Consider the following 56,450-nt stretch of genomic DNA (forward strand, 5'->3'; position numbering starts at 1 on the left):
GAGCACGATCAGACCCTGCGCCTTGAGCCGGTCCGTGATGTCGGGCGGGGCGCCGGCGTTGAGCCAGACCTGCAGCGACTCGCCCGCGCCGAAGTCGGCGCCGAGGCGGTCGGCGTACTCCAGGTCGGCGATCACCCCCTTCTCTCCCAGCCGGGGCAGCAGACGGGCGGTGCCGGCGACCGTCTCGGAGATCGACAGCGAGCCGTAGGTGATTCGCTGGTCGCCGACGAGCCGCGGCTGGCGCTGGGTGGCCCGGACGGTGGCCAGCGGGCCCGGGGTGTCCAGCGGGTACACGCCGGGGTCGGTGGCACCGGAGCGCGTCGGGGCGACGGTGAGCCGCAGCCCGTCGCCGACCGCGGTGACGATGAGGTTGGGTGGGTTGTCGTTCGCCCCCAGCCGCCACCTGGTGCGGTCGCCGAGCATCTCCTTGCTCAGCACCGGCCGGCCGCCGGCCTGGGTGATGCCGTGCAGGGTCACCTCGACGCCCGGGCGGGACGGGAAGAAGACCTTCTCCTGCGTGGTGGACTGCACGATCTGCAGCGAGCTGAGCCGGCAGCCGGGCGCGGTCGCGCAGGCCGGCACCGCGGCCTTGATCACCTGTGACCCCTCGGCGAGCGGGCCGACACGGGCGGCGAGCCGGGTGCCCTTCGGGTCGGCGAGCACGACGTCGAGGTACACCACGCGGCTCGGATCGGTGACGGTGAAGTGCGTGGCGAAGTCGACGGTCAGCTCGGCGCCGGTGACCATGACCGGCTTCGGGGCGGCGGGGTGCAGCAGGGCGGCGGTCTGCGCGGCGCTCGCGCCGTACTCCGGGCGCCAGGTCGCGACCTTGGCCAGCCGCGGGCTGTCCACGAGCAGCACCCGGTCGTAGCCCGAGACCAGCGACTGCACCACCGCCATCGCGTGCGCGCCGCCGGGGTCGGCCGCGCGCACCGCGCCCAGCAGCGCGAGCCGGTTCTCCGCCCGCACGCTCAGCACCCGGTCGGCGCCGATCTCCAGCTCGGCCCGGGTGCGGCCCTCGGCCCGCCCGGCGCCCCAGGTCAGCGCGGAGGTGCACAGCAGCGCCACGGTGACGATCATCAGCGCGGCCAGGCGGTGCACGCCGGGCCGGCGGGCCAGGTAGATCGCGGTGAGCGCGCGGGCGGCCCGGCCGTGGCGCAGCGCACCCTCGACCAGCCGGCCCGCGGTGAAGGTGATGAGCCGGGCCGCGACCAGCGCGAAGGCGAGGGCGGCCAGGCCCGGCGCGAGCAGCCCGAGGCCGGCTGCGTCGCCCGAGGCGCGGTGCTTGACCTGGTAGACGGCGGCCACCGCGAGCGCGACGAGGACCAGGTCGAACAGGTCGCGCCAGACGCGGTTGCGCACCCGGCCCTGGCGCAGCAGCTCGGCGACGCTTGAGGACAGCGCCCGGCGCTCGGCCAGCAGCGCGGCGAGCAGCGCGCCGAGCACGGCCAGCGCGACCGCGCCGGCGGACAGGGCGGCGGCCTGCTCGTTGACCGCGGCGTCGCGGATGCGCCCGGCGACGGCGGTGGCGGCCGCGTAGCCGATGGGCAGACCCAGCACCGCGCCGGCCACCAGCGGCAGGGCGCTCTGCCCGCTCACCAGCGCCCAGAGGCGCCCGCGCGTGGCGCCGCGCAGCTTCAGCAGCCCGATGTCCGGGCGCCGCTCCTCTCCGGTGTACTTCACCGCGAGGTACAGCGCGAACCAGCACAGCACGAGCAGCTGGAAGGCGCCGACCTGCACACCGAGGGAGACCAGCCACCGGTCCCGCGCGACCCCTTTGGTGGTCGCCTGCAGCTCGGTGTAAAGCATCAGTCGATTGTTGGCGGCCTCGACGTAGGCGGCGTCGATTCGCGCGCGCACCTCCTTGGGCGTGTGATCGACGAGCAACTGCGGCTGGGCGACCATGTCGACGATGGTGCGCACCGCCACCGTGGCGAGGCTCTTGTCGAACGTGGCCGGCGCGGTCAGCAGCGCGTCGTCGACCGGCTCGGTCATGTCGGGCGGGGCGCCGGTCGGCAGGGCGGCGGCCAGCAGTTGGTTGTCGCTGCTCCAGAACGGGTCGAGGCTGTCGTCGGGGCGATAGACGCCGACGACCTTGAGCTGCAGCGGGTGGGGCAGGCCGGAGCTGGCGAAGCTCAGCGTGTCGCCGGCCTTGACCCGCAGGAAGCGGGCGGTGCGGTAGCTGACCATCACCTCGCCGTCGGCGGCGGGGCAGGCGCCCTCGATCGACGCGTGTGAACAGGCGCCGGTGCGCAGGGCCAGGGGCGAGTTGGTGCTGTGCTCGCCGCCGGCACCGCCCGGCTGAGCGCCTCCCGGCTTGGCACCGGTCGGCGGTGCGGTGGCGGCGGCGGTCTGGCCGGCGACGTAGGCCCCGGTGTAGGTGGTGAAGCCGGGCAGGCCGACGATCCGCTGCGTCTGGTCGGCCGAGGCGGCCAGCTGGGCCTCGATGGAGCCGCCGTCGACGGGGCCCTCGCCGATCGTCTCCAGCGAGCGCTCATGGATCGGCGCGGTCTCGACGTGCCGGGTGGCGATGCGCTCGGTCGAGGCGAGCACGTACCAAGGTGCGGCCGCCACGGCGGCCGCGGCCAGCGTGCTGAGCAGAAGCAGCGTGAACGCCTGTGCGCGCCGGGCTCGCAACGCCGCGAGCACGATAGCCAGCAATGCCCCTCCCCCCGTGGTCCGGTCGTCTTAGGAAGACCAGCACGAGGAAAGCCGGGTTGCGGGATTGCGTTGCGTTTCGATAACGCCCGATGTTTCAGAATCGTGCGGGCTCGCGGTAGACGCCCCACTCCCCCCTGAGCGCGCCGCAGATCTCGCCCAGCGTCGCCTCGGCCCGCGCCGCGTCCAGCATCGGGGGGATCATGTTGTCGCCGCCGCGGGCCGCCGCGACCATCCGCTCCAGCCGCTCCTTGACCGCGACGTTGTCCCGGTCGGCGCGGCGAGCGGCGAGCAGCCGTTTCTGCTCGGCCTCGACCTCGTGCGAGACCCGCAGGATGTCCAGGTCACGGGTGAGCGATCCGGTGTGCACGTTGACACCGACGACACGCTTGTCGCCCGTCTCCAACGCCTGCTGGTAGGCGAACGCGCTGTCGGCGATCTCGGAGGAGAACCAGCCGTCCTCGATGCCGCGCAGGATGCCGCTGGTGATCGTGCCGTCGCCACCCATGTCACGGATCCGGGCGAAGATCGCCTCGGCCTCGGCCTCGATGCGATCGGTGAGCGCCTCGACGAACCACGACCCGCCCAGCGGGTCGGCCACGTTCGCCACCCCCGTCTCCTCCATGAGCACCTGCTGGGTGCGCAACGCGATCTCGGCCGCCTCGTCGGTCGGCAGCGCCAGCGTCTCGTCCAGCGCGTTGGTGTGCAGCGAGTTGGTCCCGCCGAGCACCGCGGCGAGCGCCTCGACGGCGGTGCGCACCACGTTGTTGTACGGCTGCTGCGCGGTCAGCGACACCCCGGCCGTCTGCGTGTGGAACCGCAGCCACAGCGCCTTCTCGCTGGTCGCGCCGTAGACCTCGCGCATCCAGCGGGCCCAGATGCGCCGCGCGGCGCGAAACTTGGCGATCTCCTCGAAGAAGTCCACGTGCGCGTCGAAGAAGAAGCTCAGTCCCGGCGCGAACGCGTTGACGTCCAGGCCGCGGGACCGGCCGAGCTCGACGTAGCCGAAGCCGTCGGCGAGCGTGAACGCCAGCTCCTGCGCCGCGGTCGCGCCGGCCTCCCGGATGTGATACCCCGAGACCGACAGCGGCTTGTACCGCGGGATGTGCCGGCCGGTGTACTCCATGAGGTCGCCGATCAGGCGCAGGTGCGGCTCGGGCGGGAAGAGCCACTCCTTCTGGGCGATGTACTCCTTGAAGATGTCGGTCTGCAGGGTCCCGTCGAGCCGGCCGAGGTCGGCGCCCTGGCGCTCGGCGGCCACGAGGTACATGCAGAAGACCGGGACGGCGGGCCCGGAGATCGTCATGCTGGTGGTGACGCCGGTCAGGGGGATGCCGTCGAACAGCACGTCCATGTCGGCCGCGGAGTCGATCGCGACGCCGCAGTGCCCGACCTCGCCCTGCGACTGCGGATCGTCGCAGTCGCGGCCCATCAGCGTTGGCATGTCGAAGGCCACCGAGAGCCCGCCGCCACCCGCGCGGAGCAACATCTTGTACCGCTCGTTGGTCTGCCGCGCGTTGCCGAACCCGGAGAACTGGCGGATGGTCCAGGCGCGGCCGCGGTATCCCGTGGAGTGCAGGCCCCGGGTGTACGGATACTCGCCCGGCCAGCCGATCCGCTCGAACCCGGGCACGTCGGCGCCCTCGGGCGGCCCGTACACCGGCTCGAGCCGGGTGCCGGAGAGCGTGGTGAAGCCGGCGTCGCGCTTGCTGGCCTCGTCGTAGCGGCGTTGCCAGCGCGCCCGCCCCTCGGCGATGTCGTGGGCGTCCATGGGTGTCGGCGCTCCTCGGGTGCGGCGGGTCGGTCCGTCACACTCGATGCTAACGCCACCTGAACGATCGCTAAGCCCGCGCCGCGAATCCGGTCTCGGGCGCGGGCCTGCGGTCTTTCGGCTTCGGGGGCCTATGCGTAGTCGGCCGCGCGAGCCTCGTCGTTGCCCGTGTGGACCTTGCGCTTGTCGTCGAAGTGGACGTCGTCGACCACGATGTCCACTGCGGTCACCTCAAGTCCGAGCAGGTTCTCCACCGAGCCGATGACCTTGGTGCGGACCTTCTCGGCGACCGAGTACACGACGAAACCGTACTCGATCACGAGCGTGATGCGGATCGCCGCGTTGCGCCCCTCCAGGCGCACGGACACACCGCGGTTGGAGGACTCGCCCTCGGACTCACCCAGGCCGATCCGGTCGCGCACCGCGGCGAAGACCCGGGCCACGTCGCCGCCCAGGTCGTACACACCGGGAATCTCGCGCGCGGCGATGCCGGCGATCTTCTCGACCACCTCGTCGGCGATCGTCGTGGTGCCGCGCTCGGCGGCCAGCTCCGCGTTGTTGCGCAGGCGGTCGACCACCTGCGAGGCGATCCGGCCGGACGCGGCGGCGGTGTTGGACGCGAACTCCCCGACCTTGTCCGCCGCCCCCGCCGCGAACGTGGTGACCTTCTCGGCCGCCTCGTCCAGCCGCTCGTTCAGGCGTGACTGCTCCTGCGCGGGCGGGCCCGCCTGCGCCGGCACCACCGCCGCGGAGTCGGGCTCGCCCGTGGCGAGGGCGTCGCCGGTCAGGTCGGGGTCAACGGCTTCGCTCATGTCACTGTCTCCCCAATCGTCGCCAGGACTCGAATCGCCCGCAGCGTACTCGCGCGGCGCCACGGTGGGGACCCTCCGTTCAGGCGCCATAGGCCGCCCGCGTCAACGATCAGCCGCGGACCAACTGCGCGGCGCCGTCGGACAGATGCAGCTCCCGGTCACACGCGGCGGCGGCCTCCGGGTCATGCGTCGCGAACACCACCGCGGCGCCCCGGCGGGCCTCCTCCTGCAGCAGCTCCATGACCCGCTGGCGGTTGGTGGCGTCCAGCTCGCTCGTCACCTCATCGGCCAGCAGCACGTGGCCGTGCAGCGCGAGGCCCCGCGCGATCGCCGCGCGTTGCTGCTGGCCTCCGGAGAGCTCCTCCACCAGCTGGTCGGCCTGGCTGGCGAGACCGAGTCGCTCCAGCGAGGAGACCGTGGCGCGGCGCGCGTCGGCCGGGGCGGCGCCGCCGGCGATCATGGCGACCTGGATGTTCTCCTGGGCCGTGAGGATCGCGGCGAGGCCGTTGTCCTGCGGGATGAGCACCACCCGCTCGGCCACGGCGTGGTCGCGGTCGCGCAGCGGCGTGCTGTCCACCGCGACGACGCCGGCGGCCGGGCGCAGCAGGCCCGCCATCGCCCACAGCAGCGTCGTCTTGCCCGCCCCCGAGGGGCCGGTGACGGCCAGGATCTGACCCGGCGACACCACGACCGAGACATCGCGCAGGACTGGACGGTCCCGCTCGTACGCGACCGTCACCCCATCGACCGTCAGCGTCTTCACCGCACACCCTCCATGTCCGAACGAGCCGCGCCGGCCAACCGCTGGCGCTCACCAGGAGAGAGTCGCCGCGGGCGCTGCCGGTTGCGTCCGCGCTCGGACAGGCCCACCATCGCGCGCACGTCGCGCGCGGACCTCAGGTCGTGTGCCGACCTAGCCGAGTTGGGCCAGCAGGGCCTCTGCCGCCGAATAGGGGTCCGTGCGTCCGGCCGCGACATCCTCGGCGAGGGCGCTCAGCGTGCTGCCGCTGCGCAGGTCCTTCATCCGCGCGCGCAGGGTGCCCAGCGCGATCGCCTCGACCTCGGCCTCGGCCCGCCGCTGGCGGCGGGCGCGCAGCTCACCGGAGTCGCGCAGGTGCGCACGGTGCGCGTCGATGGCCTCCACGAGCTCGTCGATGCCCTCGCCGCGCGGCGCGACGCAGCGCACGACGCGGGGACGCCACTGCCCGGGGGCCCGGTCGCCGAGGCCGATCATGCCCTGGATGTCGCGGTGCGTCGCATCGGCGCCGTCGCGGTCGGCCTTGTTCACGACGAAGACGTCGGCGATCTCCAGCACACCCGCCTTGGCCGCCTGGATCGCGTCGCCCATGCCGGGCGCCAGCAGGACCACGGTGGTGTCCGCGAGACCGGCGATCTCGACCTCGGCCTGCCCGACGCCGACGGTCTCGACCACGACCGGGTCGCAGCCGGCGCCCTCCAGCACCCGCGCGGCCGCGGGCGTGGCCGCGGACAGCCCGCCGAGGTGGCCGCGGCTGGACATCGAGCGGATGTACACGCCAGGGTCCGTGGCGTGGTCCTGCATCCGGACCCGGTCGCCGAGGATGGCGCCGCCGGTGAACGGGCTGGACGGGTCCACGGCGAGCACGCCCACGCGCCGGCCGGCCTCACGGAACGCGCGGACGAGCTCGTTGGTGGTGGTCGACTTGCCCACGCCGGGCGAGCCGGTCAGGCCGATGACGGCGGCCTCTCCCGTATGCGGTGCGAGCGCCGCCGCGATCCGCGGCAGCACCTCGTCGCCGTCCTCCACCAGGCTGATGAGCCGGGCCACGGCACGGGGGTCGCCCTCGCGGGCGGCCCCCACCAGCGCCGGCACGTCGCGGGAGCGACGGATCGTCACCGCTTGGGCACGCGCAGCAGAAGCGCGTCGCCCTGGCCGCCGCCGCCGCACAGCGCCGCCGCGCCCAGGCCGCCGCCGCGCCGGCGCAGCTCGAGGGCGAGGGTAAGGGCCAGGCGCGCGCCGCTCATCCCGATCGGGTGGCCCAGCGCGATCGCGCCGCCGTTGACGTTGACGATCGCCGGGTCGATGCCCAGCTCGGCGGTGGACTGCACGCCGACCGCGGCGAACGCCTCGTTGATCTCGACCAGGTCGAGGTCGGCGGCGCTCAGCCCGGCCCGGCCCAGGGCGTGCTTGATCGCGTTGGCCGGCTGGCTGGTCAGCGAGTTGTCCGGGCCCGCGACGTTACCGTGCGCGCCGATCTCGGCGAGCCAGGTCAGCCCGAGCTCCTCGGCCTTGGCGCGGCTCATCACCACGACGGCGCAGGCCCCGTCGGAGATCGGCGAGGAGGTCGCGGCGGTGATGGTGCCGTCCTTGGTGAACGCCGGGCGCAGCTTGGCCAGGCTCTCCGCCGTGGTCTCCGGCCGGATCTGCTCGTCGTCGGTCACCAGCAGCGGCTCACCTTTACGCTGCGGGATCTCCACCGGGACGATCTCCTCCGCGAGGTGGCCGTTCTTCTGGGCGGCGGCGGCCCGCTGGTGGCTGGCGGCGCCGAACGCGTCCTGCGCCTCGCGGGTGATGCCGAGCCGGGCGACGTGCCGCTCGGTCGACTCGCCCATCGACACCTGGTCGAAGACGTCGCTGAGCCCGTCGTGCGCCATGTGGTCCTTGATCACCACGTCGCCGTACTTGTATCCCTGGCGCTGCCCCATCAGCAGGTGCGGCGCGTTGGTCATCGACTCCATGCCCCCGGCCACGACGATGTCGAACTCGCCCGCCCGGATGAGCTGGTCGGCCAGCGCGATGGCGTCCAGACCGGACAGGCACACCTTGTTGATCGTGAGCGCGGGCACGCTCATCGGGATCCCGGCGGCGACGGCGGCCTGGCGGGCGGGCATCTGGCCGGCGCCGGCCTGCAGGACCTGACCCATGATCACGTACTGCACCTGCTCCGGCGCGACGCCCGAGCGCTCGAGCGCCGCCCGGATGGCGACCTCGCCCAGCTTGGTGGCCGGAAACTCCTTGAGTGCGCCGAGCAGACGCCCCATCGGCGTGCGGGCGCCGTTGACGATCACCGACTGAGTCATCCCTTGAGGCCTCCGAGAGAAGGTTCACACCGCGTCTTCGCGACCTGAACGTTAGATAAGTTCAGACTATCGCCATGGACACCTCGGTTCAGAAGTTGGAAATGTCACCCATCGGGATCCAGCGGATCGACCACGTCGGCATCGCAGTGGCGGACCTTGACGAGGCCATCGCCTTCTACGCCCGCGTGTTCGGCATGCGCTGCGTGCACGAGGAGGTCAACGAGGCGCAGGGCGTGCGCGAGGCCATGCTCTCGGTCGGCCCGACCCCCGAGGGCGGGTGCCTGCAGCTGCTCGCCCCGCTGTCACCCACCTCGACGATCGCCAAGTTCCTGGACCGCAGCGGGCCGGGCATGCAGCAGCTCGCCTACACGGTCGCCGACGTGGATGCCGCCTGCGCCGCGCTGCGCGAGCGCGGGGTGCGGTTGCTGTACGACGAGCCGCGCCCCGGCACGGCCGGATCCCGCATCAACTTCGTGCACCCGAAGGACGCCGGAGGCGTGCTCGTGGAGCTGGTCGAGCCGAATCGGGCAGGTTCGCACACGGACGCCTGAGCCGGCCGATGCAGTTCTTCACATACCGGTGCCGGGATTAGCTACCGTTCAGTAACATTGGGTCCGAGGGGCCGAGATGTGTTGCCGACCCCATGGCCGTCCACCCGCTTGCGCGGCGACGCTGCCACAACAACCTTTCGGACGTTAGGAGCCGACGGTGCAGCACATCCTCGACGCGATCATGCAGGCGGAAGGGACACCCGACCCCGCCGCCGAGCTGCGCGCCGTGGCGGACCTGCCGGTGCCCACCAGCTACCGGGGCATGGTCGTGCGGGCCGAAGAGGCCGGCATGTTCGACGGGCTCACCACGCGCGAGAAGGACCCACGCAAGTCCCTGCACGTGCAGGAGGTGCCCACGCCCGAGGTCGGGCCCGGCGAGGCGCTCATCGCCGTGATGGGCAGCGCGGTCAACTACAACACCGTCTGGACCTCGATCTTCGAGCCGGTCTCGACGTTCGGGTTCCTGCAGCGCTACGGCAGGCTGAACTCCCTGAGCCGGCGCCACGACCTGCCGTATCACGTGGTCGGCTCCGACGCCGCCGGGGTGGTGCTGCGGGTGGGCCCGGGGGTGAGCAAGTGGAAGCCGGGCGACGAGGTGGTCGCGCACTGCCTCAGCGTGGAGCTGGAGGACGCGGCGGGCCACGACGACACCATGCTCGACCCCCAGCAGCGCATCTGGGGGTTCGAGACCAACTACGGCGGCCTGGCCGAACTCGCGCTGGTCAAGGCCAACCAGCTGATGCCCAAGCCGGCGCACCTGTCGTGGGAGGAGGCGGCCTGCCCCGGGCTGGTCAACTCGACCGCCTACCGGCAGCTCGTCTCCCATCACGGCGCGCGGATGAAGCAGGGCGACACCGTACTCATCTGGGGCGCCTCCGGCGGACTGGGCTCCTACGCGGTGCAGTTCGCGCTCAACGGCGGCGCGACGCCGGTCTGCGTGGTCTCCAGCCCGCAGAAGGCCGAGCTGTGCCGGGCCACGGGCGCCGAGTTCGTCATCGACCGGTCCTCGTATCACTTCTGGAAGGACGAACAGACCCAGGACACCGCCGAGTGGCGCCGCTTCGGCGCCGAGATCCGCGCCCTGACCGGCGGTGAGGACCCCGACATCGTGTTCGAGCACCCCGGGCGGGAGACGTTCGGGGCGAGCGTCTTCGTGGCCAAGCGCGGCGGCACGATCGTCACGTGCGCCTCGACATCGGGGTTCATGCATCAGTACGACAATCGGTACCTCTGGATGAACCTCAAGCGCATCGTCGGCAGCCACTTCGCGAACTACCGCGAGGCGTGGGAGGCCAACCGGTTGATCGCCCGCGGGCGAATCCATCCGACACTGTCGCGCTCGTACCCGCTCGAGCAGACCGGGCAGGCGGCGTATGACGTGCACCGCAACCTGCACCAGGGCAAAGTCGGCGTGCTGTGCCTGGCGCCCGCAGAGGGCCTCGGGGTCCGCGACCCGCGGCTGCGGGCCCGCCACGAGCAGGCGATCAACCGTTTCCGCGACCGGTAGGGCCGGTCCTCGACCCCGCACCGGGGCTGGTCACAGCGCGGTGACCTCCCCGGCGCGGCCATTTCACCCACCCCTGCGACCATGCGACACGCCCATAAAGCAGGACAAAACCTGGCGTGTCCAAGCCCGCCGAAGTTGACCATGGAAGCCTCACGGAAGTTAGCCGTCGTACCCTTGCGAAGGCCCCCGGGTGGTCTGCGAGTATGTGCCAATGCCCCAGCAGCAGTCCTCGGTTGACTTCTTCCAAAACGGCTCGGATCACGAAGAGCTGAGCGTCGTCCTGCGCGGCTATGACCGCCAGCAGGTCGACAGCAAGCTGCAGCGCATCAACGCGCAGCTGCAGCAGGCCAATCAGGCCCGCGAAGAGGCCGAGGGCCGACTCGCCGAGTCCCAGCGGCGCGTCCGCCAGGCCGAGCAGCGCCTGGGCACGATGGAACAGAAGCTCAGCGACACGAACAAGCAGCTGGAAGAGAACAACCGGCCGACGCTGTCGGGCCTGGGCACCCGGGTCGAGCAGATCTTGCGCCTGGCCGAGGAGCAGGCCAACGACCACCGGGGCGAGGCGAAGCGCGATTCCGAGGGCATCATCTCCGCGGCCCGGCTGGAGGCCCGCGAGATCACCGACAAGGCGCGCGCCGAGTCCGCCGCCATGAAGGCGACCGCCGAGCGCGAGGCCGGCAACCTGCGCACCGCCGCCGAGCGTGAGGCCGCCGAGGTCCGGGTGCAGGCCCGGCGCGAGGCCGACACGCTGCGGGCCGACGCGGAGCGCGAGACCAAGCAGCTGCGCACCGCCACCGCGCACGAGGTCGCCGAGCTCAAGGCGACCGTCGAGCGCGAGGTCGCGACGCTGCGGGCCACCGCCGAGCGGGAGATCACCCAGCTGCGCGCCAAGGCCGCCCGCGAGGCCGAGGAGAAGCGCGCCGAGGCGACCAAGCTGCTGACCGACGCGCGCGACAAGCGCGACAAGGACCTGCAGTCCCTCGCGGTGGAGATCGCCGAGCGGCAGGAGAAGGCCGAGCGCGAGGAGTCCGCGCGCCACGCCTCCGCCGTCGCCGCCACCCAGAAGCTGGTCACCGAGGCCGAGGGGCGCGCCCGGGCGGCCGAGGAGCGGGCCAAGGAGATCGAGCAGCGCGCCGAGACGCGCCGCGTCGAGTCCGAGCGCGTGGCCGCCGAGACGATCGACAAATCGAAGAACCTCGCCGACAAGACGGTGAACGAGGCCCGCGCCGAGGCTCACCGGGTGCTCAGCGAGGCCCGCACCGAGGCGGAGGAGACGACCCAGCGGGCCCGGCGCGAGGTCGAGGACCTCACGCGCCAGAAGGACGCGGTCACCTCGCAGCTGGGGCAGATGCTCTCCGGCCTGGCCGGGATCATGCCCACGGCACCTCTGCAGGGCGGCGACGCCAAGAAGGGCAAGTCGGGCGACGGCGAGAAAGTCACCGCCTGACAGTGCGGGTCGCGGCGGTCGTGCCGCTTCTCGGGTCATTCACGGGGAGTTCGACCGCACGTCCCGCCATGCGCAGTGTGTAATTGCGTGTGGCGGGACGTTGCGTGTGAGGATGGGTGTTATGTCAGACGGCCGCGACCTCTTCAACGCGGGCACGGGAGTGTCCTCGGAACCTGACTTCGAGACCGCGATCCGGGGTTACCGGCGGGATCAGGTCGACAAATACTGGACCCAGTCCGAGAACGAGATCGCCGCGCTGAGGCTCGAGAACGAGGAGGTGTGGGGCCAGGTTCACGCCCTCACCTCACAGGTCCAAGACCTGCAGTCGGAGCTCGCCGAGCAGCGCCGCAACGTGCCCACCCAGAACGAGGTCGTCTCGTTCCGCCACCTCGGCCCGCGCGTCGAAGTGATCCTCGGCCTCGCCGAGGATCAGGCCGCCGACATCCGCTCCAGCGCCGCGCAGGAGATCGCCGACCTGCGCGGCGAGGCCGAGCGCCTGCTCGCCGAGGCCCGCAACCGCGCCACCAAGGCCAGCGAGGACTTCGAGCTGGCCCTGAACGCCCGTCGCGCCGAGGAGGAGCGCGCCGTGAGCCGGCGCCGCTCCGAGCTGGACGCCGAGTCACGCGCGATCGAGGAGCGCGGCACCCAGGCCCGGGATGAGGCCGAGCGCCTCGTCGCCGCCGCGCACGGCGAGGCCCAGCGCGTCACCCAGACCACCACCGCCCAGCTCGAGCGGGCCCGCGCCGAGGCCGAGCGGCACGCCCACGGGGTGCGCACCGCGGCCGAGCAGCACGCCGCGAACGAACGCGCCGAGGCCGAGCAGCATGTCCACTCCCTGCGCTCCGCCGCCGAGCGGGAGACCGCCGGCGCCAAGTCGCACGCCGCCGCGATCGTCGCGCAGGCCCAGGAGCAGGCCGCCACGCTCAAGGCCCAGGCCAAGCACGAGGCCGACGCGCTCGCCGCGCAGGCACAGCAGGCCGCCGCGACGGTCGCCGCCAAGGCGCGGGAGGCCGCCGACGCCGTCGCGGCGCAGGCCCAGCAGCAGGCCGCGACCGTCGCCCGCCAGGCCCAGGAGGCCGCGGACGACCTGACCGCCCAGGCCGAGTGGGCCGCCGCTGAAGCCGCGGAGCAGGCCAGTCTCAAGCTCGATGCGGAGACCAAAGCGGCCAAGCAGGAGGCGGACGCCCGGCTCGCCGCGCACCGCGCCACGCTGGAGCAGGAGCTGCGCGACCTGCGCTCGGCCCATGACGCGGAGCTCGCCGAGCAGCGGGCCGCCGCCTCCACCGAGGCCGACCGCCTCCGCGAGGCCACGAAGGCCGAGACCGAGAAGCAGCTGGCCACCGCCGCCGGCGCGGCCGACGACCTGCGCGCGGCCGCGGCTTCCGCGGCCGACGACCTGCGCGCCGCCGCGGCCACCGAGGCCGAACGCGTCCGCGCGGCCGCGGCCTCCGCGGCCGACGACCTGCGCGCCGCCGCGGCCATTGAGGCCGAAGGCGTCCGCGCCGCCGCCACGACCGAGGCCGCCGGTGCCCGCGCCGTGGCCGTGGCCGAGCGCGAGAGGGCCCGCCTGGCGGCCGCCGCGGAGACCGACAAGATCCGCGCGGCGGCCACGGCCGAGGCGGAGGCGCTGAGGACCCGCGTCGAGGCCTTCGAGTCCGAGGCCGAGCAGCTGCGCACGGCCGTCGCGGAGACCGAGAAGATCCGCGCGGCGGCCACGGCCGAGGGGCGGGCGCTGAAGACCCGCGCCGAGGCCTTCAAGTCCGAAGCCGAGCAGCTGCGCACGGCCGCCGCCAAGTCCGAGGCGCTGAAGACCCGGGTCGAGGCCCTTGAGGCCGAGGCCGAGCAGCTGCGCGCGGCCGCCGCCGAGGCCGAAGCGCTGAAGGCCCGGGTCGAGGCGCTCGAGTCCGAGGCCGAGTCGGCCACCGAGCGGACGGTGGCACTCGACGCCGTGACGGCCGACGCCGGCGCCGCCGCCGAGAAGGCCGCCGCTGAGGCCGCCGCGAAGGCTGAGGCCGCCACGAAGGCCGCCGCCAAGGCGGAGCGCGAGGCCAAGACGAAGGCGGACAGGGCCACGAAGCGCCTCACCGAGGTAGAGGCGAGGCTGGCCGAGGCCCAGTCTCAGGAGGCCGCGCTGCACGAGCGCCTGAAGGAATCCGCCGAGGCCGAGCGCCGCGTCGCCGAGCTGCGCGAGCAGGAGGCCGAGCTCACCGCCCAGCTGCAGCGCCTGCGGGATCAGGAGACGGAGCTCACGAGCAAGGTCGCCACGTCCGAGACGGAGCTGACGGCCCAGGGCGCCTCTGCCGAGGACCGTCTGGCCGAGCTCAACCAGGAGCTGTCCGCCGCCGCACCGAAGAACGGCAAGGTGACCGCGGACGCCGCCAACGGCACCCGCTGACCGGCGCCAGTCCCGCGCGCGGTCGAAGACCACGCGCGGGACACCACACCGTGTGACAAGCGCACGGCCCGGCGCACTGGGGCGGGCCGGGCCGTGCCGGGTGGGATCAGAAGGTGACGACCGACTTCGTGACCGTGTACGCCTCGGCGTAGTGGGCGCGGCACTCCATCCCCCGCAGGCGCGCCAGGCCCAGGAACACCTCGTCGTCCCACCAGTCGCGCGCCTTCTGCGACGGGAAGTGCTCGTGCAGCAGTGCCACCTTGCGGCGGCCCTGGTCCGGGGTCAGCGGGACGTAGAGGTTGCGCCGGGAGAGGTCGCCGTCCCACTTCGGGATCTCATAGTGCAGCACCAGGGAGTTGCGGAAGGCCGTCGAGGCCAGCGAGCCCAGCAGGCGGTGGTCCTGGTGGGCGTCGTCGGTTGACGGGGCCAGGACCAGGTCCGCCGTGCCGATGCGCGCGGCGGCCTCGACGATCTCCTTCGTGGCGTTCCAGTGCGCGGGCAACCGGCCGTCGGGCAGGCTGTTCAGGTGGAACGTGAGCGAGCCGGCGTGGGACAGGAAGGCCGAGGCCGCCGCGCGGGCCTCCGCCTGCCGGTTCGGCACGCCGGTAGCCAGCACGTAGTCGACGGTGACGCCCTCGGGCAGGCAGAGCAGCAGGCCGCCGGTCGCGATCTCGATGTCGTCCGGGTGGGCGCCCAGGGCGACGACCGACCGCACGCCGGCCAGGGAGAAGCCGATCACGAGACGGGTCCCCGCACGGCGTCCCAGAGCATCCACGGGCAGTTGCCGCTGTTGTACGCCTCCTCCATCTCCGCGCGGTCCTTGAAGGTGTCGACCGCGCGCCAGAAGCCGTCGTACTGCTGCGCCATCAGCCGCCGCTGCGGGATGAGCCGGTCGAAGGCGTGCGGCACCATGTCCTCGCCCTCCCGCAGCACGTCGAAGACGCCCGGGCGCAGGATGAAGTATCCGCCGTTCTCCCACGTCATGAGCTCGCGGAAGTCGCGCACCCGGGAGACCGCGCCATCGGCGTCCATCTCCACCACGTGATGGGTGGATACGGGCGGTACCGCGAGCATGCTCACGGTCGCCTCCGAGTTGCGGAACCGCTCCACCATCTCCGGCAGCGGGGCGTCGGTGAGCGTGTCGGCGTAGTTGGCCAGGAACATCGGCTCGCCCTCGACGTATTTACGCACACGCATGAGCCGCTCGCCGATGGTGGCCTTGAGACCGGTGTCGATGAAGGTGATGTTCCAGCCGGTGATGTCCGTGGAGAACAGCTGGACGTCGCGGTCGCCGCCGGTGAGCGTGAAGTCGTTCGACAGCGTCTCGTCGTAGTGCAGGAAGTAGTCCTTGACGACGGCCGCGCCGTAGCCCAGGGCCAGGATGAAGTCGGTGTGTCCGAAGTGTGCGTAGTAGCGCATGACGTGCCACAGCAGCGGCCGGTCGCCGATCATCGCCATCGGCTTCGGCGCGTTGTTCGCCCCCTCACGCATGCGCATGCCGAGGCCACCACAGAACAGAACGACCTTCATGTGCGGGATTACCCCTCTACCTCGAGGACCGGGATCGGGTACACCAGCTTGCCGCCCCAGTCCTTGACGTAAGACAGCTGCGCGCTGATCTCGGTGCGCAGGTTCCACGGCAGGACCAGGACATAGTCGGGCCGGTCGGCAGCGATGCGCTCCGGCTCGTAGATCGGGATGTGCGTGCCCGGCAGAAACATGCCCTGCTTGTGCGGCGAGCGGTCGACCGTGTATTCGAGCAGGTCCTCACGGATGCCGCAGTGGTTGAGCAGTGTGTTGCCCTTGCCCGGGGCGCCGTATCCGACGACCCGCTTGCCCTCGGCGCGCGCCTGCATGAGGAACGTCAGCAGGTCCCGCTTGATGGTGAAGACCTCGTTCGCGAAGCCCATGTGGCCCTCAAGCGTGTGCAGGCCCGCCGCGGCCTCGGTCTCCAGCAACGTCTTGACGGCCAGCGACGGCTCGCCGGCAAACTCGGTGTGCTTGGCGTGGACCCGCAGTGAGCCGCCGTGCGTGGACAACTCCTCGACGTCGACGACGGCGAGCCCGCCCTTGGCCAGCGCCCGCGAGGCGGTCAGCAGCGAGAGGTACTGGTAGTGCTCGTGGTAGATGGTGTCGTACTGCCGCCGCTCGATCAGGCGCAGCAGGTGCGGGAACTCCAGGGTCACCAGGCCGTCGGGCTTGACGAGGTTGGCGAGGCCCTGCGAGAAGCCGATGATGTCCGGAATATGCGCGTAGACGTTGTTCGCGGCCACGAGATCCGCGCGTCCGTATTGTTCTGCGACGGCCGCCCCTGTTTCCGGCCCGAGAAAGCAGACCTCCGTCCGGACGCCCTTTTCCCGCGCGACCGCCGCGACATTTCCGGCCGGCTCGACGCCGATGACCGGAATACCCGCGGCCACAAAGTGCTGCAGAAGGTACCCGTCATTACTGGCCACCTCGGCGACCAGACTGTCGGCCGTTAGGCCGAGCTTCTGTGTCATCGCGACCGCGTAGCGGCGGGCATGCTCGACCCACGACGTCGAGTAGGAGGAGAAGTAGAGGTAATCGGAGAAGATGTCCTCGCCCGCGACATATGCCGGAAGCTGCACCATGAGGCAGTCGGAGCAGATACGCACGTGCAGCGGGTAGAACGTCTCTGCCGCGTCTACCTTATCGGCCGGGACGTAGCTCTCGCAGAGCGGGGACATCCCCAGGTCGACGAAGGTCTCGGTAAGATCAGCTCCACACAGCCGGCACGAGACTGCGGACATGCGTTCCCCCTCATAGTCGTTGGCGCTAGGCTGCTGGCCGGTGGCCGACCAGTGTCGGAGACGCGCAAGCTTAGAACAGTTTCTCTGAATCCCGAGCCGGCCGCCAAAGAACCTAGCCGTCCAGGCCACACGGCGGTAAACGACATAGTAAAAAGTCCGACAGACCACGGGGGCCGTTTTCCACGGCTTCTAGAATCACACACTGCCCGCTCAAGCCTTCGGGAGCTAGCTCATGCGCGTACTCGTCACGGGCCACGACGGATACATCGGCAGCGTCCTGGTGCCGTTACTCACCGAAGCCGGGCACGAGGTCGTCGGCCTCGACACCGGGCTGTTCGCGGACTGCGTGCTCGGTCCGGCGCCCGAGGAGGTCAAGACGCTCCGCGTCGACCTGCGTGACGTGGAGCCGCAGCACGTGACCGGCTTCGACGCGGTGATCCATCTCGCCGCGCTGTGCAACGACCCGCTGGGCAACCTCAACCCCGACCTGACGTACGACGTCAACCACCGCTCGACGCTGCGGCTGGCCCGCGCGGCCAAGGCCGCGGGCGTGGAGCGCTTCCTGTTCTCGTCGTCGTGCTCGCTGTACGGCAAGGGCGAGGACGACACCCCGCTGGACGAGACGGCCGGCTTCCAGCCGGTGACGCCGTACGGCGAGTCGAAGATCCTCTCCGAGCAGGGCCTGCTGGAACTGGCCGACGACGACTTCTCGCCGGTCTTCCTGCGCAACTCCACGGCGTACGGGTTCTCCCCGCGCCTGCGCGGCGACCTGGTGGTCAACGACTTCGCCGCGCACGCGCTGCTGACCGGCAAGGTGGTGCTGCTGTCCGACGGCATGGCGTGGCGGCCGCTCATCCACATCGAGGACATCTCGACGGCGTTCCTGGCGCTCATGGAGGTCGACCGCGGCCGGGTGCACGCCAAGGCGTACAACATCGGGCGCACCAGCGAGAACTACCTCATCCGCGACGTGGCCAACCTGGTCGCCGAGGTCGTGCCTGGCAGCGAGCCCACCTTCGCCGAGGGCGCCGGCGCGGACCTGCGCAACTATCGCGTGACGTGCGACCTCATCGAGCGCGAGATCCCCGAGTTCCAGCCGAAGTGGAACGTCAAGCTCGGCGTCGAGCAGCTCATCGAGGCCTACCAGCGGCACGGGCTGACCATCGAGCAGTTCGCCAGCGAGACCCACCAGCGGATCAAGCGGATCAAGGCGCTGATCGCGGCGGGCAAGCTCGACAACAACCTGCGCTGGACGAACGCGTGACCGCGCCGACCGAAGTCCAGGCCGAGCGCCTCCAGCACCGCGTCTGCGATTCCTGCGGCGAGGACCGGCTCGTCCCGTTCGCCGACCTGGGCGAGATCCCGGTGCTGTGCGGCGTGCACTGGGAGGCGCACGGCGACGCGGTGGCCTCACCGGTCGGCCGGATGCTGCTGGCCGCCTGCCCGCGCTGCGCCTACGTGCGCAACATCGCGTTCGAGGCGGACAAGCTCGTCTACGACACCACGATGGACACCAACCTGCACTTCTCCCCCGCGTTCCAGAAGTTCTCGGCGGAGCTGGTGCGCAGCCTCAACGAGCGGTACGACCTGAGCGGCAAGCTGGTGCTGGACATCGGCTGCGGGCAGGGCGAGTTCCTGCGCGAGCTCACCCATGCCAGCGGCGCGCGGGGGGTCGGCTACGACGCCATGTACGCCGGCGAGGAGGGCGAGCAGGGCGACGCCACGTTCCACTGCGGGTTCGCCCCGCGCGGCGGCGGCCTGCCGAAGTACGACTTCTTCACCTCCCGGCACTGGTTCGAGCACATCGACGACCCCTACGAGTTCCTCGTCGACCTGCGCGAGCAGGCGAAGGGGCGCGAGGTGTTCGGCTACGTCGAGGTGCCCGACGCCGTCTACGACCTCGCCACCGCCGGGTGGGAGGTCATCTACCCGCACGTGTCGTACTTCGACGCCTACTCGCTGGCCAGCATCTTCGGCCGCGCGGGCTGGACGGTGGAGTCGACCGGCACCCTGTTCTCCGGCATGTTCCGGTACATCGAGGTCTCGGCCAACCGGCCGCGCGCCGGCGGCCACGTCGCGCACACCGGCGAGCTGCCCTCGCTGCGCGCGCGGGACAAGCAGCTCGCCGCGATCGCCGGCTTCGCCGAACGCCACCACGCCGAGCGGCAGAAGTGGCGGGACACGATCGCCCGGCTCGACGCCGAGGGCGCCCGCCCGGTGCTGTGGGGCGCGGGCTCGCGGGGCGTGCAGTTCCTGACCCTCGCCGACCGGGAGCTGGCGCTGGCCGGCGTGGTGGACCTCAACCCGCGCAAGTGGGGCCGATTCCTGCCGGTCACCGGCCACCGGGTCGACCCGCCGTCGACGCTGACCTCGCTGCAGCCGAAAGCGGTCGTCATCACCAACCCGGCGTACAGGGAAGAAATCGCCAAATCCCTGGCGGATCTCGGCGTCACCGCCGAAATCCTCGTCGCATAACGGCCAAGCGCCGACAAGGCCCCGCATTCCTCGCAGCAGTGCCAGGAATGCGGGGCCTTCAGCGTCAGCAATGTGACAGATCCACATGTGTCGGCGGACGCCACCATGCGGCGACTCGCGGGCGGCGCTGCCGTTGCCCAGTTCGGCGAGACCACCGTCGTCCGCGCGTTCTTCGAAGTAGTGTTCTCCGCAGAAACGCCGACATCGCCGTCACCTGGACGGACATGGACGGACACTGACGGGGTGATCTTCTACCCGCCGGCGAGGGCCGAAGCCGTACACGGGGATGGTTCGGAATTGATCCGGAATATCCACTGAAATGCCGTCCGGCCCCGGACCGGCGGGGTTTCCGCTGTTTCCGTACACCGGTTGCCGCGTTCGCCCGCGCTCGCGTAACGTCACGACGGCGCTCACCGAAAGAGGGAGGTGCGCCGGGTCGGATCGATGACGGCGATGTCGACATTCGCCAGGGATCAACCTTCAATGCCCAACGGGAGGAAGGAGCAAGATGCCCGCGATTCGCCCGCCGGACCGGCCCTTTTCGGGGGACCGGCCCGAAGGCTGGCCACATGATGAGCCGTCCGTCCCACCCGCGCGGCCGCGACGGAGCGAGCCCCCGGACGCGTATGACGACCGAACCGAAGGCTGGGCGGCCACCGGCGAACAGACCATCCCAACGGGCCCACCGGGCATCAGGCCGCCGCGCCGCGGCCCCACGGGTGCGAACGAGCCCCGAACCGGGAGCTGGGCCACCAGTGAGCTCACCGCCGCGCCGACGGGACGGCCGCCGATCGGATCGCCGCCACGAGGCTCCCTCGCCCGGGAGTTGCGCCGGCCGCGCATCTGGCTGATCGCCGCGCTCGTCGTGGGCATCGCCCTCACCACGGTGTACGTGGCCGACTGGGTGCGCCAGCCGCGCCCGACCGCCGCGAGCGGTGACGCCTCCGCGACCACTACTCAGGCCCCCGGCAGCGCACTGATGCCCGGCGCCATCGCGTCCGCGTCCGCCTCCTCGTCCACATCCGCGTCCACATCCGCGTCCGCGTCCGCTTCGGCGTCCGGATCGAAGCCGGCCTCGGCCGGCGCCAGCGCCGGGAACTCCACCGAGGCCGCGGCCAGCCCGCGCATCGGCGGCGCCTGGCCCGGCCCCGGCAACACCGGCGTGCCCAGCGGCACGCAGCTGACCACCTACACCGGGCCCTGCACCATCACCAAGGCCGGCACGGTGATCGACGCGAAGACGATCAACTGCGACCTCAACGTCAAGGCCGCGAACGTCACCGTCAAACGCAGCAAGATCAACGGTGGGGTCCTCGTGGACACCGACCTGTCCGATTCGCGCGGGTGGTTCCTCACGCTCGCCGACTCCGAGGTCGATGCTGGACTACGGCAGAACGCGGCCGTGAGCTACGGCAACATGACCATCGTGCGCAGCAACATCCACGGCGGCCAGACCAGCGTCCAGTGCGGCGAGCACGCGCTGTCGTGCACGGTGCAGGACTCGTGGCTGCACGGCCAGCGCATCCCCAGCGACGGGAACTGGCACCTGGGCGGCTTCCTGTCCAACGGCGGTCGCAACATCCGCATCAAGCACAACACCATCGTCTGCGACGCGCCGGTCACCTCGGTCGGCGAGGGCTGCACCGGCGACCTGAACCTCTTCGGCGACTTCGCGGTCATCTCCGACGTGATCGCCGACAGCAACTTCCTGGGCGCCAACACGGCTTCGTCCTACTGCCTGTACGCCGGCGACACGACCTCCAAGCCCTACCCGCGCGCCAACAACGTCCACATCATCAACAACGTGTTCCAGATCGGCACCAACCGCAAGTGCGGCGGCTACGGCCCGGTCAGCGGCTTCAACACCAACGGCACCGGCAACGTCTGGAGCAACAACACCTGGGAGGACGGCACCCCGGTCAAGCCGGAGAACTAGGCCCCCAGCTCCCACGCACATCCGTTTGGAGTCACGTGAGCACCCCCGACGTAACCACAGACTCGCAACCGGCACCCGGCACCTCGCCGGGGCCTGGCACAGACCGCCGGGAGGAGGCGCATGTCGCCGCTGCATGACGTGCTCGTGTCCGTCGGCCTGCCGGTGCGCAACGGCGCGTCACGGCTGCTGGAGGTGACGCGCTCGGTCCTGGCCCAGGACCACGAGAACCTCGAGCTGGTCATCTCCGACAACGCGTCGACGGACAACACCGAGGAGGTCTGCCGCGCGCTCGCCGCGGAGGACCCCCGGGTCGTCTATCACCGCAACCCCGAGAACATCGGCCTGATGAACAACTTCGTCGCGGCGATGGGGCGGGCCCGCGGCACGTTCTTCCGCTGGATCGGCGACGACGACTGGCTTGCGCCGAACTACATCTCCCGCTGCCTGGAGGTCGTCGCCGGCGACGACCGGCTGGCGCTCGTCACCACCGGCGCCGAGTTCCACGGCGACGACGGGGTGGTGCGCACCGGCGAGTACCACGGCGAGGCGCTGCGCTCCGACGACCCGATCGAGCGGCTCACCGAGATGCTGCGCCTGCTCAACGACAGCTACCTGGTCATCGACCCCCTCTACGCGCTGATGCGGCGCGAGGCGATCGCCCCGATCCCCCGGCGCAACATGCTGCGCGAGGACCAGGTCTTCGCCACGAAGATGGCGCTGGCCGGGCCGTGGGGGCACGTCAACGAGCCGCTGTACAAGCGCGGATACCGCGACGAGAAGCGCCCGGAGCTGGTCCGGCGTCTCGGCGTGCCCGCCTGGACGGCCCGCGCGGCGACCACCCTGCAGGGCCGCGAGATGCTGCGGTATCTCAGCGAGGTGCCGGGCCTCAGCCCGGAACAGCGCCGCCGGGCCAGGGCCGCGGTGCGCAAGTGGTACATCGACCGCCAGCAGCTCGTGATCGCCCGCCGCAGCCGGCGGCTGGCGCAGGTCGTCGGCCTCGGCGGCCCGCGCAGCACGGCCGAGCAGCCCGGCTGAGCCGAAGCCAGACATGCGAACGCCCGGCCGGGATGCGGCCGGGCGTTCGTCGTTTCCGGGGCGCTACTTCCTCTCGTCCGCCACGACGATCAGGTTCACCAGGAAGGCCACCGTGGTCGCCGCGGCGCCGTGCTCGCCCTTGAGCAGCCCGTCCAGCCACTGCCGGTCCACCACGGGGCTGTCATACAGCGCGGCGCAGGCCGACGGCTCCGCGCGCCAGTGCGCCAGCACCAGTGCGCTCACCTCCGCCGCGCCGAGCTGCGGCTTGCGGGCGTTGGTGAGCCGCTGGCGCACCTTGCCGGCCGCCTTGCGGGCGGTGGCCGCGGCGACCGTCATCCGGGTCGCCACGCTGCGGCGGCCGAGCCGGGCGGGGACCAGGCCGGTGTCGAGCGGGATGCGGGCCAGCTCCGGGTCGAGGCGGCTCATCAGCCGGCCCAGCAGCAGCGAGTCGCGCTTGTCGGCCGGCGCCACGGCGAGCGCCAGCTCGATGAAGCGCCGGTCGAACATGGGGTTGACGAAGTGCCGCCGGACGCCGGCGAATGTGCCGTGCGCGGCCGACCAGCGGTGCATGCGGTGGTACAGGTAGAACTGGTCGGTGGCGCGCAGCCAGTCCCCGGCCGGGAACAGCTCGGCGAGGGTCTTGTGGGTGTGCTCCTGAGCCGCGGCGTGGAAATCGCGGTCGAGTGCCGCCGCCTCCACCGACTCGTTGCTGAACAGCCGCCAGCGCGCCAGCCGGTCCACCAGCGCGGGGGCGGTCTGCGCGCCGACGGGCTGCCCTGCGTAGTAGAAGCCGCGGGCCACCTCGCCGCCGAGGCCGGAGAGGCGGTGGCCCTGGTCGAGGCGCGCCTCGACGGTCAGCAGCGGGGCCAGCGCCATCGGGCTGCCCAGGCACTCCAGGCCCTTCGCGGCGACGAGCGACAGCGCGTGGGCGTGCTCGGGGCTGGGCGGTGCGTGCTCGTCGAGCCGGTACACCTCGTGGCGGATCCCGTACCGACGGGCCAGCCGGGCCGCGATCACCACGTCGGGGCTGGTTTCGGCGCCCAGGGTGAGCGCCCGCATGCCCTGGCGCTGCTTCTGCGGGGTGGCGCCGAGCAGGATCCGCGAGTCGTGGCCACCGGTGAGCTGCAGCACCGACTCCGGGTGCGCCTCCAGGTAGCCGCTCTGCCAGCGGACCAGGATGTCGGCCATCTCGGCGACCGCGTCTTCCAGCGCCGGCGCCGGGCCGTCCTGGCTCACGGGTTCCGCGTATTGCCGCAGCCGCAGCGCCCCGCCCTCAAGGGTGGCGATCGTGGCCGGCGGGAAGGCGCGGACGCCCTCGAAGATGGTCTGGTCGTGGATCTGCCAGCCCATCATCGCCTGGGTGCCGAGCCCGTCTCGGTCGAGGCCTGCGCCGGACAGCGCCGCCAGCGCGCGGGCGCTGGTGGAGACCGCGGCCACGCCCTCGCCCCTCCACCAGAAGAGCTGGCGGAACCCGAGCCAGTCGTTGGCGACCGTGATCGGCCCGCCCGGGCGCTCACGGTGCGCGGCCGCGAACGGCGGCAGCACCTCGGTGAGCCCCGGCCCGCCGTCGAGCATGGCGACGAGGTCGGCGGTGGACAGGTCGGTGTCGCGGGTGCGCAACATGCGGCTCAGCACGACGGTGAAGGCGCCCCCGGGCGGCCCCGGCAGGTCGGTGTCGTCGGCGTCGGTGAAGGCCACCCAGCCGTCGGGTGCCTCGTCGACCCGGGCGACGGAGACGTCGTCGTCGGCGAGGCAGGCCAACGCCGCCTCGACCGGGCGGCGCAGACGTTCGGCTGCTTGCGGTGCGGTGGAGACGGCGAGAAAGGCTCTCATAGAAGCCCGAACGTACCCGGCCGCCGACCGGCTAACCAATAGGTTGATCGGTTATCCGTCAACGCTTTGGCCCGCTTCGCCGATCCGCGTCCGGCGGTTCGCAGGGCCGCTATCCTGTGCGTCGGCCTACGAGAGGTGGTTCGGTGAAGGCGCCCCTGGTCAGCATCGTCATTCCGGCGCACAACGAGGCCTCCGTGATCGGAAGGAACCTCGCCCGGCTGCTGGAGGGCACCGCGCCCGGCGAGTTCGACGTCATCGTGGTTCCCAACGCCTGCACCGATCGCACCGCCGAGGTGGCCGCCGCCGTTACGGGCGTCCGGGTGATCGAGTCGCCGATCCCCGGTAAGGTGCCGGCGCTGCGCCTCGGTGACGAGGCGTGCCTGACCTTCCCGCGCGTCTACCTCGACGCCGACGTGGAGCTCACCGCCGCGTCCGTGCGCGCGCTCGTCGCGGCGTGCGCGCGCCCCGGCGTGCTGGCCTGCTCCCCCGTGCCCGAGCTCGACCTGGCGCGGGTCGGGCGGCTCATCGGGCGCGTGCACCGGGTGCACGACCGGATGATGGCGCCGTTGCGCGCGCTGGCCGGCGCCGGCGTCTACGTGCTCACCGAGGCCGGCCACGCGCGGGTCTTCCCGATGCCGGACGTGATCTCCGACGACGGCTGGGTGCACGCCAGCTTCGCACCGCACGAGCGCGCGGTGGTCGCCGAGGCGCGGTCGGTGGTACGCCCGGCCCGCACCGTCGGCGCGCACCTCGACCGGCGGGTCCGCGTCCGGCGCGGCAACCGGCAACTCGCCGCGCTCAGAGTCGGCCCTGATGGCTCCGGTGGCTCCAGCGCCTCGCCCAGCCTGGGCTCCCTGGTGCGGCTCGTCCGCCGCCGCACCGTCAGCCCCGTGGACGCCACCGCCTACCTGAGCGTGCTATTCCTCGATCGTGCCGTGAGCCGGCTGCGTCGAGACGACAGCGCCTGGGGCAGTGACGCCAGCACCCGCACCCCCGCGCTGAGCGGGGATTGACGCCGCCCGGTCGCCGGCGCTCTTGGCGTAGGCGGCCTCGTAGGCGGCGATGAGCGCGACCTTCGAGTTCTCCCACGACAGCGGGCCGCTCACACGCTGCTTGCCCAGCTCGCCCATGCGCCTGCGCTCGTCCGGGTTGTCGAGCAGGTACGAGACCAGCTTCGCGAACTCCGACTCGTCGTTGGCGGACGCGTAGAGCGCCGCATCGCCCGCCGAGACCCGCGCCTCGCGCAGCTCGAACGAGACGATCGGCTTGGCCATCGCCATGTACTCCATGATCTTGTTCATGGTGGACACGTCGTTGAGCGGGTTCAGCGGGTCCGGCGACAGGCAGACGTCGGCGGTGGAGAGGTACCGCAACAGGTCTTCGTCCGGGATGCGGCCGGTGAACGTGACCGACTCGCCGAGCCCGAGCCGCACCGCCAGCTCCCGCATCTGCTCGAACGTGTCGCCGGCGCCAACGAACGCCGCGTGCCAGTCGGTGCGCCCGACCTCGTCGCGCAGCTTCGCCAGGGCCCGCAGCGCGTAGTCGACGCCGTCCTGCGGCCCCATCACGCCGAGGTAGCACAGCAGATAGGGCTTGCCGCGCTTGATGGACTCGTCCGGCGGCACGTGGTGGAAGCGCTCGACGACGGGCGCGCTGCGCACGACGAACACGTCCTCCGGGCGCTTGCCGCCGCGGGTCAGCGCGGCCTGGCGATAACTCTCGTTGGTCGCGATGACCACGTCGGCGGCCTCATAGGTGGCCCGCTCGGCCCGCAGCACGGCCCGGTAGAGCAGGTCCTTGCCGCGGTTGAAGCGGGACAGGTACAGCTCCGGCACCAGGTCGTGCTGGTCGAAGATGAACCGGGTGCCGTGCTTGCGCAGCCGCTTGGCCACGATGTACAGGATGTCCGGCGGGTTGCAGGCGTGCACGACGTCGACCGGGCCGACCTTCTTGGCCAGCCGCAGCGTGTGCCGCAGCGCCGCGGAGTACTCCTTGGCGTAGCCCAGCGGGCCGCCGGTCGCCGCCTCGAGCGGATACCGATGGATCCTGATCGAGTCGATCTCGGCGTAGGGCTCGGTGTCACGCTTCGCGCCCTGCGGGCAGATGACGTCGACCTCCCAACCGGCGTCGCGCAGCGCGAGGCTCTCCTGCCACACCCGCCGGTCGAACGGCACCGAAAGGTTCTCGACCAGGATCAGGGCTCTTCTACCGGCCATGCTGACGCCTCCAGGGGTGTGGTGCACTACCGCTTGGCGGCGCGCAGCCTGCGCACCACCCGCCGCAGGTGCGGGCCGAGCGGCGACGCCTTCGCCGCCGCCACAAGGGATTCGCGGGCCCGCCGCACGGCGCGCCGGGCGTTGCTGCGGGTAACGATGCCCTGACCGACGAGGGTCTCGCCGGTCTTGGCGCGCCGCTTGTACTCATCGTCGCCGCGGCCCAGGTCGATCCGGGTGAAGCCGAGCTGCGGGGCGGCCATGACCAGCTCTCGCAGGAGCATCCAGCCCGGCGCCAGCCCGGCGTGCTCGGGATCGTAAACCGGGAACCACCAGTGCAGGACGTTACCGGAGCGGATGCCGAAATGGGCCGCCAACAGGTGCGGCCCGGCGTGCAGGGTGGACAGGATGCCGGCGAAGTCGGTGCCGCGGGTGTGCAGCAGGTCGGTGAGCAGCCGCACCCGGTCCGGCTCGGCGAAGTAGTCCCGTGCGCCCGTGGCCGCGTATTGCGCCCGTTTGAGCTGGATGACCTGGGCGAGGGCCGCTTCGTCGACGACGTCGGCGGCGAAGCGCACCGGGCCGATCTCGCGTTCGGCCTTGGCCGCGCGGCGGCGCGCCTGGCCCATGTTGTCCTTGCCGGACTTCGAGGCGCGGGCGATGTATCCGTCGAGGCCGCCGGTCGTGTCGACGTACGGCGACGGCCGGGTCGTCTCGGTCCACGGCTCGAAGGCCTCGGCCACGGGCAGCAGGTGGTCGAACTCCAGCGCCGTCACGCCGCCGGTGAGCAGGCCCGCCACCGGGTAGGCGGCGCCCGGCGCCAGGATCGGGCCCTGGAAGTCCGCGCCCGGCCAGCCGACCGGGCGCAGCAGGGCGCCGTCGCGCTGCACGGGGAAGAGGCTCTCGATCTCGCCGGTCTCGTCACGCCCGACGTACACCTGCACCGGGCGGCCGCTCGCGTGCACGGCGGCGGCGAAACCGGGGTGAAAGTACGGGCTGTCCAGCATCGGGTTGACGTTGCGCAGCTTGTGCCACGCGTCGAGGTGCGCGTCGGTGAGCCGGTCGAACGCGACCGGTTCCAATGCCGTGCGGGCCATGCTCAGTCCGCCAGCCGCGGCGGGTTGGACGGGTGCATGAGGGCGGCGACCGAGGCGCGTGCGATGCGCCGGCCGGTGACCGCGCGCACCGACTCGCCGAGCAGCACCGCGGCGTAGTACGCCGAGCCGGCGGCCCGCCCCCGGCGACGGCGGAACAGCTTCACCTTGTTCACCGTGAGCAGCGCCGCGAGCGTCGGGTTGACGTGCGACTCGCCGCCGATGTGCTCCACCACCGCGCGCGGCTCGAACCACAGCTTCCAGCCGCGGTCCCGCGCGCGCAGCATGTACTCGGTCTCCTCGCTGTAGAGCACGAACGACTCGTCCCAGGGGCCGAGCTCGCGGACCACCTCGGCCGAGACGAGCAGGGCCGCGCCGGTCGCCCACGCGAACTCGCCGGGCCTTTCGTACTCGTCCGGATCGGTGATCAGCTCGCCGAGCTTGCCGATGCGGCCGGCGCGGTCGCCGCCGATAACGGCCTCAGCCAACGCCCGGCCCACGGTCGGCATCCGGCGCAGGGACGGCTGTAGCGAGCCGTCGGAGTTGAGCATCAGCGGCACACTCATGCCCCGGCCGGACTCCTTGAGCACGTCGGCCAGGGTGGCGAGCGTGTCGGGGCGCATGCGCACGTCGGGGTTCATCACCCACAGCGCGTCGTACATCTGCTCGCCCAGCGCCGCGAGGCCGGCGTTGATCGCGGCCGCATAGCCGGCGTTACGGCCGGTCTGCACGCTGCGGACCGGCAGGCGCTCCGCGGCGGCCAGGGCGACCGCGACCGAGTCGTCCTTGGAGTTGTTGTCGACGACGACGACGGCCGTGATGTCGACACCGTCGGACGGCAGTAGCGAGGCCAGGCAACCGCCGAGCACATCCCCGCTGTTGTAGGTGACGATCACGATGGCGACCCGATGCCGGGCCGACCGCTGAAAAGCCGACTGCTGCAAATCGGTCACGATGCCCCACGTAGTTGTTTGACGCGACGCGCGACCATCCGTCGCGCCTGCACGATCGGTGAAGCCTTGCCGTTGAACACCTGCTGCACCCATGCGTCGTCGAGGTCGTGGCGGAGGCTGTTGCGCGCCTGCAACCACTGCCCGGCGCGGGCCCGGCCGCCGTCGCTGGTGTAGACCAGCCGCATGCCGGCCCGGCGCAGCCGGGTGAGCACCACACGGTCGTAGGAGCCGAAGGGGATCGCGACCTCCTTCACGGGCTCCCCGGTGATATCGCCGATGACGCGGTTGGCCTCGCCGATCTCCCGCTCAGCCTCGGTGTCGGTGAGCTTGCGCCAGTCGCGGTGCGCCCAGCCGTGCGAGCCCACGGACATACCGGCCCGCCGCAGTTCGCGCACGCCGTCCACGTCGAGGCGCCCCGGCTTGCCGAATTCGCCGGCCAGCACGAAGAAGTGCGCCTTCAGGCCCCGTTCGACCAGCCGCGGCAGCCCGATCTCCAGGTCGGAGGCGTTGCCGTCGTCGAAGGTGATCCGCACGTCGTCCCGGCCCACCGCTGCGTCGAGGGCCCGCTCGAACTGCTCGACACTGACCCAGGTGTTCTCTTCGCCGGGATCGAGGGGGCGGGACGTAGGGCCGATTCCGTGCACGGTGATGTTGACGACCGAGGTCGGCATACCGACGGTTCCTCCCGAAGTGTCTTTGCCCTTGCTCGCGCGACACGCCTGGCCTTATCACGTGCGGCGCCACCCTCGCCAAGGGACGACGAGATCCTGACCGCGTCCCGCATACTCACGCATCAGTAGATCGGATAAAGGTATTGTCTAGTACCGGACATGCGTGGGTAATTTCAGCTTTTCCTCAGCTGTCCTGGAGTTCACTGCGAGACTCCCGGGCCAGTAAGGTGTCGGCACGCGGCGCACCCTCGTGACAGTTGTCCGACCCGTCCTTGCCCTCCGGAGAGCACCACCGGACACTGGATGCGCCGGCATGCGCAGGGGTGCACCAGGCGGTCATCGAGAGGACGACGTTGGACTTCTGGGACATCACGAAGCTGCTGTTCCGGCGATGGCAGATCGCCCTGCCGCTGCTGGTGCTGTCGGTGGCCATCACGGCGGTCACCGTCAGCCAGGTGAAGCCGGACTATGTCGCCACCGCCTATGTGCAACTGGTGCCGCCCAACGCGGGCCGGACAGAACCGGGCGCGATCACCCCCGAACAGCAGAACCAGTGGATCGGGCAGGGCCTGCAGACGCTGGGCAACGCCGCGATCGTCCAGGTGATGGACCAGACTGTGTTCGACGAGTTCAAGCGGCGCGGCTACAGCGAAACGTTCACGGTCACCATGGGCCAGAGCACGCCGCTGGTCACGTTCGAGACCACCGGCTCGACCAAGGCGCAGGCCAAGGAAACCACCGACGCGCTGGTCACGAAGTTCACCGACAGCGTGGTCAAGCTGCAACGGGACAACGGCGTCTCCAACAAGGCGATCATGATCACCACGAGCCGCCTCGACGCCGGCGGCAACGTCAAGAAGTCCACCTCGAAGGTCAAGCGCGCGCTGGTCGCCGTCGCGGCGGCCGGGCTCCTGCTGACCGCGGGCACCACGATCGGCATCGACGCGTGGCTGCGCCGGCGCCGCAAGGGTGAATTCCAGGGCAAGGACGCCGAGGACACCGCGACGACGTCGCCCATCCACTCTCGCGGCACCGCCGGCGCCTCCGCCGGCGTCGCGGGCAAGTCGAACGTGGGTGGGATCGTGAACTCCGGTGACCACGCCATCGACTACCAGCGCTCGGCGGCGACCGCCCGGGTCGGCGACACCGAGTCCCTGCGCAGACAGGCCCTCGACGAGACCACCATCATCGTCCCCGACGCCGAGTCGACCGTGGTCATCCCACTCGCCGCGATGCCGCCGCGCCCGGCCTCGGCCAAGCGCGGAACGAACAATTAGCCACGCAGGGGGCGTTGGGGTAGTCCGGTGACGATCGCTACCGAGGAGTACATCTCCGCCGACCTGGAGCCGTCATACGTCTCCGGCAAGACCTACGTCACCCGCCGCCGCGTCACCCACATCGATGCGGCGGCGCTGCTGAGCATCACCATGTTCCTCATCACGGTGATCCCGTCGCGGCTCATCGTGCCGGGCATGACCGATGTGGGGCGGCCCGGGCTGGTGTTCGGGCTGGCGCTGTTCGTGTGGTGGGTGCTCGCACGGTTCACCACGACACTGTCGATGACCGGGCCCCAGCCGATGCGCTGGGCGCTGATGGTCTTCCTCGTGTCGGCGCTGATCTCCTACGCCATCGGGTTCATGCGCGGGCTGACGACCATCGAGTCCAACGCCGCCGACCGGATGATGCTGTACGTCGGGGTGTTCTCCGGCATCCTGCTCACCGCCGCCGACGGCGTGCCGAACTGGATCCGGCTGCGCGGCGTGCTCAAGGTGGTCGTGGCCTGTGCCGCGGTCGTCGCCGCCATCGGCATCCTGCAATACGTCACCAAGGTCGACTACACGCTGTACCTCAGCATCCCGGGCCTGCAGGTGAAGACCGAGGCACCCGTCTTCGAGATCCGCGGCAGCGGCATTCGCGTCGCGAGCACGACCACGCACTACATCGAGCTGGCCGCATACCTGGCGATGATGCTGCCGTTCGCGATCCACTTCGCGCTCTTCGCCGGCACCCCGCAGCGGCGCCGCACCTCGGCGATCATGTGCCTGCTCATCGCCGCGGGCGTCGGCGTCACCCTGTCGCGCACGGGCATCCTGTCGCTCGGCGTGGTGATCCTGGCGCTCTTCCCGGTGTGGAAATGGCGGACGCGCTTCAACATCGGCGTCATGACCATCGCGCTGGTCACCGGGCTCAGCGCGGTCAGCTCCGGTCTGATCCGCACACTGACCGGCCTGTTCGACAACGCGTCGGACAACTCGTCGATCAACGCGCGAACCGAGCGCTATCCGATGGCGTTCAGCTACATCGCGCAGCGGCCGTGGTTCGGGCGCGGCACCGGGACGTGGGTGCCGCCGCAGTACCAGGTCATGGACAACCAGTGGCTGATCACGCTGCTGAGCACCGGGATCGTGGGCGCCGCGACCATCGCCGCGCTGCACATCACCGGCATCACGCTCGCCGGGCTGGCCTACCGCCGCGCGACCGAGCAGGCGGACAAGCACCTGTGCGCCGCGCTCATCTCGACGCAGCTGATCGCCCTGATGGTGTCGGCCACGTTCGACTCGATGAGCCTGAGCTACAGCACGTACGTCATGACGCTCGCGCTGATGTGCGGGCTCTGCGGCACCGTCTGGCGCCTCACGCACCCGGCGCGCACGATCCGTACGTCGACGACACGCTGGTTCATGTAACTCCTGCCGCGACGGACAAGGGCCGCCGGCTGAGCGGCGGCCCTTGTCACGCGGCTCCAGGCGGCGCCGCGACCAGATACGTCAGCCGACCGCCGCGTCCACGACCGGCCGCATCCGCTGCTGCCACGAGACCTCGTCGATGAACCGCTGCCGGCGCTCCTCGTCCACCCGCTCCATGCTCAGGGCCCGTGACAATCCCGCGGCCCAGTCCTCACGGCGGCAGATCTGCACCCGCTCGTCGTCGACGCCGTGGATGGGCGGCAGGTCGACGGACACCACGGGAAGACCGGCGGAGAGGTACTCGTACAGCTTGAGCGGCGACATGGCCCGAATGCCCGCCTGGTCCCGGTGCGGGATGAGGCCGACATCGCAGGCCTGCACCGTCGCCGCCAGTTCCCGCTGCCCGACCGGCCCGAACACGTGCACGTTGTCGATCGAGCGCAGCCACTCGATGGTCTCGGAATCCCGGTGGGGCCCCATGAAGATCAATGATCCGACCTTGCTCGCCGTGAGCTCGACCAGGTCCTTGTCGAGCCGGTCGCCGATCGAGCCGGTGTACGTGGCGCGCGGTCGCTTGAGCTCATCGATGCGCGGCGGTGCGGGATAGCGGGGCCGCCACACGTCGGCGATCACCCCGTTCGCCGCGACCATGGCCCGCGGGGAGAGCCGGCCGGCGAGCTCCGCCGAGACCGCGAAGATCGTCGCCTTCCGTTCGTCGATGCGGCGGTAGGCCTCCTTGTACAGGTCCCACCACTGGCGCACGCCCTCGCCGGTCGCCCAGTCGTCCTCGCCGAGGTACACGATCTTGCTGATCCATGGCGCGTCGCAGAACGCGGCGGCGAACGGGTGAAACGTGACCAGGGTCGCCGACTCCGGTCGCGGTTCCTGCTCGCCCCGGGCGCGGGCGAGCGCCTGGCCGAGCAGCACGCCGTAGCGCTGGTAGGCCCGTTCGACCGTGCCCAGGTCGGTCGAGTCGACCTTGCGCAGCCGATACGGACGGGCCCGGGTAGCGGCTCGACCACCGACGGTGAAGTCCTCGACCAGGTTCAGCGGCCGGCGCCGCGCGGCGGACAAGACATATGACCGAAACGGGTCCGCGACCACGAGGTGACCGACCCGCTCGTCAGCGGCGAGCGCGAGCAGCGTCTGATCGGACGGCCAGCAGAATTCGCGCTTGACGGAATCGTCGTACATTTCATACGAGAATGAAAAGACGATATCAGTCCGGGTCGTCAATAGTCTCTCCTGTACTATAAGCGCCCACAGTCACCGATGCCGCGGCTCGGCCGCGCTGCACGGTATCACAGCGCCGCCGCCTGACCGCCTGCCCGCGCACCGGCCGACACGACCGCGCGCAACCCGGTGGAGGCGCCGGCGGAAATACGAGTTTTGCACCGAATACAGCCAGGCTCACCCCACCAATCCAGATCATTCTGCGACTTGGAAAATGGTTCGCCGGCCGCGTCCCGCGCCATCCACACCGCGCGTTATCGTGATCATGACTGCGTCGACCCCTCGACGCGTCGTCACCGTCTGAACTTACCGAACTTCCTTGTGTGAGCAATGGCAATCCGGGCCGCGTGCCGGCCGGGGCGCATCCGGCCGGTTGCACAAATCATGCGAGACAACCTGACATTTCGCACCATTGCCCGCTTCGCCATGCTGTACACGCCGTTCGAACCTTTGTTAGTCTTCGCGAGCGTCGGCTACGGTGATCAGTTTGCTTTCGCACGCGCGGCCGGTCGCCGGACGGGTTCGTCCATCATTCAGCAAACCGAAGCCCCACGATGATCGCCCCGAGCCTCGCCACTTGCCTGGAGCAGCCCGCTCCGCACGGCGGCTGTTGTGACCGGCGGTCGCGTCCGGCTGAAGCGGCCATAAGGGGTTGGCCGTATCACCAACGCTAGGGAGCCCAGTGGCACTCGAGGAAAAGACGGCCGTCGACGAAGCTCCCGAAGCCCGTCCCGCCGGCAAGGGGCTGTCGTCCGGCATGCGCTGGAGCGGGATCTCGGTGGCCGGCCGGCAGGTGTGCCAGGTCCTGTTCACCATCGCCGTGGCCCGCATGATCGGCCCGGAGCCGTTCGGCGTCGTCGCGCAGGCGGTCGTCTACATCGGCGTCGTCGGGCTGCTGCTGGACCAGGGCTTCTCCAGCGCCCTCATCCAGCGCCCGGTGATCGAGCGCGACATGCCCGGGGCCGTGGTCACGGTCAACCTCGGCATCGGGGCACTGCTCACCGCCATCACCGTGGCGATCGCGCCGGCCTGGGCGGCCTTCATGGAGACGCCGGAACTGGGGCTCGTGCTGGCCGTGCTCGCGCCCACCCTGTTCGTCCGGTCGGTGGCGATCACGCCACGGGCGTTGCTCCTGCGGACCATGGAGTTCCGCAAGATCGGAATCGCGGACGTCTCGAGTGCTGCGGTAGGGGGCGCGCTCGGCGTCCTGGCGGCGGTGTTCGGGGCGAGCTACTGGGCGCTCGTCGTGCAGATCCTCTCGACGGATCTGGTACTGGCCCTGGTGATGCTGATCGTCGGGGCCGGAAGGTGGCCGAACCTGCACATGTACCGGCTGCGCGAGATCGCCGGATTCTCCTGGCGGGCGTTCGCCGCCGGCCTGCTGATCAACTCGGTGTCCCGGAACATCGACAACGTCCTGGTCGGCCGGTTCCAGGGCCCGGAGCAGCTCGCGTTCTACGGCCTGGCGTACCGGTTGCTCCTGCTACCGGTCCAGCTGGCCAGCACGATGATCGGAACGGTGCTGTTCCCGCTGTTCTCCCGGCTCGCGGACAACATCACGGCCCTGCGCGCCGAGAACGCCCGGGCCACCCGCTCGATCGCCACGCTGGTCCTGCCCGCCATGGCATTGGTGGCCGCGGCGGCACCCCAGGTCGTGCTGCTCGTGTTCGGCGGTGAGTGGACGCCCGCCGTCCCGATCGTTCAGGTCCTGGCGATGGCCGGGGCGCTCCAGGCCGTCTACACGCCGTCCCATGCGGCCCTGATCCTGGGACTTGGGAAGGCGACGCTCAACCTCCGGCTGGCCTGGGTGACGACCGTGGTCTCCACCGCGGGCATCGTGGCCGGGTTGCCGTTCGGCGCGATCGGCGTCGCGATCGGCTACTGCGTGGCCACCGGCCTGCTCGTGCCGGTCGAGTGGATCGTCCGGGGGCGGCTGGTCAACACGAGCGTGTGGAGCCAGGTCACCATGCTGCTGCCCGGGCTCCACGTGGCGCTCTGGATGGCCGCGGCCTATCTCCTCGTCGCCGTCGCGATCCCCGGCAAGGACGTGCTCGTGCTCGTGCTCGGCGCGGTCGCGGCCCTCGTGGTCGGGCTCGCGGTGCTGCGGCTCGCCCACCGGGCCCTGCTGACCGAGTTTCTCCACATGGGCCGCAGCCTCCTGGGACGCGTCCGGACGACCGCCCCCGCCGAGTCGTGACACCGTGGCGCCCGCCGCGCCGGGCGGGCCGCGTCACATCTCAGGCAGGTCGCACGCACATCCGATGAAACCGCGAGGCCGCCGCGCCCCAGGCGCGGCGGCCTCGATCGTCATGCCGGGTTGCCAAGCCGGGTCAGCCGACCGCGGTCTGGGCCGGGACCTTCCGCTGGTCGCCGCCCGCACCTTCCTCGACCTTCTCCAGCCAGATCTCGCGCCAGTACGGCGTGATGGCCCGCGGGCAGTTCGCGTTGAACGCCCCCTCGCAGATGATGCCCTCGAGCACGAGGCACGGATTCTTCATGTAGATCATCCGGCCGGTGTGCTCGTCGATGATGTGATCGACCCGGCGCACCACGCGCGCCGTGCGCCCGAGGAATCGGGCCATCTCGGCGTCGAACCCCATGCCGCGGTTGAGCAGGTCGCCGTTCAGCGTCGGTTCGATCTCCTCGCGCGACTTGATCCGCACCAGGTCGCCGGGCTGCAGGCCGGTGCGCAGGTCGGGCGTCTTGCCGGCGGCCTTGCCGCGCAGGTAGCCCCACTCCTTGCCGCCGCGGATGCGGGCCCACTTTGGCAGCTTCTTGTTGCTGGCCCGCTGGAAGCGGTTGTAGAGGCCCACGCCGACGGCGCGGACGGTCCAGCCCACGCCGAAGTTCCCGGTGCGCACGTCCTTGCTGAACTGGCCGAGTTGCTTCAGCGGCAGCACAGCCGGGGCGGCGCGCAGCAGCTCGGTGGTCTGGCACCGGTAGCGCTCGGCGCCGTCCTCGAAGGCGGTGCCCTGGGTGTTGGCGGTGATCAGCGGCAGGAGCCGGGCGCCGGCCGGGGCCTCGGGTGCCGGGGCGGCCGGCTCGGCGTCGGTGACCTTGCGCAGCCACGCGTGCTTCCAGAAGATCATGCATCCGGCCTGGCAGCCGCCGTGCCCCTCGCCGTCGCAGCGCACGCCGGAAAGGTGAACCGCGTTCTCCATTTTCCGGATGCCCGAGCGCGTCATGGTATCGCACGTCTTGTGTGCCGATTTGTACACCCGGAAACGCCTTCCGCAGTACTGCAGCATTTCCGGCATGAATGGCAGAGCCTCGAGTTCGCCGCTATCGTCGAGTGTGGCCAGAATCTCCTCCGGACTCCGCACTTCGACGAGGTCGCCGGCACGTAGATCCAGCGGCTCCGCCTGGATGGATGATTGCGTTAGCACGTCAGACCGCCTCCGTCAGCTGGCCCGCGGCACACCGCGGCCCTATCCCCTACCGAACAGACCTTTGAACTTGCCCGGAACTCCCCGCGCTGGGCTGACTCCGGCCGTTGTGAGCCACGCACGGGCCATGGTCGGCGGCGCGCCCGATCGCCTCACCCGCTAAACCCTCCGGGCGACTACCGCCAGTCTTCCCGCCAAAACTCACGGAAAACGCGGAATCTGGCATTTAGGCGCCCGCCCGATGGGCCGGACCGCCATGACCACGGCATTTGCCGCCAGACCACGCATACAGCACTCCGACTGGTATCCGACTCGGGACGCGCGTACTCTACGCAATCACGATCCGCATACCGATAAATATGACAGATTTATGACGCCTCGTTGAAGAGGGTACCAGTTAGGTTCTGCAGCGGACGTCCGTCGGCCACGACCATTTTTGGGGGGTCAAGTGACCGCACAAACACGCCCATTTCATTTCATCGTCACGATGCCGGTGCTGCGCCGGCCGCTCGAAGCGTGGCGGGACCGGGTTCGCCAGATCGAGGATCTCGGGTTCCACACCGTGACCGTCGCCGATCACCTCGGCGACGGCTGGACGATGGATCCGATGCTGACGATGGCGAGCGCAGCGGCGGCCACCACGGACCTGCGGGTGGCCACCGGTGTGCTGTGCAACGATTTCTACCACCCGGTGCACCTGCACCGATCCATCAGCAACCTGGACCTGCTCTCGGACGGGCGAGTGACCCTTGGCCTGGGGGCGGGCTACCGGGTCATCGACTACGAGGTCTCCGGCGTGCCGTTCGATCCGGCGCCGGTGCGCATCGCCCGGCTCACCGAGTCGATCGCGGTCCTGAAGGCCCTGTTCGGCGGGGAACGGGTCGAGTTCACCGGCGAGCACTTCCAGATCAGGGACCTGGTCGGCGCGCCGCAGACCGTCCAGCGGCCACACCCGCCGATCCTGGTCGGCGGCGGCGGCCGGCGCATGCTGGAGCTCGCGGCCCGCAGCGCCGACATCGTGAACATCAACCCCCGGCTCAGCCGGGACCTCTCGATCGAGCGGATCCGGCACGAGCTCAGCGTCGAGGGCCTGATCGCCAAGGTGGACATCATCCGCAACGCGGCGATCGCGGCCGGACGAGACCCTGACGAGCTGCGACTGCAGGTCAACATGCTCGACGTGCGGGTGCGCGACGGCGGCGCGGAGCACCACTGGACGTCGGGGCTGCTCGGCTGGCTGCCGCAGGGGGTCTACGACCAGTCCCCGCTGGTCCTCGACGGCGACGCCGGGCGCTGCGCCGAGGCACTGCTGGAGCTGCGCGAGGCGACCGGCATCACCGAGATCCACCTGGGCGCGAACGCGGCCGCGGTCGCGCCGATCGTGGACAAGCTGCGCTGAAACCCTGCTCATGGCGACGCCCCGGCGATCTTCGCCGGGGCGTCGCTCGTCTCACGGGGTGCCCGGCGTCGCTCAGTAGGCGCCCGTGCCGCGGACCACGGCGTTGACGGTGCGGGCGAGGATGCGCAGGTCGAGCAGCGGGGACCAGTTGTCGACGTAGTTGAGGTCGAGCCGCACCGACTCCTGCCAGGACAGCTCGGAGCGGCCGCTGACCTGCCACAGGCCGGTCATGCCGGGCTTGACCAGCAGACGGCGCCGCACATCCTCGTCGTAGCCGGCCACCTCGGACATCAGCGGCGGCCGCGGGCCCACCATCGACATCGTGCCGTTGATGACGTTGAGCAGCTGCGGCAGCTCGTCGAGCGAGGTACGCCGCAGGATCGCGCCCACCTTCGTCACGCGCGGGTCCCGCTTCATCTTGAACAGCAGGCCCTCGGTGTGCTGGTTGAGGTGCTCGATCTCGTCCCGCTTCTTGTCCGCGTCCTTGACCATGGTGCGGAACTTGAAGCAGGTGAACTCCTTGCCGTTGATGCCGGCGCGGGGCTGGCGAAACAGCGCGGGGCCTGGCGTGCTCACGCGGATGAGCATCGCGACGATGAGCATGAACGGCCCGGCCAGGACCAGCAGGATCGCGGCCAGGAGACGGTCGAGCACGTTCTTCACCGCGCGCTGGGGGCCGGTGAGGACCGGGGCGCGCACGTGCAGCAGCGGTCCGCCGCCGCTGGGCAGCACCGCGACCCGCTCGGGCGCGACCTCGGGCAGCGCCGGCGCGACGAGCAGCTCGATGTCGTTGTCGGACAGCTCCCAGGCCAGGCGGCGCATCCGGTCCGGGTCCATCTCCAGCGGCAGCGCCACGAGCACCGCGGTGCAGTCGGCGCCGAGGGCCGTGCCGGCAACGTCCTTCAGGTCGCCGTAGACCGGGATGGAGTGCGTGGTGATCTTGCGTGCCTCGTCGAGGTCGGTGATGCAGGCGCCGGCCACCCGCAGCCCGTAGGACCGGTCGCGGCGCAGCGCGGTCAGCAGCCCGACGACCGAGTCGGCGGTGCCGATGAGAAGGGTGCGCTGGCGGACGTATTCACGCTGCACGGTGCGCAGGATCTGCAGCGTCGCGTAGCGCCCGACGATGGTCAGCGCCGTGGCCACCGGCACGGCCAGGATCACCGGCCTGAGCAGGTACAGCATGTCGAACAGCACGCACACCGGCGCGAGGATGGCGACGGCGACGACGGCGGCACGGATGGTCCGGTAGATCATGCCGGTGCGGTTCTCCAGGAACCAGCGGTCGTACATCCTGCTGCCCGCGAGCAGCAGCAGCCAGAACAGCCCGAAGCCGGTGACGGAGTACGCGGGCGGCACGCCCTCCCCCGGCGCGACGAACGCTCCACCCATCAGGTCGGCAGCCATGAACAGTACGACGGTCGTGATGGCGATCGTCACCGCCAGCACGTCGCCGAGGAAGGCGACGAGCAGGTTGCGCCCGGTCGACCTGAGCCTGCGCCGCTGGACTCCCGGAAACGCCGCCATCACCGCGGTCTCGACCGTGGCCGAATCCGCCAGAACCATCCCAACCCCCTTACGTGCTGCTCAAATCCACTTATCGAAGGTGAAATGGGGTGGCGTCCGCCCCCGCGACTGCCGGTGCGCGGTCGAACCCCGGCCGTAAGGTACCGAGGAAGCCGCATAGCCGGTACCGTCGTGCCGCATTCCCGACGTGGCTGAAGGTGCTATTGACACCGTATGTGCTGGACCTTTGCCTGAACCGTCGTCCAATAAGGGAAAAAAGGACAAGACGCCACGCCTGAAACCCGATCGCTGTTCGCCCTCCACGGCAAACTCCCGGGTTAATCACGCTGTGTCGCCTTAATAGCGTTTTATGCCGAGCTTAAAGATCAAAAAGTGACGAGCGACGATGGCTTGAGGTCCGTCCGGCCAGGCAAAACGCTTGATCACCAGGGGCATCACCATGATCACCGTCCGTTCGACGACCGTTACGCACCGCATCGACTTAAACCGAGCGTCACCCTCAAGCCGTCGCCCCGGCAGCATTTGGCTCTTTGCATCGCCGCCTTGTTTACCAGTCGCTCGCCGAAACGACCGGGAGCGCAATGGATCAAGGAATGTTTAAAATGCATGGGCACAAATTGCTGGCCGGGCTTTCCTGCGCCGCCGATGGGAGGATAGCAGCGTCCGGCCAGGTGGCGGCAGGAGGACCCGAGCCGAGTTCCTGTCCGGATTCTACGTTTTGGCAGCCCGCAGGGCCCGTTGGTCGGGATCGCGACCCGCCTGACGGCGGACATCTTGCGGTACTTTCGTCGCGTTCACCCTCGTCACCGGTACCATCCGGGGAGCTTCAGCCCGCACTGAGCAGTCGTGGGAGCAGCTCGTGAGCAGTAGTAGGACAACACCCGTCGTCAGCATCGTCTCCGTCGCGCGAAACGCCCGGGAGGGCCTGCTCAAGGGCCTGGCCGCGCTGCAGGCGGGCACGGAGGTGCCGACCGAGATCATCGTCGTGGACAACGGGTCGGACGACAACACCGCGGCGGCGGTGCGGCACTCGTTCCGCGACGTCACGCTGGTGCGCCGGGATCCGCCCGTGCCACCGCTCGCGGCGGCCAACCTGGGTGCCGAGAAGGCCCACGCGCCGTGGCTGCTGTTCCTCGACCCGGGCCTGGAACCGGTCGGCGACGCGATCCGCACGCTGGTGGAGTATGCGGGCGGGAACCCGTCGTACCGTCTCTACGCAGGCCGAACGCTGCGCGGTGACGCGGACGACGGGCGCACGGTGGAGGGCGCGCCCTCGCTGTGGGGCACGGCCTGCCTGGCGGCCGGGTTGCCGTTCGATCCCGAGCGACTGCCGCGGCTCGACCGCGCGATCGGCGGCGAGGTCCCGGCGCTCACGCCGCGGATGCTGCTCGTCGAGCGGGGACTCTGGGACGCGCTGGGCGGCTTCGACGAGCACCTGCCGGCCGCCGATCTCTCGCTGCGCGCCCGGGTCCACGGTGCACGCCCCGTCCTCGTCCCGGACGCGCGGATGGTGTCCCTGACCCCGCCGCCGGCCGCCCGGCCGGTCACGGTCGGCGGGCTGGCCTCGCGGATGGCGTTCGCACACCGGCACTGGACGCCGGGGCGGACCCGGGCCGCGGGCTGGCTGCTGAGCGCCGCCGCGCTGGTCCGCTCGGTGGCCGAAGAACCGTGGCGCACGGCCTGGCGGGAACGGCCCGGGTGGCTGTCCGCGGTGGACGCTGCCGTTTCGGCCCCTGCGCCGCCCGCACGCTCCTCGCAGGAAACGCCGCAGTCGCTGGCTTGACGTCGGTGCACGGCCTTTCGACGGCCCTAGTGCGGGGTGCCGCGGCCGCGCTGGAGGTTGGGGCTGCGGCGGTCCCGAGCGCGCCAGCAGCCGGTGTGCCAGTGGCGGCGGTCGGTCAGGTCGCCGCGCTCGTCGGCCGGCCAGGCCACGAGGTGCGCAACGCCCGGCGGGATCTCCTGATCACAGCCGGGGCAGCGGTATGCCTTCGTCGCGGCCCCAGCGGGAATGTTGCGCACCTGCCACTCGCCGTCGCTCCACGTCTGCACGGCGCCGACGCCCCGCTTGATCCGGTCGAGATCGAGCGGCGGCGGCGAGTCGTCGCGCTTAGGGTGGTTGCGCCGAGGTGACACGGTCTCAAGACTAACGAACCGGGTCAGCGCTTCGAATAGTCACGGAAGCCGCGGCCCGCCTTGCGGCCGAGATAGCCGGCCGTCACCAGGTGCTCCAGCAGGGGCGCCGGGGCGAAGCCGGGCTCGCGCAGCTCGAGGTACAGCTCCCGCTGGATCCCCAGCGAGACGTCCAGGCCGACGGCGTCGAGCAGCTCGAACGGGCCCATCGGGTAGCCGCAGCCGAGCTTCATCGCGTGGTCGATGTCGTCGGCGGTGGAGTAGGAGGCCTCGACCATCTTGACGGCGTCGTTGAGGTACGGGAACAGCAGCGCGTTGACCACGAACCCGGACCGGTCGGCGCACACCACCGGGTGCTTGGCCAGCGTCTGGCACACCGCGGTCGCCGTGGCCACCGTCTCGTCGGACGTGCGGATCGTGCGCACGACCTCGACCAGCCCCCTGACCGGCGCCGGGTTGAAGAAGTGCAGGCCCACGACGTCGGCGGGGCGCTCGGTCGCGACGGCGAGCTCGATGACCGGCAGGCTCGACGTCGTCGTGGCCAGCACCACGCCCGGCTTGCAGATCTCGTCGAGCGAGGCGAACAGTGCCTTCTTGACCGGCAGTTCCTCGACGACCGCCTCGACGACGAGGTCGACGTCGCCGAGGTGCTCGATCGTCGCGGACCAGGTGACCCGGTTCAGCGCCGCGTCCCGGTCGCCCTCGGCCAGCTTGCCGCTCACGACGCCCTCGTTCAGCGAGGTCTTGAGCGCATCGAGGGTGCGCCCGGACTGCTCGGCGCCGCGCGTCACGGACACCACCTCGAAGCCCGCCTTGGCGAAGACCTCGATGATGCCGGTGGCCATGGTGCCGGAGCCGACGACGCCCACCTTGGCCACGGTGCGCGGGGCGGTCGCCGACTCGGCGCCGGGGCGTGGGGTTGCCTCGTCGGGCACCACGACCGGCGAGCCGGGCTTCTCGTACGTGTAGAAGCCGCGTCCCGACTTCCGCCCGAGCAGGCCGGCCGTGACCATCTGCTTGAGGAGCGGCGCGGGCGCGTGGCGGCGGTCCCGCCCGCCCCGGCGGTACATGGTGTCGAGGACCTCGTAGGCGGTGTCGAGCCCGATGAGGTCCAAGAGGGTGAACGGCCCCATGGGCAGCCCGCCCCCGAGCTTCATGGCGGCGTCGATGTCCTCGCGGCTGGCGTACTTCGACTCGAGCATGGAGATGGCCTGGTTGAGGTATCCGAACAGCAGCGCGTTCGCGATGAACCCGGCCCGGTCGCCGATCGTGACGTCGACCTTGCCCAGCCGCGCGCACAGCGCCTCGATGTCGGCGACGACGTCATCGTCCGTGACGACGGTGCGCACCACCTCGACCAGCTTCATGATCGGCGCGGGGTTGAAGAAGTGCAGGCCGATGACCTGGTTGGGCCGCCCGGTCGCCACCGAGATCTCGGTGACCGACAGGCTCGAGGTGTTGGTGGCGAGAATCGCCTCGGGCTTGCACACCCGGTCGAGGTCGGCGAAGAGCCGCTGCTTGATGCCGAGCCGCTCCGGCACGGCCTCGATGACGAGGTCCGCTGAGCTCAGGGCGTCCAGCCCCACGGCGAAGGTCACCCGCTCCAGCAGCGCGTCGCGCTCCTGCTCGGAGAGCTTGCCCTTGCGCACGGCCCGCTCGACGGACCCGCGCAGCGTCTCCTCCCCGCGTTGCAGGGCAGCGTCGGCGATCTCGACGGCCATAACGTCGATCCCGTTGCGAGCGAAGACCTCGACGATGCCGGCGCCCATCGTGCCGAGGCCCACCACGCCCACGGTTGCAAAATCGCGCCCCATCGAAATGATCCTCCCTAACGCCCGCTCAGGTTACCGGCGAGTCTGCCATGAAGCGGTGGAGCGATCCTCCTCCTGTGGGAAATCCCGCTGTCCCGGCCACCACGACGGGGCGCCGGGACGCCCGCTGGGGTGAGGGTCAGGAGGCCATATACACGCCCGGCAGCATCGGGACGATGACGCCCAAGACGCCGGCCACGACGGCGACGGCGACGGCGGCGACGGCGGCGATCAGCGACACCAGGCCGCCGTCGGTCGGGTCCACACCGACCACTGTGCCGCACGCCGCGGCCGGACGCATCGGGACGGGCGGGTCAGGAGCCGACGATCTCGCGCAGGATCGCCGCGAAGTCCTCCGGGCGCTCGACGTGCGGGCTGTGTCCGACGCCCTCGTAGACGATCTCGCGGAACGAGCCGCCCTTCTCGGCGTAGCGCTGCAGCACCGCCCTCGTCTGGGCGACCATCGGCTGCGGCGGGCACTCGTCCTCGCCGGGCCAGCCCGGAACCAGGCCCAGCTTGCCGAGCTGCGCCAGGTCGAACAACGAGCCGTCGGAGACGACCGCGTCCTGGTCGCCACGGATCCAGGTGACGGGCGGCTTGACCGGCACGTCAACGATGCCCGAGAGGTCCAGCCAGCGCGGGGACATGGTGTTGAGCACGCCGCGGGTGCCGGGCGCGACGCCGGGCCAGTTGGCACTCGCCCCGCTGTCGCCGGGGTATTGATCTTCTCCGACGGCCGTCGAGAGCATCGTGTCGAGCAGGAACTCCTCGTCCACACCGAAGTCGAAGCCCGGTGCGGCGTAGAACGCGCGCATCACGTTGCGCGGGGCGGCCTGCTCGTCCGTGCCGCGGTCCTTGGCGCCGAGCAGCCGCACGAAGTCGGGGTTCGCGGAGCCGCCGCCCGTCCCTGCGTGATCGGGCGAGGTCGGCGTGCCGTCCAGGTCACGGGTGCCGCCGAAGCCGTACGGCGAGACCGGCGCCTCCAGCACCAGCGCCCCGATGCGCTCGGGGTGGTCCAGCAGCAGCTGCATGGCAACGCCGCCGCCCAACGAATGGCCGGCCACGGTGACCTTGGCGGCCTCGCCCGACCGGTCCGAAAGATCGCGCAGCAGCGGCGCGACGTCGTCGGCGAAGTCGCGCAGGCCGCGCGTGGCGTCGACGCCAAGGGCGGGGCTGTCGCCGTATCCACGAAGGTCCGGAGCCACGATGCGCCAGTGCGTCGGTAGGTGGCGCACCAGGGGCTCCCAGAAGCCCGACGACGAGCAGTTGCCGTGAATGAGCAATACGGGCGGGCCCGACTCGGGCCCGTGGGTAGTGACGTGCATCACCGCATGGTCGCATCGGGCGTGGGCCGGTCACATGTGGCCGGCCCACACAGCTCTAGCGCAGGACGGCCTCGTCGCGACCATACCGGGTCAGCGCCCAGATGACCGCCACGTCGGCCGCGATGATCAGCATCGACCACAGTGGGTAGTACGGCAGGAACAGGAAGTTGGCCACCGCGCTGAGTGAGGCCAGCACGATGCCGAGCACCCTCCCCCACAGCTGCCCGGCGAGCACGGCGCCGCCGCCGAGCGCCACCAGCACGCCCAGTGCGAGGTGGATCCAGCCCCATGCGATGACATTGAATCCGAACAGATAGTTCTCGGTCAGCATGTAGAAGGTGTGCTGGAAGATCGCCGTCAGCCCGACCACGATCTGGAAGATGCCGATGACGATCATCATGCTGCCGCCGAAGACAGCAAAGCCGGTGACCCAGCGGGACTGCCGCTGCAACGTCTCCATGCGCCCACGGTCGGCGCTGCCGGGGTGAACACCCCTCACCCGCGCATCGGGACTTCGCAAGAATGCTTGACGCTTCAAGTTCATCGTCCGTACAGTCTGCTCGCGAAGTTGAAGCTTAAAGTATGAGGGAGCACGTACCCATGAACATCTTCCTGTGGATCCTGCAGATCGCGCTCGGCGCGGCGTTCACCATGGCCGGTGTCATGAAGTCCACGCAGCCCAAGGAGAAGCTCGCGGGCAACATGACCTGGGTGAACCGCCGGACGCCGGGGACCGTCAAGTTCATCGGCGTGACGGAGCTCCTCGGCGGCCTCGGCCTGATCCTGCCCTGGGCCACCGGCATCGCCACGATCCTGACCCCGCTGGCGGCCGTCGGCCTGGCGATCATCATGGTGCTCGCGATCGGCGACCACGTGCGCGCCAAGGAGTACGGCGTCATCGGCATCAACGTGATCCTCGGCGCCCTCGCCGTGGTGATCGCGATCGGCCGGTTCTGACGCCTATCGGACGGGCGATTGGCCCAGTAGCACAAGATCCAGGCACCATAGGACGCATGACCGACGGGGCACGACGGCTGGACGACACCGAGCGGCGCGCTTGGATGTCGCTGCTGGCCATCGTGCTCGTCGGTTTTCCGGAGCTGGAGCGCACATTCCGCCCGCACGGCCTGGTCCACGTCGAATACGGGCTGCTCGCGGCGCTGGGCAATGTCGGCGAGGGGATGCGCATGTCCGACCTCGCCGGGCAGATGAACATGTCGCCGAGCCGGCTGAGCCACCGCATGCGCAAGCTCGTCGACCTCGGATACGTCGAGATCTCCGGCGACGCCTGCGACGGCCGGGTCAGCATCGCGCGCGTCACCGAAGCCGGCCGGGAGTTCGTCGAGCGGGTCGCCCCGGCCCACCTCGCCGACGTGCGCCGGCTCATCTTCGATCATCTCGACCCGGACCAGACGGCGGCGCTGGCCGACACGCTGGGCGCGGTGGCGTCGAAGCTCGGCGAGTCGTGCCCGGGAACGGCGGCCGCGCCCAAGGGATCACCGCAGACCGGCCCACGGGAGATATAAATGACCGTCGGACAGGAATAGAGTGACCGCATGCGAGCCGTCGTCATCACTGGAGTGTCCCGCGGCCTGGGGGCCGCTCTCTTCGATGTGTCGAGCGCACGCGGCGATCGCGTCCTGGCGGTCGGCCGCCACTTCACTCCGGAACAGCGGCAACTGCGCGACGAGCGCCCCGCCGACGTCACGCTGTTCTCCACCGACCTCGCCGACGCGCACTGGCTGCCCGACTACGACATCCTCCGCGACTTCCTGCGCGACGCCGACGAGGCCGTGCTCATCCACAACGCCGCCGTCGTCGAGCCGATCGGCGCGGTCGGCCGGCTCACCACCGAGGCCATCACGAACGCGATCGCGGTGAACCTCACCGCGCCGGTTGTGCTGACGAACACATTCCTGCGCGCCGCGCCGGCCGAGGCCCGGGTCCGCCTGTTGTTCGTCTCCTCGAGCGCGGCGCGCCGCATCATCGACGGCTGGGCGCTGTATTGCACCACCAAGGCCGCCGGCGAGACGTTCTTCGAGGCCGTCGCCTCGCAGATCAGGGACGACGAGCGGATCACCGTCGCGAACATCGACCCCGGCCAGATGGACACCGGCATGCAGGAGAGCATCCGCCGGGCCGCGTCGTCGGGGGCCTACTTCCCCGGCCAGCAGCGCTGGGTCGACGCGCCCGCCGAGGGCAGGCTCGCCGACCCGCTGACCGTGGCCGAACGCATCCTGAAGGAACACGCCTCGTAAGGGCGTCGCGGCCTTTTCGGGTATGCCGCCGGCGCCGGCCTCGTTGTCGGTGGCCGGCGGCGGCGTTTCAGGCCTCGATGACCTCGCGCAGACGGGCCGCGAACGGGGCCGCGTCGCCGAAGCCGCCATCGGCGCCCCGGAAGACCTCCGCCGTGGTCCCCAGGCGCGCCGCGAGCCCGAGCCCGTGCACGCCCATGGCCCCGCTAAAAGACGCCCGTCGCCGGGCCGGCGCCGCCCTCGCGGTAGGCGTCGGCGGTCTTGACGGGTCGCATGTTCGTTCCTCCTGCGGCCGGTTTGTCCGACGCTCGCGGCGATGCCCGAGTTCTCGGCATCGGCGGCGGGCCGCTCAGGGCCTACTCGTGAGTAATCTTCGGGTCTAGACTCGCGCCATGACCGCCACGCGAACGCCCGGCGTCCCCGCCATCGACGACGGCTCGCTGATCTCGACCAACCCCGCCACGGGCGAGGAGGTCGGCCGCTTCCCGGTGGCCTCGCCCGATCGGCTCACCGCCGCGGTTGCCCGTGCGCGTGACGCGGCCGCGTGGTGGGCCGGGCTCGGCTTCGCCGGGCGCAAGCGCCGACTGCTGGCGTTCCGCAGCGTGCTCGCCAACCGCCTGGACGATCTCGCCGTCCTCATGCACCGCGAGGGCGGCAAGCCGCGCGCGGACGCGCTGGTCGAGGCGATCGCGGCCATCGACCACATCGCCTGGGCCGCGCAGCACGCGCGCAAGGTGCTCGGCCGGCGCCGGGTGGGCAGCTCGATCCTGCTCAAGGAGCACACGTCATACCTGGAGTACCTGCCGTTCGGCGTGATCGGCGTGATCGGCCCGTGGAACTACCCGATCCTGACGCCGATGGGCTCGATCGCCTACGCCCTGGCCGCCGGCAACGCGGTGGTGTTCAAGCCGAGCGAGTACACCCCGGCGGTCGGCCAGTGGTTCGTGGACCGCTTCGCCGAGGTCGTGCCCGAGCAGCCGGTCCTGCAGATCGTGCACGGCCTGGGCGACGTCGGCGCCGCCCTCTGCCGCAGCGGGGTCAACAAGATCGCGTTCACCGGCTCGACCGCGACCGGCAAGAAGGTCATGGCCGCCGCCGCCGAGACGCTGACCCCCGTGCTGCTCGAGTGCGGCGGCAAGGACGCGATGATCGTCGCCGCCGACGCCGACCTCGACGCCGCGGCCGACGCCTGCGTCTGGGGCGGCCTGACCAACGCCGGCCAGACGTGCGTTGGCATCGAGCGCGTGTACGTCGCCGACCAGGTGTACGACGACTTCCTCAACCGCATCGTCGCTCGCGCCGCGAAGCTCACCGTCGGCACCGAGCAGACCGACGACATCGGCCCGATCACCATGCCGGCGCAGATCGACATCATCCGCCGGCACATCGAGGACGCCCTCATCCGCGGCGGCCGGGCCGTGCTGGGCGGCGCCGAGGCGGTCCAGCCCCCGTTCGTCAGCCCGACGATCCTGGTCGACGTGCCGCCGGACGCGGCCGCGGCACAGGAGGAGACGTTCGGACCCACGCTGACCGTGACGAGGGTCCGCGACACCGCGGAGGCGATACGGTTGGCCAACGACACCGGCTACGGCCTGGGCGGCGCCATTTTCTCCCGGTCGCAGGGCCTGGAGCTGGCCCGCCAGGTCCGCTCGGGCATGACGTCGGTCAACTCGGCGCTGACCTTCGCCGGCATGCCGGCCCTGCCCTTCGGCGGCGTGGGAAACTCGGGCTTCGGCCGCATCCACGGCGAGGACGGCCTGCGCGAGTTCACCCGGCCGAAGGCCATCGTGAAACGCCGCGGCCCGACCGTCCTGGCCGCGATGACCTTCGAGCGCACCGAGAAGACCATGCAACAGATCGTGCGGGTGGTGCGGCTCGTCCACGGCCGCAGCAAGTAGCCCTCAGAAGAGCGTCAGCTCGTCCTTCTGGACGCCGCGCAGGGCGTTGTAGTCCAGCACGACGCAGCGGATCCCGCGGTCCTCGGCCAGCACCCGGGCCTGGGGCTTGATCTCCTGCGCGGCGAAGATCCCGCTGACCGGGGCGAGCAGCGGGTCGCGCCCGAGCAGCTCCAGGTATCGCGTCAGCTGCTCCACACCGTCGATCTCGCCGCGGCGCTTGATCTCCACGGCGACCGTAGCGCCTTCGCCGTCGCGGCACAGGAGGTCCACCGGGCCGATCGCCGTCATGTACTCACGGCGGACCAGCGTGAAGCCGGCGCCCAGCGTCTGCGGGGCGGCGGCCAGCAGCTCCTGCAAGTGCGCCTCCACGCCGTCCTTGACCAGGCCCGGATCGATGCCGAGCTCGTGGGACGTGTCGTGCAGGATCTCCTCGATGGTGATCCGCAGCTCCTCGCCAGACTTGTTGACGACCCGCCACTGGCCCTCGGCCTCCTCAAGGCGGCACGGCGGGCTCATCCAGTTCAGCGGCTTGTACGCCCGGTCGTCGGCGTGAATCGAGATCGATCCGTCGGCCTTGATGAGCAGCAGGCGGGTCGCGGGCGGGAGGTGGGCCGTGAGCCGGCCGATGTAGTCGACCGAGCACTTGGCGATGACGAGGCGCACGGCCGACAGCCTAACCTGTGGGCCTGGCACCGCGATGTCATGCTATGGGAGTGTTGGAGTCATTGACGGGTCTGGGCCTCGCTACATCGGCCGGGCTCAACGCGTATATCCCGTTGCTGGCGATCGGCCTGCTCGCGCGGTACACGGACCTCATCACGCTGCCGTCGGGCTGGGCCTGGATGGAGAACGGCTGGACCCTGGCGATCGTCGCGGTCCTGCTGGCCATCGAGTTCGTCGCCGACAAGGTGCCGATGATCGACCACGTCAACGACTTCCTGCAGACCCTCGTCCGGCCGACCGCGGGCGGGCTCGCGTTCGGGGCGGCTTCGGGCGCGCAGACGGTCACGGTCAGCGACCCCGGCTCGTTCTTCGCCAGTCATCAGTGGGTGCCGATCGTCGTCGGCGGGGCGATATCGCTCGGCGTGCACGGCATGAAGGCCGCGGCCCGGCCGCTCGTCAACGCGACGACCGCCGGCTTCGGCGCGCCGATCGTGAGTACGATCGAGGACTTCGCCAGCGTGGTGCTGTCGGTCGTGGCGATCGTGCTGCCGGTCCTGGTCCTGCTGTTCCTCCTGCTGCTCTTCTTCGGCTTCGGCTGGCTGATGCGCCGCCGCAAGCGCCGCAAGGAGGAGCAGGCCGCGGCCAGATGGGCCGCGGCCCAGGGCTGGCGCCCCTCCTAAACGGCCAGGTGGTGCGCCTCGCGGACGACGGTCACCAGCTCGTCGACCACGTCGGTGATGGCGAAGTCCTTCGGCGTGAACACGCGCGCCACGCCGGACTCGCGCAGCACGGCGGCATCGTCGGGAGGGATGATGCCGCCGACGACCACCGGCAGGTCGCCCAGGCCCTCCGCGCGCAGCCCCTGCAGCACCGATGCCACCGCGGCGAGATGCGAGCCCGAGAGCACCGAGAGGCCGACCAGGTCGACGTCCTCCTCCACCGCCGCGGCGACGATCTGCGCCGGGGTCAGGCGGATGCCCTGGTAGACGACCTCGAAGCCGGCGTCGCGGGCGCGCACGGCGATCTGCTCGGCGCCGTTGGAGTGCCCGTCCAGGCCGGGCTTGCCGACCAGCATCCGCAGCCGGCCGGTGCCCAGATCGCCAGCGGTGCGGCGGACCCGCTCGCGCACCCGGTCGAGGTTGCCGGCCGGGGCCGAGACCGCCGCGGACAGCCCGGTCGGCGCGCGGTACTCCCCGAAGACCTCCCGCAGCACCCCCGCCCACTCGCCGGTGGTCACGCCCGCCGCCACGCAGCCGAGCGTGGCCTCCATGAGATTGCCGGTGCCCCGCGCCGCCGCTCGCAGCGCGTCCAGCGCCCCGGTCACGTCGCCGCGCCCGGCCCGCCAGCCCCGCACGCCGTCGACCGCGGCCTGCTCGACGGCCGGGTCGATCTGCTCGATCGCCGCGGCGCCGGCGGCCAGCAGGGGCGACGGCTCGGTCTCGGTGAACCTGTTCACGCCGACCACCACGTCGGCGCCGGTCTCCATCCGGGCGCGGCGCTCGGCGAGGGAGCCGACGAGGGCGCTCTTGAGATACCCGGACTCGACGGCGGCGACGACCCCGCCCATCTCCAGCACCCGCTCGAGCTCGGCGGTGGCGCCGGCCACGATGCCGTCGACGAGGCCGGTCATGACCGTCGAGCCCTCAAACAGGTCGGGGTACTCCAGCAGGTCCGACTCGAACGCGAGCACCTGCTGCATGCGCAGCGACCACTGCTGGTCCCACGGCCGCGGCAGGCCCAGCGCCTCGTTCCAGGCCGGCAGCTGCACCGCGCGGGCCCGTGCGTCCCGCGAGAGCGTCACGCCGAGCATCTCCAGCACGATGCGCTGGACGTTGTTCTCCGGCTGAGCCTCAGTGAGGCCGAGAGAGTTGACCTGCACGCCGTAGCGGAACCGGCGGGCGGCCCGGTCGGTGACGCCGTAGCGATCCGCGGTCAGCCGGTCCCACATCGCCGTGAACGCGCGCATCTTCGCGGTCTCCTCGACGAAGCGCACCGAGGCGTTGACGAAGAACGAGATCCGCCCGACGACGTCGCCGAAGCGCTCGGCCGGCACCTGGCCGGACTCGCGCACCGTGTCGAGCACGGCGATGGCGGTGGCGAGCGCGAACGCGACCTCCTGCACCGGCGTGGCGCCGGCCTCCTGCAGGTGGTACGAGCAGATGTTGACCGGGTTCCACTTCGGGCAGTTGGCGACCGTCCACGCGATGGTGTCCGTGGTCAGACGCAGCGACGGGCCGGGCGGGAAGATGTGGGTGCCGCGGGACAGGTACTCCTTGACGATGTCGTTCTGCGTCGTCCCGGAGAGCCGGTCGAGCGCCACGCCCTGCTCCCGGGCGCACGTGACGTACATCGCCAGGAGCCACATCGCCGTGGCGTTGATGGTCATCGAGGTGTTCGCCCGGCCGAGATCGATGCCGCCGAACAGGGTGCGCATGTCCCCGAGGTGCGCGACCGGCACGCCGACCCGCCCCACCTCGCCGCGGGCGAGCTCGGCATCGGGGTCATACCCGGTCTGGGTGGGCAGATCGAACGCGACCGAGAGGCCGGTCTGCCCCTTGGCCAGGTTGCGCCGGAAGAGCGCGTTGGACGCGGCGGCCGAGGAGTGGCCGGCGTAGGTGCGCATGACCCAGGGGCGGTCGCGCTCGGAAAGCCTCTCTGACGCCATACGAGCACCTTACTGAAGGGTAACTACCGTCCGTCGGTGAAAGTTGTCACCGCATATAGTGGTCGCCGTGACGGATGCGATCATGGTGCGCGGCCTCCACAAGCGATACGGGAAGGCTGTCGCCGTCGACGGGGTGGACCTCGACGTTCGCGCCGGTGAGGTGTTCGCCCTCCTCGGCCCCAACGGCGCGGGCAAGACGACCACGGTGGAGATCCTGGAGGGCTTCCGAAAGCGCACCTCCGGCGACGTGCGGGTGCTCGGCGTCGACCCGCAGCAGGGCGACACCGACTGGCGGGCCCGGGTCGGCGTGGTGCTGCAGAGCACCGGCGAGTTCGACGATCTGACCGCGCGCGAGGTCGTGCACCACTTCGCGAACTACTACCCGGCCGCCGCCGACCCCGACGAGATCATCACGCGGGTCGGCCTGGCCGAGAAGCAACACGCCCGCACCCGCACCCTCTCCGGCGGCCAGAAGCGCCGCCTCGACGTGGCGCTGGGCATCGTCGGCCGCCCCGAGCTGCTCTTCCTCGACGAGCCGACCACGGGCTTCGACCCGGAGGCGCGCCGCGAGTTCTGGGGCCTCATCCGCGACCTGGCCCGCGTGGGCACCACGATCCTGCTCACCACCCACTACCTTGACGAGGCCGAGGCGCTCGCCGACCGGGTCGGCGTGCTGGCAGGCGGCAAGCTGGTCGCCGTCGACACCCCCGATCGCCTCGGCGGTCGTGGCGAGGGCGGCGTCACGGTCGGCTGGCTGGGCCCCGACGGCCCGGTCACCGAGCGGACCGAGGCCCCGACCGCGCTCGTCGCCCGCCTCGCCGAGACCTTCGGCGGCGAGGTGCCGGGCCTTACCGTCACCCGCCCCAGCCTTGAGGATGTGTACCTGCGAATGATCGGTGCCGGCGAATGAACACGCTGCGACTCGGCCTCCTGCGCGGTGGCCTGGAGATCAGGCAGTTCCTGCGCAGCCGCGAGTCGGTGGTCTTCACGCTCGCCTTCCCGCTGATCCTGCTCACCGTCTTCGGCGCGGTCTTCAGCGGCGAGATCGCCCCCGGCGTGACGCTCACGCAGTACTTCGCCGCCGGCATGATCGCGGCCGGCCTGCTGTCCACCGGCTTCCAGAGCCTGGCGATCCAGATCCCGATCGAGCGCGAGAAGGGCATCCTCAAGCGCCTGCGCGGCACCCCGATGCCCCGCGCCGCGTACTTCATCGGCAAGGTCGTCATGGTCCTGGCCATCGGCCTGGTCGAGACGGTCCTGCTGATCTCGGTGGCCGCCCTGTTCTTCGGCGTGAAGCTGCCCGCCACCGCCGGCCATTGGCTGACGTTCGGCTGGGTGGCGCTGCTCGGGATCACCGCCTGCACGCTGTGCGGGATCGCCTTCTCGTCGCTTGCTCGCTCCGGCCGCAGCGGCCCCGCGGTCGTCACCCCGGTCGCGATCGTGCTGCAGTTCATCTCGGGCGTGTTCTTCCAGTACACGAGCCTGCCCGAGTGGATGCGCGGGATCGCCTCGATCTTCCCGCTCAAGTGGATGACCCAGGGCATGCGCTCGGTGTTCCTGCCGGACTCCTTCGCCGCCAGCGAGCCGTCGCACGCGTGGCAGCACGGCACGATCGCGCTGGTGCTGGGCGGCTGGATCGTGCTGGGCCTCGTGCTGTGCCTGCTGACCTTCCGCTGGACCGAGCGCGACTGACCCGTGTTCTCCGCAGCGCGGACCTGGCAGGGCCAAGGCCGGTGGAGGCTCACGAGTACGTGTAGAAGCCCTTACCGCTCTTGCGCCCGAGGTCGCCGGCGATGAGCATGCGAGCCAGCAGCTCCGGCGGGAAGAACTTCGAGTCGTCGGTGTCGGCGTGGATGTTCTTGGCGGCGTGGTAGAGCACGTCGACGCCAGTCAGGTCGGTCGTCGCCAGCGGCCCCATCGCGTGACCGAAGCCCAGCTTGCACGCGAGGTCGAGGTCCTCGGCGCTGACCACGCCGCTCTCCACCAGCTTGACGGCCTCGACGACCAGCGCCGCGATGAGCCGCGTGGTGACGAACCCGGCGACGTCGCGGTTGACGACGATGCACGTCTTGCCGATCTCCTCGGCGAAGGCGCGGGCCGTCGCCAGCGTGGCGTCGGAGGTCTTGTACCCCCGGACGAGCTCGCACAGCTTCATGACCGGCACGGGCGAGAAGAAGTGCGTGCCCACGACCTGCTCCGGCCGCTCGGTCGCGGTGGCGATCTGCGTCACCGGGATGGCGGAGGTGTTCGTCGCGAGTACGGCATCCGCCCTGCAGATCTTGTCCAGCGCCCGGAAGACCTCTTGTTTGACGTCCAGCCGCTCGAACACCGCCTCGACGACGATGTCCGCGTCGGCGGCCGCGTCGAGCTCCGTGGTGGGCGTGATCCGTCCGAGCGCCGCGTCGACGTCGTCCGCGGCGATGGTGCCCTTGCTCGCGAACTTCTCAAGGCTGGCGCGGATGCCGGCGAGGCCGCGCCGAACCGCCTCGTCGTTCAGGTCCCGCAGCGTCACCTCCCACCCGGCCTGCGCGGCGACCTGGGCGATCCCAGATCCCATGAGCCCCGCTCCGATGACCGCAAGACGACCCGCCATGCTCGTTCCCCTCGCCTTCCATTTCGTCGTGAACGGTGTTGCGGCCGACGTCGCGGGAGCCGCCTGTCAGAAGTCGAACTGGTCCGGCGGGGCCTCCGCGCGCTCCACCTCGACGCCCAGGGCGCGCAGGTCGGACTCGAAGCTCGGGTAGCCGCGGTCGATGTGGTGCACGTGGCGGATCTCCGTGACGCCGTCCGCGCACAGGCCCGCGATCGCCAGGCCGGCGCCCGCGCGGATGTCCGTCGCCGTCACGGGGGCGCCCGAGAGGCGCTCCTTGCCGCGCACCACCGCATGGTGGCCGTCGGTGCGGATGTCGGCGCCCAGGCGGGACATCTCGTTGATGAACATGAACCGGCCGTCGAAGATGTTCTCGGTCACCAGCGACGATCCCTCGCTCACCGCCGCCAGGCCGACGGCCATCGGCAGCAGGTCGGTGGCGAAGCCGGGGAAGGGCAGGGTCACCACGTCGACGGCCTTCGGGCGGGCCGGCATCACGACGCGGAACGAGTCGGCGGACGTGGTCACCTCGCCGCCCGCCGTCGCCACCTTGTCGAGGGCGATCTCCAGGAACGACGGGTCGATGCCGTGCACGGTGACGTCGCCGCGGGTCATGGCGGCGGCGAAGGCCCACGTGCCGGCCACGATGCGGTCGCCGACGGTGCGGTGCTCGACCGGACGCAGCTCCGGCACGCCCTGGATGACGAGGCGGGAGGAGCCGGCGCCCTGGATGTCGGCGCCCATGTCGGTGAGCATGCGGCAGATGTCGACGATCTCGGGCTCGCGGGCGGCGTTGTCGATCTCGGTACGGCCGTTGGCGAGGACGGCGGCCATGAGCAGGTTCTCGGTCGCGCCGACGCTGGGGAAGTCGAGCCAGATCGTGGCGCCGTGCAGCTTGGGCGCGGTGGCGATGACGAAGCCGTGCTCGCCGGAGATGTCGGCGCCCATCCGGCGCAGGCCTTCGACGTGCATGTCCAGGCCCCGGGAGCCGATCGCGTCGCCGCCCGGGTGAGCCACGCGCACGTGGCCGCGGCGGGCCAGCAGCGGGCCCAGGACGCAGATGGAGGCGCGCAGGCGGCGCACCAGGTCGTAGTCGGCCTCGGTGCCGAGCTCGTCGGGCACGTCGATGACGACGCGGTCGCCGTCCAGCTCGACCTCGCAGCCCAGGCGGCGCAGCACCTCGGCCATGATGGCGATGTCCGTGATCCGCGGAACGTTCGTCAGCACGGTGCGGCCGTTGGCCAGCAGGGCCGCCGCCATCAGCTTCAGCGCCGAGTTCTTGGCGCCGACCACGGACACGTCACCGGCGAGCCGGGCCCCGCCCATCACACGGATCACGTCCACGTCCGCCATCGTAGGGGGATTCCGTACCGTGAAAACCATGGCCATTCACCTCACGCGTATCTACACGAAGACCGGCGACACCGGTACCACAGGACTGGGTGACTTCTCGCGGGTGTCCAAGACGGACCCCCGGCTCGTCGCGTACGCCGACGTCGACGAAGCCAACGCCGCGCTCGGCGTGGCGCTGGCGATGGGCGCGCTCGACGAGCGCATCGCGGCGGTGCTGCTGGCCGTGCAGAACGATCTGTTCGACGTCGGCGCCGACCTGTGCAACCCGATCGCCGAGAATCCGCCCCACCCGCCGCTCCGGGTCACCGCCGAACGGGTCGAACGGCTGGAGCGCTGGTGTGACGAGTTCAAC

General features: G+C 70.8%; 50 protein-coding genes (2 of these 50 running past the window's edge). 23 read left to right on the forward strand and 27 right to left on the reverse strand.

Going from position 1 to position 56,450, the window contains the following annotated elements; genetic code table 11:
• The 6 genes from AB0367_RS12490 to AB0367_RS12515 form a co-directional block, all read right to left on the reverse strand.
• Positions 1-2,661 carry the 5' portion of an ABC transporter permease gene (locus AB0367_RS12490; RefSeq protein ID WP_366226338.1) on the reverse strand. 336 nt of this gene lie to the left of the window's left edge, so the window shows 2,661 of its 2,997 coding nt (coding positions 1-2,661); its start codon is at positions 2,659-2,661; its stop codon lies off the left edge, out of view.
• Positions 2,662-2,755: 94 nt separating this feature from the next.
• The gene (locus AB0367_RS12495) at positions 2,756-4,429 is read right to left on the reverse strand and encodes a methylmalonyl-CoA mutase family protein (RefSeq protein ID WP_366226339.1); all 1,674 of its coding nucleotides are present in this window, start codon (positions 4,427-4,429) and stop codon (positions 2,756-2,758) included.
• A gap of 131 nt (positions 4,430-4,560) precedes the next feature.
• A complete protein-coding gene (locus AB0367_RS12500; protein WP_366226340.1) occupies positions 4,561-5,241 on the reverse strand; it encodes an Asp23/Gls24 family envelope stress response protein in 681 nt (226 codons plus the stop codon).
• Between the two features lie 109 nt (positions 5,242-5,350).
• Positions 5,351-6,004 carry an ATP-binding cassette domain-containing protein gene (locus AB0367_RS12505; protein WP_366226341.1) on the reverse strand — a complete coding sequence of 218 codons (654 nt, stop codon included), beginning with the start codon at positions 6,002-6,004 and terminating at the stop codon, positions 5,351-5,353.
• Between the two features lie 150 nt (positions 6,005-6,154).
• Positions 6,155-7,117 (reverse strand): methylmalonyl Co-A mutase-associated GTPase MeaB, encoded by a 963-nt coding sequence (gene meaB, locus AB0367_RS12510; RefSeq protein WP_366226342.1) that lies wholly within the window; start codon positions 7,115-7,117, stop codon positions 6,155-6,157.
• Complete coding sequence (locus AB0367_RS12515; protein ID WP_366226343.1) at positions 7,114-8,301, reverse strand: acetyl-CoA C-acetyltransferase; 1,188 nt, start codon at positions 8,299-8,301, stop codon at positions 7,114-7,116. Before AB0367_RS12515 ends, meaB begins: the two co-directional genes overlap by 4 nt.
• A 74-nt stretch (positions 8,302-8,375) precedes the next feature.
• On the opposite strand from AB0367_RS12515, the gene mce reads away from it, so the two are divergent.
• From mce to AB0367_RS12535, 4 genes are all read left to right on the forward strand, one after another.
• The gene (gene mce / locus AB0367_RS12520) at positions 8,376-8,852 is read left to right on the forward strand and encodes a methylmalonyl-CoA epimerase (protein WP_366226344.1); all 477 of its coding nucleotides are present in this window, start codon (positions 8,376-8,378) and stop codon (positions 8,850-8,852) included.
• 157 nt (positions 8,853-9,009) lie between these two features.
• Positions 9,010-10,359: a crotonyl-CoA carboxylase/reductase gene (gene ccrA, locus AB0367_RS12525; protein ID WP_366226345.1), complete on the forward strand. Its 1,350-nt coding sequence runs from the start codon at positions 9,010-9,012 to the stop codon at positions 10,357-10,359.
• Between the two features lie 211 nt (positions 10,360-10,570).
• A complete protein-coding gene (locus AB0367_RS12530; RefSeq protein WP_366226346.1) occupies positions 10,571-11,806 on the forward strand; it encodes a cell division protein DivIVA in 1,236 nt (411 codons plus the stop codon).
• Positions 11,807-11,927: 121 nt separating this feature from the next.
• Positions 11,928-14,201 (forward strand): hypothetical protein, encoded by a 2,274-nt coding sequence (locus tag AB0367_RS12535; RefSeq protein WP_366226347.1) that lies wholly within the window; start codon positions 11,928-11,930, stop codon positions 14,199-14,201.
• A 106-nt stretch (positions 14,202-14,307) separates the two neighbouring features.
• On the opposite strand, the gene AB0367_RS12540 is transcribed toward AB0367_RS12535, so the two are convergent.
• The 3 genes from AB0367_RS12540 to AB0367_RS12550 are packed head-to-tail and all read right to left on the reverse strand — an operon-like array spanning position 14,308 to position 16,972.
• Positions 14,308-14,940, reverse strand: coding sequence for a PIG-L family deacetylase (locus tag AB0367_RS12540; RefSeq protein ID WP_366226348.1), 633 nt, complete (start codon positions 14,938-14,940; stop codon positions 14,308-14,310).
• Positions 14,937-15,731 (reverse strand): sugar phosphate nucleotidyltransferase, encoded by a 795-nt coding sequence (locus AB0367_RS12545; RefSeq protein ID WP_366226349.1) that lies wholly within the window; start codon positions 15,729-15,731, stop codon positions 14,937-14,939. Before AB0367_RS12545 ends, AB0367_RS12540 begins: the two co-directional genes overlap by 4 nt.
• A gap of 8 nt (positions 15,732-15,739) precedes the next feature.
• Positions 15,740-16,972: a class I SAM-dependent methyltransferase gene (locus AB0367_RS12550; protein ID WP_366226351.1), complete on the reverse strand. Its 1,233-nt coding sequence runs from the start codon at positions 16,970-16,972 to the stop codon at positions 15,740-15,742.
• Positions 16,973-17,204: 232 nt separating this feature from the next.
• Here AB0367_RS12550 and AB0367_RS12555 point away from each other — a divergent pair, with 232 nt between their 5' ends.
• The 4 genes from AB0367_RS12555 (at position 17,205) to AB0367_RS12570 (ending at position 22,418) form a co-directional block, all read left to right on the forward strand.
• Positions 17,205-18,236: an SDR family oxidoreductase gene (locus AB0367_RS12555; RefSeq protein ID WP_366226352.1), complete on the forward strand. Its 1,032-nt coding sequence runs from the start codon at positions 17,205-17,207 to the stop codon at positions 18,234-18,236.
• On the forward strand, positions 18,233-19,447 hold the full coding sequence (locus AB0367_RS12560) for a methyltransferase domain-containing protein (RefSeq protein WP_366226353.1): 1,215 nt from the start codon (positions 18,233-18,235) through the stop codon (positions 19,445-19,447). Before AB0367_RS12555 ends, AB0367_RS12560 begins: the two co-directional genes overlap by 4 nt.
• Before the next feature lie 826 nt (positions 19,448-20,273).
• Positions 20,274-21,383 (forward strand): hypothetical protein, encoded by a 1,110-nt coding sequence (locus tag AB0367_RS12565; RefSeq protein ID WP_366226354.1) that lies wholly within the window; start codon positions 20,274-20,276, stop codon positions 21,381-21,383.
• A 120-nt stretch (positions 21,384-21,503) separates the two neighbouring features.
• Positions 21,504-22,418 carry a glycosyltransferase family 2 protein gene (locus AB0367_RS12570; RefSeq protein WP_366226355.1) on the forward strand — a complete coding sequence of 305 codons (915 nt, stop codon included), beginning with the start codon at positions 21,504-21,506 and terminating at the stop codon, positions 22,416-22,418.
• Between the two features lie 63 nt (positions 22,419-22,481).
• On the opposite strand, the gene AB0367_RS12575 is transcribed toward AB0367_RS12570, so the two are convergent.
• A complete protein-coding gene (locus AB0367_RS12575) occupies positions 22,482-24,251 on the reverse strand; it encodes a hypothetical protein (protein WP_366226356.1) in 1,770 nt (589 codons plus the stop codon).
• Between the two features lie 143 nt (positions 24,252-24,394).
• Between AB0367_RS12575 and AB0367_RS12580 the strand changes: the two genes are divergently transcribed.
• Positions 24,395-25,264 (forward strand): glycosyltransferase, encoded by an 870-nt coding sequence (locus tag AB0367_RS12580; RefSeq protein WP_366226357.1) that lies wholly within the window; start codon positions 24,395-24,397, stop codon positions 25,262-25,264.
• Here the strand turns inward: AB0367_RS12580 and AB0367_RS12585 are convergent.
• Genes AB0367_RS12585 through AB0367_RS12600 form a run of 4 tightly spaced genes read right to left on the reverse strand, consistent with a single transcriptional unit; the run spans position 25,169 to position 29,179 of the window.
• Complete coding sequence (locus AB0367_RS12585) at positions 25,169-26,467, reverse strand: glycosyltransferase family 4 protein (RefSeq protein ID WP_366226358.1); 1,299 nt, start codon at positions 26,465-26,467, stop codon at positions 25,169-25,171. The genes AB0367_RS12580 and AB0367_RS12585 overlap by 96 nt on opposite strands.
• Positions 26,468-26,493: 26 nt before the next feature.
• Positions 26,494-27,558: a GNAT family N-acetyltransferase gene (locus AB0367_RS12590; protein WP_366226359.1), complete on the reverse strand. Its 1,065-nt coding sequence runs from the start codon at positions 27,556-27,558 to the stop codon at positions 26,494-26,496.
• Between the two features lie 2 nt (positions 27,559-27,560).
• A complete protein-coding gene (locus tag AB0367_RS12595; protein ID WP_366226360.1) occupies positions 27,561-28,508 on the reverse strand; it encodes a glycosyltransferase family 2 protein in 948 nt (315 codons plus the stop codon).
• Positions 28,505-29,179: a polysaccharide deacetylase family protein gene (locus AB0367_RS12600; RefSeq protein WP_366226361.1), complete on the reverse strand. Its 675-nt coding sequence runs from the start codon at positions 29,177-29,179 to the stop codon at positions 28,505-28,507. Before AB0367_RS12600 ends, AB0367_RS12595 begins: the two co-directional genes overlap by 4 nt.
• Positions 29,180-29,532: 353 nt before the next feature.
• On the opposite strand from AB0367_RS12600, the gene AB0367_RS12605 reads away from it, so the two are divergent.
• Together AB0367_RS12605 and AB0367_RS12610 are read left to right on the forward strand one after the other, a co-directional pair.
• A complete protein-coding gene (locus tag AB0367_RS12605; RefSeq protein WP_366226362.1) occupies positions 29,533-30,456 on the forward strand; it encodes a hypothetical protein in 924 nt (307 codons plus the stop codon).
• A gap of 27 nt (positions 30,457-30,483) precedes the next feature.
• Positions 30,484-31,866: an O-antigen ligase family protein gene (locus AB0367_RS12610; protein WP_366226363.1), complete on the forward strand. Its 1,383-nt coding sequence runs from the start codon at positions 30,484-30,486 to the stop codon at positions 31,864-31,866.
• An 81-nt stretch (positions 31,867-31,947) separates the two neighbouring features.
• On the opposite strand, the gene AB0367_RS12615 is transcribed toward AB0367_RS12610, so the two are convergent.
• Positions 31,948-33,060: a glycosyltransferase gene (locus tag AB0367_RS12615; RefSeq protein WP_366226364.1), complete on the reverse strand. Its 1,113-nt coding sequence runs from the start codon at positions 33,058-33,060 to the stop codon at positions 31,948-31,950.
• A 423-nt stretch (positions 33,061-33,483) separates the two neighbouring features.
• On the opposite strand from AB0367_RS12615, the gene AB0367_RS12620 reads away from it, so the two are divergent.
• Both AB0367_RS12620 and AB0367_RS12625 read left to right on the forward strand, forming a co-directional pair.
• Positions 33,484-33,657: a hypothetical protein gene (locus AB0367_RS12620; protein ID WP_366226365.1), complete on the forward strand. Its 174-nt coding sequence runs from the start codon at positions 33,484-33,486 to the stop codon at positions 33,655-33,657.
• A 124-nt stretch (positions 33,658-33,781) separates the two neighbouring features.
• A complete protein-coding gene (locus tag AB0367_RS12625) occupies positions 33,782-35,296 on the forward strand; it encodes a lipopolysaccharide biosynthesis protein (RefSeq protein WP_366226366.1) in 1,515 nt (504 codons plus the stop codon).
• A 133-nt stretch (positions 35,297-35,429) separates the two neighbouring features.
• On the opposite strand, the gene AB0367_RS12630 is transcribed toward AB0367_RS12625, so the two are convergent.
• Entirely contained in the window at positions 35,430-36,260 is an 831-nt protein-coding gene (locus AB0367_RS12630) for a hypothetical protein (RefSeq protein ID WP_366226367.1), read from the reverse strand.
• A 712-nt stretch (positions 36,261-36,972) separates the two neighbouring features.
• Here AB0367_RS12630 and AB0367_RS12635 point away from each other — a divergent pair.
• Complete coding sequence (locus AB0367_RS12635; RefSeq protein WP_366226368.1) at positions 36,973-37,884, forward strand: TIGR03621 family F420-dependent LLM class oxidoreductase; 912 nt, start codon at positions 36,973-36,975, stop codon at positions 37,882-37,884.
• 72 nt (positions 37,885-37,956) lie between these two features.
• Here AB0367_RS12635 and AB0367_RS12640 read toward each other — a convergent pair whose 3' ends face one another.
• Positions 37,957-39,447 carry a sugar transferase gene (locus tag AB0367_RS12640; RefSeq protein ID WP_366226369.1) on the reverse strand — a complete coding sequence of 497 codons (1,491 nt, stop codon included), beginning with the start codon at positions 39,445-39,447 and terminating at the stop codon, positions 37,957-37,959.
• Between the two features lie 820 nt (positions 39,448-40,267).
• Between AB0367_RS12640 and AB0367_RS12645 the strand changes: the two genes are divergently transcribed.
• Positions 40,268-41,191 (forward strand): glycosyltransferase, encoded by a 924-nt coding sequence (locus AB0367_RS12645; RefSeq protein WP_366226370.1) that lies wholly within the window; start codon positions 40,268-40,270, stop codon positions 41,189-41,191.
• Positions 41,192-41,217: 26 nt separating this feature from the next.
• On the opposite strand, the gene AB0367_RS12650 is transcribed toward AB0367_RS12645, so the two are convergent.
• From AB0367_RS12650 to AB0367_RS12670, 5 genes are all read right to left on the reverse strand, one after another.
• Positions 41,218-41,541: a hypothetical protein gene (locus tag AB0367_RS12650; RefSeq protein WP_366226371.1), complete on the reverse strand. Its 324-nt coding sequence runs from the start codon at positions 41,539-41,541 to the stop codon at positions 41,218-41,220.
• A 23-nt stretch (positions 41,542-41,564) separates the two neighbouring features.
• Complete coding sequence (locus AB0367_RS12655; protein ID WP_366226372.1) at positions 41,565-43,352, reverse strand: 3-hydroxybutyryl-CoA dehydrogenase; 1,788 nt, start codon at positions 43,350-43,352, stop codon at positions 41,565-41,567.
• Positions 43,353-43,488: 136 nt separating this feature from the next.
• Positions 43,489-43,614 (reverse strand): hypothetical protein, encoded by a 126-nt coding sequence (locus tag AB0367_RS12660; protein WP_366226373.1) that lies wholly within the window; start codon positions 43,612-43,614, stop codon positions 43,489-43,491.
• A gap of 49 nt (positions 43,615-43,663) precedes the next feature.
• Positions 43,664-44,674, reverse strand: coding sequence for an alpha/beta hydrolase (locus AB0367_RS12665; RefSeq protein WP_366226374.1), 1,011 nt, complete (start codon positions 44,672-44,674; stop codon positions 43,664-43,666).
• Between the two features lie 55 nt (positions 44,675-44,729).
• On the reverse strand, positions 44,730-45,134 hold the full coding sequence (locus AB0367_RS12670) for a hypothetical protein (RefSeq protein ID WP_366226375.1): 405 nt from the start codon (positions 45,132-45,134) through the stop codon (positions 44,730-44,732).
• 140 nt (positions 45,135-45,274) lie between these two features.
• Here AB0367_RS12670 and AB0367_RS12675 point away from each other — a divergent pair, with 140 nt between their 5' ends.
• From AB0367_RS12675 to AB0367_RS12685, 3 genes are read left to right on the forward strand one after another with little or no spacing between them, the layout of a single operon-like run.
• Complete coding sequence (locus tag AB0367_RS12675) at positions 45,275-45,631, forward strand: DoxX family protein (RefSeq protein WP_366226376.1); 357 nt, start codon at positions 45,275-45,277, stop codon at positions 45,629-45,631.
• 56 nt (positions 45,632-45,687) lie between these two features.
• Complete coding sequence (locus tag AB0367_RS12680) at positions 45,688-46,200, forward strand: MarR family transcriptional regulator (RefSeq protein WP_366226377.1); 513 nt, start codon at positions 45,688-45,690, stop codon at positions 46,198-46,200.
• Between the two features lie 30 nt (positions 46,201-46,230).
• A complete protein-coding gene (locus tag AB0367_RS12685) occupies positions 46,231-46,932 on the forward strand; it encodes an SDR family NAD(P)-dependent oxidoreductase (RefSeq protein WP_366226378.1) in 702 nt (233 codons plus the stop codon).
• A 67-nt stretch (positions 46,933-46,999) separates the two neighbouring features.
• Here the strand turns inward: AB0367_RS12685 and AB0367_RS12690 are convergent, their stop codons facing one another.
• Positions 47,000-47,128 carry a hypothetical protein gene (locus AB0367_RS12690; RefSeq protein WP_366226379.1) on the reverse strand — a complete coding sequence of 43 codons (129 nt, stop codon included), beginning with the start codon at positions 47,126-47,128 and terminating at the stop codon, positions 47,000-47,002.
• A 193-nt stretch (positions 47,129-47,321) separates the two neighbouring features.
• Between AB0367_RS12690 and AB0367_RS12695 the strand changes: the two genes are divergently transcribed.
• Positions 47,322-48,827: an aldehyde dehydrogenase family protein gene (locus AB0367_RS12695; RefSeq protein WP_366226380.1), complete on the forward strand. Its 1,506-nt coding sequence runs from the start codon at positions 47,322-47,324 to the stop codon at positions 48,825-48,827.
• Positions 48,828-48,830: 3 nt separating this feature from the next.
• Here the strand turns inward: AB0367_RS12695 and nucS are convergent, their stop codons facing one another.
• Positions 48,831-49,490 (reverse strand): endonuclease NucS, encoded by a 660-nt coding sequence (gene nucS, locus AB0367_RS12700; RefSeq protein ID WP_366226381.1) that lies wholly within the window; start codon positions 49,488-49,490, stop codon positions 48,831-48,833.
• Positions 49,491-49,540: 50 nt separating this feature from the next.
• Between nucS and AB0367_RS12705 the strand changes: the two genes are divergently transcribed.
• Positions 49,541-50,170, forward strand: a complete 630-nt coding sequence (locus AB0367_RS12705; protein ID WP_366226382.1) for a DUF4126 domain-containing protein — start codon at positions 49,541-49,543, stop codon at positions 50,168-50,170.
• On the opposite strand, the gene AB0367_RS12710 is transcribed toward AB0367_RS12705, so the two are convergent.
• Positions 50,167-52,155, reverse strand: coding sequence for a protein meaA (locus tag AB0367_RS12710; RefSeq protein WP_366226383.1), 1,989 nt, complete (start codon positions 52,153-52,155; stop codon positions 50,167-50,169). The two genes, AB0367_RS12705 and AB0367_RS12710, sit on opposite strands and share 4 nt — an antisense overlap.
• Positions 52,156-52,237: 82 nt before the next feature.
• Between AB0367_RS12710 and AB0367_RS12715 the strand changes: the two genes are divergently transcribed.
• Positions 52,238-53,065 (forward strand): ABC transporter ATP-binding protein, encoded by an 828-nt coding sequence (locus AB0367_RS12715; RefSeq protein WP_366226439.1) that lies wholly within the window; start codon positions 52,238-52,240, stop codon positions 53,063-53,065.
• Positions 53,062-53,847 (forward strand): ABC transporter permease, encoded by a 786-nt coding sequence (locus AB0367_RS12720; RefSeq protein WP_366226384.1) that lies wholly within the window; start codon positions 53,062-53,064, stop codon positions 53,845-53,847. The genes AB0367_RS12715 and AB0367_RS12720 overlap by 4 nt, the downstream gene beginning before the upstream one ends.
• A 49-nt stretch (positions 53,848-53,896) precedes the next feature.
• Here AB0367_RS12720 and AB0367_RS12725 read toward each other — a convergent pair whose 3' ends face one another.
• Positions 53,897-54,748: a 3-hydroxyacyl-CoA dehydrogenase family protein gene (locus tag AB0367_RS12725; protein ID WP_366226385.1), complete on the reverse strand. Its 852-nt coding sequence runs from the start codon at positions 54,746-54,748 to the stop codon at positions 53,897-53,899.
• Between the two features lie 66 nt (positions 54,749-54,814).
• The gene (gene murA / locus AB0367_RS12730) at positions 54,815-56,098 is read right to left on the reverse strand and encodes a UDP-N-acetylglucosamine 1-carboxyvinyltransferase (RefSeq protein WP_366226386.1); all 1,284 of its coding nucleotides are present in this window, start codon (positions 56,096-56,098) and stop codon (positions 54,815-54,817) included.
• Positions 56,099-56,126: 28 nt separating this feature from the next.
• On the opposite strand from murA, the gene AB0367_RS12735 reads away from it, so the two are divergent.
• Positions 56,127-56,450, forward strand: the 5' portion of a protein-coding gene (locus AB0367_RS12735) for a cob(I)yrinic acid a,c-diamide adenosyltransferase (protein ID WP_366226387.1). The gene runs 255 nt beyond the window's last position; only the first 324 of its 579 coding nucleotides appear in the window; it begins with the start codon at positions 56,127-56,129; its stop codon lies beyond the right edge, outside the window.

The sequence above is a fragment of the Dactylosporangium sp. NPDC051484 genome (assembly GCF_040689395.1).
Classification (GTDB): domain Bacteria; phylum Actinomycetota; class Actinomycetes; order Mycobacteriales; family Micromonosporaceae; genus Dactylosporangium.

What these genes read in the sequence shown, in the direction of transcription:
- AB0367_RS12675 (WP_366226376.1), top strand. Translation starts at nt 45,275, where the DNA reads ATGAACATCTTCCTGTGGATCCTGCAGATCGCGCTCGGCGCGGCGTTC.
- AB0367_RS12725 (WP_366226385.1), bottom strand. Translation starts at nt 54,748, where the DNA reads ATGGCGGGTCGTCTTGCGGTCATCGGAGCGGGGCTCATGGGATCTGGG.
- AB0367_RS12720 (WP_366226384.1), top strand. Translation starts at nt 53,062, where the DNA reads ATGAACACGCTGCGACTCGGCCTCCTGCGCGGTGGCCTGGAGATCAGG.
- AB0367_RS12665 (WP_366226374.1), bottom strand. Translation starts at nt 44,674, where the DNA reads ATGCACGTCACTACCCACGGGCCCGAGTCGGGCCCGCCCGTATTGCTC.
- AB0367_RS12545 (WP_366226349.1), bottom strand. Translation starts at nt 15,731, where the DNA reads ATGAAGGTCGTTCTGTTCTGTGGTGGCCTCGGCATGCGCATGCGTGAG.
- AB0367_RS12535 (WP_366226347.1), top strand. Translation starts at nt 11,928, where the DNA reads ATGTCAGACGGCCGCGACCTCTTCAACGCGGGCACGGGAGTGTCCTCG.
- AB0367_RS12690 (WP_366226379.1), bottom strand. Translation starts at nt 47,128, where the DNA reads ATGGGCGTGCACGGGCTCGGGCTCGCGGCGCGCCTGGGGACCACGGCG.
- AB0367_RS12640 (WP_366226369.1), bottom strand. Translation starts at nt 39,447, where the DNA reads ATGGTTCTGGCGGATTCGGCCACGGTCGAGACCGCGGTGATGGCGGCG.
- AB0367_RS12635 (WP_366226368.1), top strand. Translation starts at nt 36,973, where the DNA reads ATGCCGGTGCTGCGCCGGCCGCTCGAAGCGTGGCGGGACCGGGTTCGC.
- AB0367_RS12615 (WP_366226364.1), bottom strand. Translation starts at nt 33,060, where the DNA reads ATGTACGACGATTCCGTCAAGCGCGAATTCTGCTGGCCGTCCGATCAG.
- AB0367_RS12550 (WP_366226351.1), bottom strand. Translation starts at nt 16,972, where the DNA reads ATGTCCGCAGTCTCGTGCCGGCTGTGTGGAGCTGATCTTACCGAGACC.
- AB0367_RS12630 (WP_366226367.1), bottom strand. Translation starts at nt 36,260, where the DNA reads ATGGAGAACGCGGTTCACCTTTCCGGCGTGCGCTGCGACGGCGAGGGG.
- murA (WP_366226386.1), bottom strand. Translation starts at nt 56,098, where the DNA reads ATGGCGGACGTGGACGTGATCCGTGTGATGGGCGGGGCCCGGCTCGCC.
- AB0367_RS12500 (WP_366226340.1), bottom strand. Translation starts at nt 5,241, where the DNA reads ATGAGCGAAGCCGTTGACCCCGACCTGACCGGCGACGCCCTCGCCACG.
- AB0367_RS12575 (WP_366226356.1), bottom strand. Translation starts at nt 24,251, where the DNA reads ATGAGAGCCTTTCTCGCCGTCTCCACCGCACCGCAAGCAGCCGAACGT.
- AB0367_RS12590 (WP_366226359.1), bottom strand. Translation starts at nt 27,558, where the DNA reads ATGGCCCGCACGGCATTGGAACCGGTCGCGTTCGACCGGCTCACCGAC.
- mce (WP_366226344.1), top strand. Translation starts at nt 8,376, where the DNA reads ATGGACACCTCGGTTCAGAAGTTGGAAATGTCACCCATCGGGATCCAG.
- AB0367_RS12685 (WP_366226378.1), top strand. Translation starts at nt 46,231, where the DNA reads ATGCGAGCCGTCGTCATCACTGGAGTGTCCCGCGGCCTGGGGGCCGCT.
- AB0367_RS12555 (WP_366226352.1), top strand. Translation starts at nt 17,205, where the DNA reads ATGCGCGTACTCGTCACGGGCCACGACGGATACATCGGCAGCGTCCTG.
- AB0367_RS12715 (WP_366226439.1), top strand. Translation starts at nt 52,238, where the DNA reads ATGGTGCGCGGCCTCCACAAGCGATACGGGAAGGCTGTCGCCGTCGAC.
- AB0367_RS12515 (WP_366226343.1), bottom strand. Translation starts at nt 8,301, where the DNA reads ATGACTCAGTCGGTGATCGTCAACGGCGCCCGCACGCCGATGGGGCGT.
- AB0367_RS12710 (WP_366226383.1), bottom strand. Translation starts at nt 52,155, where the DNA reads ATGGCGTCAGAGAGGCTTTCCGAGCGCGACCGCCCCTGGGTCATGCGC.
- AB0367_RS12600 (WP_366226361.1), bottom strand. Translation starts at nt 29,179, where the DNA reads ATGCCGACCTCGGTCGTCAACATCACCGTGCACGGAATCGGCCCTACG.
- AB0367_RS12670 (WP_366226375.1), bottom strand. Translation starts at nt 45,134, where the DNA reads ATGGAGACGTTGCAGCGGCAGTCCCGCTGGGTCACCGGCTTTGCTGTC.
- AB0367_RS12695 (WP_366226380.1), top strand. Translation starts at nt 47,322, where the DNA reads ATGACCGCCACGCGAACGCCCGGCGTCCCCGCCATCGACGACGGCTCG.
- AB0367_RS12570 (WP_366226355.1), top strand. Translation starts at nt 21,504, where the DNA reads ATGTCGCCGCTGCATGACGTGCTCGTGTCCGTCGGCCTGCCGGTGCGC.
- AB0367_RS12620 (WP_366226365.1), top strand. Translation starts at nt 33,484, where the DNA reads ATGCGAGACAACCTGACATTTCGCACCATTGCCCGCTTCGCCATGCTG.
- AB0367_RS12495 (WP_366226339.1), bottom strand. Translation starts at nt 4,429, where the DNA reads ATGGACGCCCACGACATCGCCGAGGGGCGGGCGCGCTGGCAACGCCGC.
- AB0367_RS12655 (WP_366226372.1), bottom strand. Translation starts at nt 43,352, where the DNA reads ATGGGGCGCGATTTTGCAACCGTGGGCGTGGTGGGCCTCGGCACGATG.
- AB0367_RS12680 (WP_366226377.1), top strand. Translation starts at nt 45,688, where the DNA reads ATGACCGACGGGGCACGACGGCTGGACGACACCGAGCGGCGCGCTTGG.
- AB0367_RS12585 (WP_366226358.1), bottom strand. Translation starts at nt 26,467, where the DNA reads ATGGCCGGTAGAAGAGCCCTGATCCTGGTCGAGAACCTTTCGGTGCCG.
- AB0367_RS12530 (WP_366226346.1), top strand. Translation starts at nt 10,571, where the DNA reads ATGCCCCAGCAGCAGTCCTCGGTTGACTTCTTCCAAAACGGCTCGGAT.